Source organism: Longimycelium tulufanense, assembly GCF_014645795.1.
GTDB lineage: Bacteria > Actinomycetota > Actinomycetes > Mycobacteriales > Pseudonocardiaceae > Longimycelium > Longimycelium tulufanense.
Genome location: NZ_BMMK01000002.1, coordinates 30,982 through 88,652, shown reverse-complemented (window position 1 = coordinate 88,652; position 57,671 = coordinate 30,982). Strand labels below are relative to the sequence as shown.

49 protein-coding genes (1 of these 49 running past the window's edge) are annotated in these 57,671 nt (G+C 69.9%); 34 read left to right on the top strand and 15 right to left on the bottom strand.

The window, feature by feature from the left end; genetic code table 11:
- The 5 genes from IEY55_RS02660 to trpA form a co-directional block, all read left to right on the top strand.
- A protein-coding gene (locus IEY55_RS02660; protein WP_189053527.1) for an anthranilate synthase component I crosses the window boundary here: on the top strand, positions 1-265 show its final stretch. Its footprint begins 1,304 nt before the window's first position; 265 of the gene's 1,569 nt are visible here — the last part of the coding sequence; the start codon falls outside the window, past its left edge; its stop codon occupies positions 263-265.
- Positions 258-854, top strand: coding sequence for a Trp biosynthesis-associated membrane protein (locus IEY55_RS02655; protein ID WP_189053525.1), 597 nt, complete (start codon positions 258-260; stop codon positions 852-854). The genes IEY55_RS02660 and IEY55_RS02655 overlap by 8 nt, the downstream gene beginning before the upstream one ends.
- Positions 855-1,064: 210 nt before the next feature.
- Complete coding sequence (gene trpC / locus IEY55_RS02650; RefSeq protein WP_189053523.1) at positions 1,065-1,874, top strand: indole-3-glycerol phosphate synthase TrpC; 810 nt, start codon at positions 1,065-1,067, stop codon at positions 1,872-1,874.
- A 17-nt stretch (positions 1,875-1,891) separates the two neighbouring features.
- The gene (gene trpB, locus IEY55_RS02645) at positions 1,892-3,169 is read left to right on the top strand and encodes a tryptophan synthase subunit beta (RefSeq protein WP_189053521.1); all 1,278 of its coding nucleotides are present in this window, start codon (positions 1,892-1,894) and stop codon (positions 3,167-3,169) included.
- Positions 3,166-3,975 carry a tryptophan synthase subunit alpha gene (gene trpA, locus IEY55_RS02640; protein ID WP_189053519.1) on the top strand — a complete coding sequence of 270 codons (810 nt, stop codon included), beginning with the start codon at positions 3,166-3,168 and terminating at the stop codon, positions 3,973-3,975. The genes trpB and trpA overlap by 4 nt, the downstream gene beginning before the upstream one ends.
- 49 nt (positions 3,976-4,024) lie before the next feature.
- Here trpA and thrC read toward each other — a convergent pair whose 3' ends face one another.
- Both thrC and IEY55_RS02630 read right to left on the bottom strand, forming a co-directional pair.
- Complete coding sequence (gene thrC, locus IEY55_RS02635; RefSeq protein WP_229685910.1) at positions 4,025-5,374, bottom strand: threonine synthase; 1,350 nt, start codon at positions 5,372-5,374, stop codon at positions 4,025-4,027.
- Positions 5,323-6,045, bottom strand: a complete 723-nt coding sequence (locus IEY55_RS02630) for a GntR family transcriptional regulator (RefSeq protein ID WP_189053515.1) — start codon at positions 6,043-6,045, stop codon at positions 5,323-5,325. Before IEY55_RS02630 ends, thrC begins: the two co-directional genes overlap by 52 nt.
- Positions 6,046-6,293: 248 nt before the next feature.
- Between IEY55_RS02630 and IEY55_RS02625 the strand changes: the two genes are divergently transcribed.
- The 9 genes from IEY55_RS02625 to IEY55_RS02585 all read left to right on the top strand — a co-directional run bounded on the left by IEY55_RS02625 (position 6,294) and on the right by IEY55_RS02585 (position 15,688).
- Positions 6,294-7,463, top strand: a complete 1,170-nt coding sequence (locus IEY55_RS02625) for a YgeY family selenium metabolism-linked hydrolase (RefSeq protein ID WP_189053513.1) — start codon at positions 6,294-6,296, stop codon at positions 7,461-7,463.
- A gap of 70 nt (positions 7,464-7,533) precedes the next feature.
- Positions 7,534-8,544 carry a 2,3-diaminopropionate biosynthesis protein SbnA gene (gene sbnA, locus IEY55_RS02620; RefSeq protein ID WP_268239270.1) on the top strand — a complete coding sequence of 337 codons (1,011 nt, stop codon included), beginning with the start codon at positions 7,534-7,536 and terminating at the stop codon, positions 8,542-8,544.
- Positions 8,545-8,644: 100 nt separating this feature from the next.
- Positions 8,645-9,643 carry a 2,3-diaminopropionate biosynthesis protein SbnB gene (gene sbnB / locus IEY55_RS02615; RefSeq protein ID WP_308424705.1) on the top strand — a complete coding sequence of 333 codons (999 nt, stop codon included), beginning with the start codon at positions 8,645-8,647 and terminating at the stop codon, positions 9,641-9,643.
- 40 nt (positions 9,644-9,683) lie between these two features.
- The gene (locus IEY55_RS02610) at positions 9,684-10,646 is read left to right on the top strand and encodes an EamA family transporter (RefSeq protein ID WP_189053511.1); all 963 of its coding nucleotides are present in this window, start codon (positions 9,684-9,686) and stop codon (positions 10,644-10,646) included.
- 285 nt (positions 10,647-10,931) lie between these two features.
- Positions 10,932-11,936: a prolipoprotein diacylglyceryl transferase gene (gene lgt / locus IEY55_RS02605; RefSeq protein WP_189054199.1), complete on the top strand. Its 1,005-nt coding sequence runs from the start codon at positions 10,932-10,934 to the stop codon at positions 11,934-11,936.
- A 296-nt stretch (positions 11,937-12,232) separates the two neighbouring features.
- Positions 12,233-12,520 (top strand): hypothetical protein, encoded by a 288-nt coding sequence (locus IEY55_RS02600; RefSeq protein ID WP_189053509.1) that lies wholly within the window; start codon positions 12,233-12,235, stop codon positions 12,518-12,520.
- Positions 12,521-12,679: 159 nt separating this feature from the next.
- Positions 12,680-13,144 (top strand): hypothetical protein, encoded by a 465-nt coding sequence (locus tag IEY55_RS02595; RefSeq protein ID WP_189053507.1) that lies wholly within the window; start codon positions 12,680-12,682, stop codon positions 13,142-13,144.
- Positions 13,145-13,325: 181 nt separating this feature from the next.
- Positions 13,326-14,681 (top strand): C4-dicarboxylate transporter DctA, encoded by a 1,356-nt coding sequence (gene dctA, locus IEY55_RS02590; RefSeq protein WP_189053505.1) that lies wholly within the window; start codon positions 13,326-13,328, stop codon positions 14,679-14,681.
- 182 nt (positions 14,682-14,863) lie between these two features.
- Positions 14,864-15,688, top strand: a complete 825-nt coding sequence (locus tag IEY55_RS02585) for a DUF4190 domain-containing protein (protein WP_189053503.1) — start codon at positions 14,864-14,866, stop codon at positions 15,686-15,688.
- Between the two features lie 224 nt (positions 15,689-15,912).
- On the opposite strand, the gene IEY55_RS02580 is transcribed toward IEY55_RS02585, so the two are convergent.
- The 3 genes from IEY55_RS02580 to IEY55_RS02570 are packed head-to-tail and all read right to left on the bottom strand — an operon-like array spanning position 15,913 to position 18,998.
- Positions 15,913-16,758, bottom strand: a complete 846-nt coding sequence (locus IEY55_RS02580) for an ABC transporter ATP-binding protein (protein WP_189053501.1) — start codon at positions 16,756-16,758, stop codon at positions 15,913-15,915.
- Positions 16,755-17,885 (bottom strand): FecCD family ABC transporter permease, encoded by a 1,131-nt coding sequence (locus tag IEY55_RS02575; RefSeq protein ID WP_189053499.1) that lies wholly within the window; start codon positions 17,883-17,885, stop codon positions 16,755-16,757. Before IEY55_RS02575 ends, IEY55_RS02580 begins: the two co-directional genes overlap by 4 nt.
- 51 nt (positions 17,886-17,936) lie before the next feature.
- The gene (locus IEY55_RS02570; RefSeq protein WP_229685908.1) at positions 17,937-18,998 is read right to left on the bottom strand and encodes an ABC transporter substrate-binding protein; all 1,062 of its coding nucleotides are present in this window, start codon (positions 18,996-18,998) and stop codon (positions 17,937-17,939) included.
- A 435-nt stretch (positions 18,999-19,433) separates the two neighbouring features.
- Between IEY55_RS02570 and gltB the strand changes: the two genes are divergently transcribed.
- The 7 genes from gltB to IEY55_RS02535 all read left to right on the top strand — a co-directional run bounded on the left by gltB (position 19,434) and on the right by IEY55_RS02535 (position 29,273).
- Positions 19,434-24,011 (top strand): glutamate synthase large subunit, encoded by a 4,578-nt coding sequence (gene gltB / locus IEY55_RS02565; RefSeq protein ID WP_189053497.1) that lies wholly within the window; start codon positions 19,434-19,436, stop codon positions 24,009-24,011.
- Positions 24,004-25,509, top strand: a complete 1,506-nt coding sequence (locus IEY55_RS02560) for a glutamate synthase subunit beta (RefSeq protein WP_189053495.1) — start codon at positions 24,004-24,006, stop codon at positions 25,507-25,509. The genes gltB and IEY55_RS02560 overlap by 8 nt, the downstream gene beginning before the upstream one ends.
- A 375-nt stretch (positions 25,510-25,884) precedes the next feature.
- The gene (locus IEY55_RS02555) at positions 25,885-26,898 is read left to right on the top strand and encodes an iron-containing redox enzyme family protein (RefSeq protein ID WP_189053493.1); all 1,014 of its coding nucleotides are present in this window, start codon (positions 25,885-25,887) and stop codon (positions 26,896-26,898) included.
- 10 nt (positions 26,899-26,908) lie between these two features.
- Positions 26,909-27,199: a CDGSH iron-sulfur domain-containing protein gene (locus IEY55_RS02550; RefSeq protein WP_189053491.1), complete on the top strand. Its 291-nt coding sequence runs from the start codon at positions 26,909-26,911 to the stop codon at positions 27,197-27,199.
- The gene (locus IEY55_RS02545) at positions 27,196-27,492 is read left to right on the top strand and encodes a hypothetical protein (protein ID WP_189053489.1); all 297 of its coding nucleotides are present in this window, start codon (positions 27,196-27,198) and stop codon (positions 27,490-27,492) included. Before IEY55_RS02550 ends, IEY55_RS02545 begins: the two co-directional genes overlap by 4 nt.
- 140 nt (positions 27,493-27,632) lie before the next feature.
- Positions 27,633-28,580, top strand: a complete 948-nt coding sequence (locus IEY55_RS02540) for a DUF3048 domain-containing protein (protein WP_189053487.1) — start codon at positions 27,633-27,635, stop codon at positions 28,578-28,580.
- Between the two features lie 54 nt (positions 28,581-28,634).
- On the top strand, positions 28,635-29,273 hold the full coding sequence (locus IEY55_RS02535) for a protein-L-isoaspartate(D-aspartate) O-methyltransferase (protein ID WP_189053485.1): 639 nt from the start codon (positions 28,635-28,637) through the stop codon (positions 29,271-29,273).
- An 85-nt stretch (positions 29,274-29,358) separates the two neighbouring features.
- Here the strand turns inward: IEY55_RS02535 and IEY55_RS02530 are convergent, their stop codons facing one another.
- A complete protein-coding gene (locus IEY55_RS02530) occupies positions 29,359-30,033 on the bottom strand; it encodes a winged helix-turn-helix domain-containing protein (protein WP_189053483.1) in 675 nt (224 codons plus the stop codon).
- A gap of 317 nt (positions 30,034-30,350) precedes the next feature.
- On the opposite strand from IEY55_RS02530, the gene IEY55_RS02525 reads away from it, so the two are divergent.
- A complete protein-coding gene (locus IEY55_RS02525) occupies positions 30,351-30,707 on the top strand; it encodes a PLDc N-terminal domain-containing protein (protein WP_189053481.1) in 357 nt (118 codons plus the stop codon).
- 366 nt (positions 30,708-31,073) lie between these two features.
- Here IEY55_RS02525 and IEY55_RS02520 read toward each other — a convergent pair whose 3' ends face one another.
- Positions 31,074-31,415 carry a VanZ family protein gene (locus IEY55_RS02520; RefSeq protein WP_189053479.1) on the bottom strand — a complete coding sequence of 114 codons (342 nt, stop codon included), beginning with the start codon at positions 31,413-31,415 and terminating at the stop codon, positions 31,074-31,076.
- A gap of 72 nt (positions 31,416-31,487) precedes the next feature.
- Here IEY55_RS02520 and pyk point away from each other — a divergent pair, with 72 nt between their 5' ends.
- Complete coding sequence (gene pyk / locus IEY55_RS02515) at positions 31,488-32,912, top strand: pyruvate kinase (protein ID WP_189053477.1); 1,425 nt, start codon at positions 31,488-31,490, stop codon at positions 32,910-32,912.
- 66 nt (positions 32,913-32,978) lie between these two features.
- Positions 32,979-33,923 carry an acyl-CoA thioesterase II gene (gene tesB, locus IEY55_RS02510; protein ID WP_189053475.1) on the top strand — a complete coding sequence of 315 codons (945 nt, stop codon included), beginning with the start codon at positions 32,979-32,981 and terminating at the stop codon, positions 33,921-33,923.
- A 144-nt stretch (positions 33,924-34,067) separates the two neighbouring features.
- On the opposite strand, the gene IEY55_RS02505 is transcribed toward tesB, so the two are convergent.
- Entirely contained in the window at positions 34,068-34,751 is a 684-nt protein-coding gene (locus IEY55_RS02505) for a class I SAM-dependent methyltransferase (protein WP_189053473.1), read from the bottom strand.
- Positions 34,752-34,857: 106 nt separating this feature from the next.
- Between IEY55_RS02505 and dacB the strand changes: the two genes are divergently transcribed.
- Positions 34,858-36,780: a D-alanyl-D-alanine carboxypeptidase/D-alanyl-D-alanine endopeptidase gene (gene dacB, locus IEY55_RS02500; protein WP_229685906.1), complete on the top strand. Its 1,923-nt coding sequence runs from the start codon at positions 34,858-34,860 to the stop codon at positions 36,778-36,780.
- Positions 36,781-36,845: 65 nt separating this feature from the next.
- Complete coding sequence (locus IEY55_RS02495; RefSeq protein WP_189053471.1) at positions 36,846-37,259, top strand: hypothetical protein; 414 nt, start codon at positions 36,846-36,848, stop codon at positions 37,257-37,259.
- A gap of 208 nt (positions 37,260-37,467) precedes the next feature.
- Here the strand turns inward: IEY55_RS02495 and IEY55_RS02490 are convergent, their stop codons facing one another.
- The gene (locus IEY55_RS02490) at positions 37,468-39,786 is read right to left on the bottom strand and encodes a SulP family inorganic anion transporter (RefSeq protein ID WP_189053469.1); all 2,319 of its coding nucleotides are present in this window, start codon (positions 39,784-39,786) and stop codon (positions 37,468-37,470) included.
- A 105-nt stretch (positions 39,787-39,891) separates the two neighbouring features.
- Entirely contained in the window at positions 39,892-40,026 is a 135-nt protein-coding gene (locus tag IEY55_RS32475; protein ID WP_268239269.1) for a hypothetical protein, read from the bottom strand.
- Positions 40,027-40,905: 879 nt separating this feature from the next.
- Here IEY55_RS32475 and IEY55_RS02485 point away from each other — a divergent pair.
- The 3 genes from IEY55_RS02485 (at position 40,906) to IEY55_RS02475 (ending at position 43,423) form a co-directional block, all read left to right on the top strand.
- A complete protein-coding gene (locus IEY55_RS02485; protein WP_229685904.1) occupies positions 40,906-41,571 on the top strand; it encodes a DedA family protein in 666 nt (221 codons plus the stop codon).
- A gap of 165 nt (positions 41,572-41,736) precedes the next feature.
- Positions 41,737-42,627, top strand: coding sequence for a sigma-70 family RNA polymerase sigma factor (locus IEY55_RS02480; RefSeq protein WP_189053467.1), 891 nt, complete (start codon positions 41,737-41,739; stop codon positions 42,625-42,627).
- A 43-nt stretch (positions 42,628-42,670) separates the two neighbouring features.
- Positions 42,671-43,423 carry an IclR family transcriptional regulator gene (locus IEY55_RS02475; RefSeq protein WP_189053465.1) on the top strand — a complete coding sequence of 251 codons (753 nt, stop codon included), beginning with the start codon at positions 42,671-42,673 and terminating at the stop codon, positions 43,421-43,423.
- A gap of 123 nt (positions 43,424-43,546) precedes the next feature.
- Here IEY55_RS02475 and IEY55_RS02470 read toward each other — a convergent pair whose 3' ends face one another.
- On the bottom strand, positions 43,547-44,167 hold the full coding sequence (locus IEY55_RS02470; protein WP_189054191.1) for an SACE_7040 family transcriptional regulator: 621 nt from the start codon (positions 44,165-44,167) through the stop codon (positions 43,547-43,549).
- Positions 44,168-44,399: 232 nt separating this feature from the next.
- On the opposite strand from IEY55_RS02470, the gene IEY55_RS02465 reads away from it, so the two are divergent.
- Genes IEY55_RS02465 through IEY55_RS02455 form a run of 3 tightly spaced genes read left to right on the top strand, consistent with a single transcriptional unit; the run spans position 44,400 to position 49,174 of the window.
- Positions 44,400-46,013: a carboxyl transferase domain-containing protein gene (locus IEY55_RS02465; RefSeq protein ID WP_189053463.1), complete on the top strand. Its 1,614-nt coding sequence runs from the start codon at positions 44,400-44,402 to the stop codon at positions 46,011-46,013.
- Positions 46,014-46,018: 5 nt separating this feature from the next.
- Complete coding sequence (locus tag IEY55_RS02460) at positions 46,019-47,998, top strand: acetyl-CoA carboxylase biotin carboxylase subunit (RefSeq protein ID WP_189053461.1); 1,980 nt, start codon at positions 46,019-46,021, stop codon at positions 47,996-47,998.
- Positions 47,999-48,022: 24 nt separating this feature from the next.
- A complete protein-coding gene (locus tag IEY55_RS02455; RefSeq protein WP_189054189.1) occupies positions 48,023-49,174 on the top strand; it encodes an acyl-CoA dehydrogenase family protein in 1,152 nt (383 codons plus the stop codon).
- 329 nt (positions 49,175-49,503) lie between these two features.
- Here IEY55_RS02455 and IEY55_RS02450 read toward each other — a convergent pair whose 3' ends face one another.
- The 3 genes from IEY55_RS02450 to IEY55_RS02440 all read right to left on the bottom strand — a co-directional run bounded on the left by IEY55_RS02450 (position 49,504) and on the right by IEY55_RS02440 (position 51,803).
- Positions 49,504-50,469, bottom strand: coding sequence for a PrsW family intramembrane metalloprotease (locus tag IEY55_RS02450; protein WP_189053459.1), 966 nt, complete (start codon positions 50,467-50,469; stop codon positions 49,504-49,506).
- Positions 50,466-51,005, bottom strand: a complete 540-nt coding sequence (locus tag IEY55_RS02445; RefSeq protein WP_189053457.1) for a hypothetical protein — start codon at positions 51,003-51,005, stop codon at positions 50,466-50,468. Before IEY55_RS02445 ends, IEY55_RS02450 begins: the two co-directional genes overlap by 4 nt.
- A 126-nt stretch (positions 51,006-51,131) precedes the next feature.
- Positions 51,132-51,803: a hypothetical protein gene (locus IEY55_RS02440; protein ID WP_189053455.1), complete on the bottom strand. Its 672-nt coding sequence runs from the start codon at positions 51,801-51,803 to the stop codon at positions 51,132-51,134.
- A 953-nt stretch (positions 51,804-52,756) separates the two neighbouring features.
- On the opposite strand from IEY55_RS02440, the gene IEY55_RS02435 reads away from it, so the two are divergent.
- Positions 52,757-53,974, top strand: coding sequence for a cytochrome P450 (locus tag IEY55_RS02435; RefSeq protein WP_189053453.1), 1,218 nt, complete (start codon positions 52,757-52,759; stop codon positions 53,972-53,974).
- Positions 53,975-53,978: 4 nt separating this feature from the next.
- Here the strand turns inward: IEY55_RS02435 and IEY55_RS02430 are convergent, their stop codons facing one another.
- On the bottom strand, positions 53,979-55,010 hold the full coding sequence (locus tag IEY55_RS02430) for a hypothetical protein (protein ID WP_189053451.1): 1,032 nt from the start codon (positions 55,008-55,010) through the stop codon (positions 53,979-53,981).
- A 316-nt stretch (positions 55,011-55,326) separates the two neighbouring features.
- Between IEY55_RS02430 and IEY55_RS02425 the strand changes: the two genes are divergently transcribed.
- Positions 55,327-57,654 (top strand): chitinase C-terminal domain-containing protein, encoded by a 2,328-nt coding sequence (locus tag IEY55_RS02425; RefSeq protein ID WP_189053449.1) that lies wholly within the window; start codon positions 55,327-55,329, stop codon positions 57,652-57,654.
- The last annotated feature ends 17 nt before the right edge of the window (positions 57,655-57,671 follow it).

The following is a 57,671-nucleotide window of genomic DNA, read 5'->3' as shown; positions in this document are numbered from 1 at the left end:
GACCCGGCGCGGGCTGTACGCCGGGGTCGTCGGGTACCTGGACTTCGCCGGCAACGCCGACACCGCCATCGCCATCCGTACCGCCCTGCTCCGGCAGGGCGTGGCGCACGTGCAGGCGGGCGCGGGGGTGGTGGCCGACTCCGACCCGGTGTCCGAGGACAACGAGTGCATGAACAAGGCGCGTGCCGTGCTCAACGCGGTGGCGACGGCGGAGACCTTCCGGCTGGCCGCCAACGCGCCGCTGGAGGCCGGAACGCGTGGCTGACCGTGCGGGCGGCGGGGCACGACGAGCCCTGTGGTTGGCCGTCGTGCTGTTGCTGGGTGCCGCGGCCGCGCTCTGGGGGTCCTCGCGGCTCACCTGGCTCGCCATGACCGAGGAGCGTCCGGGCGGGGGAGTCGCGACAGTGATCCGCCAGGGTGCCGAGCAAGCCCCTCAGCTCGTGCCCCTGGCCCTGGTCGCGCTGGCCGCGGTAGCCGCCCTGGTGGCCACCGGCGGGTGGCTGCGGCGGGGCATCGGGGTGCTGTTGCTGGTGGTGGGTGCGTGGGCGCTCTGGACCGCGCTGAGTCCCGTCGACAGCGGGTACCCGGGAGATGTCCCGGTGGCACAGCGGGCGGAGCTGGATCGGGCGCGGGTTGAGCGACCGTGGGCCCGGGTGCTGGCCGCCGGGGGCGGGGCGCTGCTCCTCGGGGCCGGAGCCGCCACCCTGTGGTGGGGCCCCCGGATGCCCCGGATGGGTGCCCGCTACCAGGCCCCTTCGGGTGCCCGCCGTCAACGGGACCCGCAGCGGCGGATGTGGGACGCGATCGACGCCGGTGAGGACCCCACCGTGGACCGCCCGGGACGGACCGACTGACCGGTCGGTGCTACCGCCCGGCGGTGGAACAGCCTTGCTACGCAGGGCGGATTCGACGACCCGGTGCCCGGACCGGGGGACGGCCAGGGTTAGCATCCAAGGGCTACCCGGCGGTGGGAAGGGGAGTGTCGTGACCGAGCGTGGCCGGCGAACATCGGTCCGCGGCGAGACCAACGCGAGCGTGCTTGCCGCGCTCAGGGGGGAGGACGCGTGAGCGTCCTGGAGTCCATCATCGAGGGGGTGCGGGCCGACCTTGCCGAGCGCGAGGCCGACGTCCCGTTCGAGCTGATCAAGGAGCGGGCCGCGCTCGCCGTGCCGGCCCGGGACGCGATCGCGGCGCTGCGCGCCCCCGGCGTCGGGGTGATCGCCGAGGTCAAGCGGTCCAGCCCGTCCAAGGGGCAGCTGGCGGAGATCGCCGACCCGGCCGAGCTGGCCAAGGACTACGCCGAGGCGGGCGCGCGCATGATCAGCGTGCTCACCGAGCGGCGCCGGTTCGGTGGCTCGTTGGCCGACCTGGACGCGGTGCGGGCCGTCGTGGACGTGCCGGTGCTGCGCAAGGACTTCGTCGTCACGCCGTACCAGGTGCACGAGGCCCGGGCGCACGGTGCCGACGTGGTGTTGCTGATCGTCGCGGCGCTGGAACAGAACGCCCTGGTCTCCCTGCTCGACCGGGTCGAGTCGCTGGGCATGACCGCGCTGGTCGAGGTGCACAACGAGGAGGAGGCCGACCGGGCGTTGCAGGCCGGCGCCCGGGTGATCGGCATCAACGCCCGGAACCTGCATACGCTGGAGGTCGATCGGGAGGTCTTCGGCCGGATCGCGCCCGGGCTGCCCAACGCGGTGCTCAAGATCGCCGAGTCCGGGGTGCGGGGACCGAGCGACCTGATGACCTACGCCGGGGCCGGCGCGGACGCGGTGCTGGTCGGGGAGGGGCTGGTCACCAGCGGCGACCCGCGCACCGCCGTCACCCAGCTCGTCACCGCCGGATCGCACCCCGCCTGCCCACGGCCCAGCCGCTGACCACGCAGGAGGATCGGATGAAGCCCGAGATCGCCCCCACCGCCCACGACCCGGACGAGGGGGGCCACTTCGGGCCCTACGGCGGCCGGTTCGTGCCGGAGGCGTTGGTCGCCGCGCTGGACGAGCTGGCCGCCGAGTACGACAAGGCCCGCAACGACCCGGACTTCCTCGCCGAGCTCGCCCGCCTGCAGCGGGACTACACCGGGCGGCCCTCGCCGCTGACCGAGGCGCCGCGGTTCGGCGAGCACGCCGGCGGCGCCCGGATCCTGCTCAAGCGCGAGGACCTCAACCACACCGGCTCGCACAAGATCAACAATGTGCTGGGACAGGCACTGCTGACCAAGCGGATGGGCAAGCGGCGGGTCATCGCCGAGACGGGCGCCGGCCAGCACGGGGTCGCCACGGCGACCGCATGTGCGTTGATGGGCCTGGAATGCGTCGTCTACATGGGCGAGGTGGACACCCAGCGGCAGGCGTTGAACGTCGCCCGGATGCGCCTGCTCGGCGCCGAGGTCGTCCCGGTCCGCGCGGGCTCGCGCACCCTCAAGGACGCCATCAACGAGGCGTTGCGGGACTGGGTCACCAACGTCGACCACACGCACTACCTGCTCGGCACGGTTGCCGGCCCGCACCCGTTCCCGGTGATGGTGCGCGACTTCCACCGCGTGATCGGGGACGAGGCGCGGGCACAGGTGCTCGAGCGCGTGGGCCGGCTGCCGGACGCGGTGGCCGCCTGCGTCGGCGGCGGCTCGAACGCGATCGGGATCTTCCACGCCTTCCTCGATGACACCGACGTGCGGCTGTACGGGTTCGAGGCGGGCGGCGAGGGCCTGGACTCCGGGCGGCACGGCGCGACGTTGACCACCGGCGTGCCCGGGATGCTGCACGGCGCCCGCTCGTACCTGATGCAGGACGAGGACGGGCAGACCATCGAGACGCACTCCATCTCCGCCGGGCTGGACTACCCGGGCGTGGGGCCGGAACACTCGTGGCTGAAGGACACCGGCCGGGCCGGGTACCGGCCGGTGGCCGACGCCGAGGCGATGGACGCGCTGCGGTTGCTCACCCGTACCGAGGGGATCATCCCGGCCATCGAGTCGGCGCACGCCCTGGCGGGTGCGCTGCAGCTCGGCCGGGAACTGGGACCGGACGGGATTGTGCTGGTCAACGTCTCCGGCCGCGGCGACAAGGACATGGAGACGGCGGCGACGTGGTTCGGGCTGGTGGACGACGGTGCCAGCGGCACCGGTGACGGCCCGGCGAACGGCCCGAGGAACGCGGAGGACGCGCGATGACGCCGACGACGGCCCGACCCGAGGGACAGGTCTTTTCGCTGGACGCGTTGTTCCGCACGTGCCGGGACGAGGGGCGCGCCGCACTCGTCGGGTACCTGCCGGCCGGGTTCCCCACGGTCGGGGACTCGAAGCGGATGCTGTCGGCGATGCTCGACGGCGGCTGCGACCTCGTCGAGGTGGGCGTGCCGTACTCCGACCCGGTCATGGACGGGCCGACCATCCAGGCGGCCGCGGACGAGGCGTTGCACGCGGGTTTCCGGCTGCGTGACGTGTTCTCGGTCGTGGAGTCGGTGGCCTCGGCCGGTGGGCGGGCGGTCGTGATGACCTACTGGAACCCCGTGCACCGGTACGGTGTGGACGCCTTCGCGCGGGACCTGGCGTCCGCGGGCGGGCTCGGCCTGATCACGCCGGACCTTATCCCGGACGAGGCCGACGACTGGATGGCCGCCAGCGCCGAGCACGTGCTGGACCGGATCTTCCTGATCGCGCCGTCGTCGACCGAGGAGCGCATCGCCTGCACCGTGGCGGCCAGCAGTGGGTTCGTCTACGCGACGTCGGTCATGGGTGTCACCGGCGCCCGGGACAGCGTTGGCGCTGCTGCCGCTGACCTGGTGCGGCGGGCCCGCGCGCACACCGAACTGCCGATCGGTGTTGGGCTGGGCGTCCGCTCCGCCGGCCAGGCGGCCGAGATCGCGGCCTTCGCGGACGCGGTGATCGTCGGCTCAGCTTTCGTTTCCCGGGTCCGGGACAGCGAACAAGCCGTCCACACCCTCGCCACCGAACTCGCCGAAGGCGTTCGCCGTTGAATGTCGCTCACTAACCCATCACGTGGAGCCGGCCAGGCTGGTTCGGGCGCTATCCGTTAGCGGGCACGAAAGCCGGTTCTCCTCCGTGGTGGTCGGTGATGAACGACCGGAGGGCGTCCAAGGTGGGTTCAACGACGCGCGCCCGTGGAGAGCCAGCCATCACAACGTCGAGGGTCTTCAATCCGTGTCCGGTGTGGACGATCACCATCCGCTCGTCCCGGCGAATGTGGCGTTCGCGAAGGAGACGGGGCAGCGCCGCGACCGTAACAGCGCTAGCCGGTTCCGCGAGCACACCGGTCTGCTGGGTGAACCAGCGGGCTGTCGGGACGATCTCGCTCTCAGGAACCGTGGTGAGCACTCCGTTGGTGTCCCGGACAGCCTGGAGTGCACGGTACCCGTCCTGCGGATTCCCCACACTGATGCTGTCGGCGACCGTCGCGGCTCGGGTGGGAACGACCTCCGTCCCACCGCGGTGCCATGCCTCATACAGGGCAGCTGCGGCGTCCGACTGGACTCCGATGAGCCGGGGAAGCTGGTTGATCCATCCCATGGCAAGTGCGTCAACGAAACCACGATACAGCCCGACGAGGATGTTCCCGTCCCCCACCGGGACAAGCACGGCGTCTGGCGACTTCCACCCGAGCTGTTCGAGAATCTCCAACGCCGCCGTCTTCTTGCCTTCCGCCGTGTAAGGATTGACCGCCGTGTTTCGGCAGTACCATCCCCATTCGGCGGAGGCGGCAAGACTCAGCTCTACGGCGGTATCGTAATCGCCGCGTACCCGAACGACCGTTGCTCCGTATGCCGCGAGTTGTGCCAGCTTGCTGGCCGGGGTTCGTTCGGGAACGAACACCAGACACCGAAGACCGGTGGCCGCGCACAGACCCGCGAGGGCCGCAGCGGCGTTACCCGAGGATGCGGTTGCCACTGTCCGTTCCCCGAGTTCCATTGCCTTGGCGACGACAAGTGCACTGGCCCGATCCTTCAACGAGCCGGTCGGGTTCAACGCCTCGTTCTTGATGAAGAGCTCGGCGAGGCCGAGTTGTTTGCCCAGCTTGTCAGCCCGATACAACGGGGTCCAGCCGACCGGAAGCGCAACCCACGAGGTGGACAAGCTCTCCGTGACGGGAAGGAGCCGCCTGTACCGCCACATCGATGGTTCATCGAGGAGGACGGTGTCCCCCGGTGCGTGGCCTGCTCCGAGCCGCTGGTAGTCCAAGGCGAGTGTCAGGCGTCCGCCGTGCGGGCAGCAGCCACACGTGTAGCGGATGTCCGCCAGCCCGAATGTTGCCGAGCAGCGCGAACATACCCAGCCGAAGTGTTCCATCTCATCCCCAGTACAAGGTTTCAGAGTCGCCGTCGGCGGATGTAGAAGCGGAAATGTCCGGAAAGCAGCCACGCGTGGCTGACGTTCACGATGTTTCCCTCATTGTCACAGGTGAGTTCGTCGACGAAGAGCGACGGTGAGCTCGGTGGGACACCGAGCCGACCGGCGATGTCCCCGGGCAACGACACCGGCTCCAGCTCACAGTCGGCGTAGGTGACCCGGAGTTCCTTGTGCCGAAGCAGGACATCCAACACCGATCCTCGGAACTCGGTGCGGATCGTGTGGAAGGGCAGAACCTCCGCGGGCACGTAGTCGACGATCCACCCCACCGGTTCACCCTCGAAGAGCTTGCCGCGTCGCACCACAGTGGCGGAGGTCCCTGCTGGCATCTTGAACTGTGCCGCGACCTCCTCGTCGAGTTCGATGGGTTCGACCTGCTCGTGAACATTGACCACCTGCTGGCCCTTGACAGCGGCGAAGGTGTCCAGCGAGACCAAATGATCGAGGCTCGATGGGATCGACCTGGAGTATGGCAGGAGCCGCGCGGCCTGTCCCTGCCGCACACTGATGAACCCTTTCTCCCGCAGGCTACGGAGGGCGGCGCGCACAGTGACCCGGGAGACCTCGTAACGGCTGCAGAGCTCCGCCTCGGCGGGAAGCTGCTCGCCTGGCTTCACCGTCCCGGACAGGATCAGATCCTGCAGGATTCTGTCTCGGACCTCGTCACTCAGTTGGCGCCGCACAAGACCCCTCTCTGTTGGCAGAAGCCCCCGCAACTGCACGTCAACGACGTACCACCGCGATTGCTGACCGCCCATGGTCTACCGGGCCGAGGATCCAGCGCAAGCTGCTGTCACTTGGTAGTTGACATACAAGTTCCTTCCTGCCACGTTGGGTGCCGTGGCGGCGGCGGTTGGTGACCGCGCTGTGAAGGTCCCTACCTCGGCCCGCCAAATGTTCCGGTTTTCGTCTGCTGGGGGAGTGGATGCCGGTGCGAGACGGGTCCGAGTGCCATGACGTGGAACGGTTTCTTCTCCGCCTGCTCGCGGCGCCGAGCCTGTCGACGCAGGAAGCCGCGGCCGCCGAGGTGCTGAGAGCGGAACTCGTCACGCTGGGCTTCGAGGTCGAGACCGACGAGCTCGGCAACGTGATCGGCGTTCTCGACCTCGGGCCCGGACCGACGATCCTGCTCGACTCACACCTGGACACGGTGGGTGTGGAGCGACCCGAGGCATGGTCGGCCGCACCGAGTGGTGAGCGGCGTGGAGACCTGATCTACGGTCGCGGTGCGGTGGACATGAAAGGCCCGCTGGCCGCGTGCGTCCATGGGGTTGCCTCCCTAGGAACGACTCATGACGCCGGCCGGATAGTTGTTTCCGGAAGCGTCGCCGAGGAACTGGTGGAGGGCGCGGCGCTTGTTCCGATCGTGCAGCGCGTGGCACCCGACTATGTGGTGATCTGTGAGCCCACTGCGGGTGCACTGGCCCTCGGTCAGCGTGGTCGTGCGGAGGTCGTCGTCGAGGTCACGGGGAAGCCGTGCCACTCGGCCTACCCGGCTGAGGGAGTGAATGCGGCCGAGGTGATGGCGGAGATCATCTGCGAGGTGCGTTGCCTTCCCGCGACCCAACATCCTGTGCTGGGTGACGGAATCCTGGTCCTGACCGATCTCGCGTCGTCGCCACTGCCCAGCCTGTCGGTGGTGCCCGCGAGGTGTACGGCGAGGTTCGACCGCCGCACCCTCCCGGGTGAGCTGCTGTCCGATGTTCTCGAACCGATACGAAGCGTTGCGGAAAGAGTGGCAGCACAGTTTGACGCATCCACTGAGGTCAGCCTGGGAGAAGCAACCTACACGACCTATACCGGGTGTGCGGTCCGTGCTGCCTGCTTTGCCCCGGCATGGGTAACCGAACCTGGTTCCACCGTTGCCGAGTCGGCGTTACAGGGATTCGCGTCCGTCGGAATGACCTTGCCGGTGAGTCATTATTCATTCTGTACCAACGGTTCGGCGACCGCTGGGGCGCTTGGTGTTCCTACGATCGGCTACGGGCCGGGAGCGCCGAACCTCGCGCACCAGGTCGATGAGGCCATCGCTCTTTCTGAGCTTCGTGAGGGTGTGCGTGGATATGCAGCCCTGGTACGCGGGCTGACCAGTAGGGCATGAAACTACCGCGCCATCCTGGATGGGGGTCCAGATGGCGGTCATGTGTTGCGGAGAGAGGGAGTGGACCGTAGTGGCCGTTTCGCCGCAGATTGAAGACCTGATCAACGACGATATGTTCCTTGACCTCAGCAGAATCCTCGACCGTCGGGTCCTGCTGAAATGTGAGGGCCTCAACCTGGCCGGCTCGGTGAAGATGAAGGCGGCGGCCAGTATGGTGGTCGCCGCTGAGGAGGAGGGGAGGCTCCGTCCGGGTTCGGTGCTCGTGGAGTCGTCCTCGGGAAACCTCGGTGTTGCCCTGAGTATGATCGCCGCCAACCGCGGCTATCGGTTCGTGTGCGTCACTGATCCGAGGTCCAACCTCAGCAATCGAAAGTTGATGACAGCCGCCGGTGCGGAGGTCGTGGTCATCGAGCAGCGCGACGGCAACGGTGGGTTTCTCGGTTCGCGCATTCGCTACGTCCAGGAGCTGTGCGCATCCGACTCGCGTTACGTATGGCTCAACCAGTACGAGAACCGCTTCAACTGGATCGCGCACTATCGAACCACCGCGCAGGCGATCTTACGAAACGTTCCCGACCTGGACTTTCTGTTCGTGGGGGCTGGTACGACCGGCACCCTCATGGGCTGCGCACGCTACTTCAAGGAAGTGGCCCACCCAGCGAAGATCATCGCGGTTGACACCGTCGGCTCGGTGACCTTCGGTGGACCGAGCATGCCGCGGTACATCCCCGGCCTCGGCACCAGCCGGCGGCCCGAGCTGCTCGACGAGAGTTACGTCGACGAGGTCGTTCTGGTCGAGGAGGGAGAGGCCGTGCGGACCTGCCGGAGCCTTGCCCGCCACGGCTTCCTGCTCGGCGGCTCAACCGGAACCGTGCTCGCGGCGGTGAACCGGCGAATGCGGCACGAAGCGGGCAACCCGACATGCGTGGCGATCTCCCCCGACCTTGGCGAACGCTATCTGGACAGCATCTACGACGACGCCTGGGTGACCGAGCATTTCGGCCTCGACGTGGTGGCCGGGGTGAACACCCATCGTCAACCCGCTTCGTGGTCCGTGGCCGTTGCGGCCAGCGGGACATAGGGCGCCACATCTGATCCTCCGGACGAACGAACCACCCGCTCCATCCGCCAGTAGAATCCCGATCACAGAGGTAACGGTGTTCACTCCTTCTTTCTCCGTCGTGACCGGTGCCACCGTCCGTTCCGTGCTCGCCGGACAGCACAAGCGAATCGTGCAGATCATCGAGGAGGCTTACCTGACGCACGGCGCCGGTAGGAGCGTCAACCCGCCGAGCTACTTCCTTCGGTTCCCCGAGCGGCCGGACGACCGCATCATCGCGTTACCCGCTTCCCTGGGCGGGGACGTGTCTGTTGACGGGATCAAGTGGATCTCCAGCTTCCCCGGCAACATCCGCGAGAACCTACCGAGGGCATCTGCCGTGCTGGTGCTCAACGATCCGGCAACCGGCTACCCGTTCGCTTGTATGGAAGCCTCGGTAATCAGCGCGACCCGGACCGCGGCCTCTGCCGCACTGGCCGCCGACCGGCTTCATCGTGACCGACCCCGGGCGCGTCGGGTGACCTTCTTCGGTACTGGACTCATCGCCCGCTACATCCACGACTTCCTGGTGGGAACCGGCTGGACGTTCGACACGATCGGCGTGTATGACCAGTCCCCCGAGTATGCTACGGCGTTCCGGGACCACCTGACCCGCGACGGTGACGCCAGGCATGTCAAGATCCACCACAGCGCCGAGTCCGCGATTCGGGATTCGGAGCTCGTAGTGTTTGCGACCACGGCTGTCGCCCCACATGTCCGTGAGGCTTCGTGGTTCTCGCACAACCCAACGGTGCTGCACGTCTCGTTGCGGGACCTGTCGACGGACATCGTGCTGGCGTCCTCAAACGTGGTGGACGACGTGGAGCACTGCCTGAAGGCAAACACCTCGCCGCACTTGGCGGAGCAGGAGACCGGATCACGGTCGTTCGTCGCCGGCACGCTCTACGACATCCTGGTCGGCAGGCTGGCGTTGCCATCGGACAGGCCGATCGTCTTCTCGCCATTCGGCTTGGGTGTGCTCGACCTGGCGGTGGGTAAGTTCGTCTACGACGAGGCGCAACAAAGTGGCCAGGCGCACGTTGTAAGCGATTTCTTCGCCGAACTCAGCCGCTACGCGTGAACGTTCTTACTGTCGTCCTAACCTGAGTTCGGGGCAGTTGATGAGTCAATTGGAAGACAGGGCTGGACTCGCGCGGTCCGGTCTGGTGCTGGCGTTGCTGTCAGCGGGGTTCCTCGGAGCCAGCGGCCCTTTCGGAAAGGCGCTGATTACCGCGGGCATGAGCCCGGTCCAGGCCGTGTGGGTACGGATCGCGGGCTCGGCACTGGTCTTGGTGCCCGTGGTCGTCCTGCTCGGAAGGGCATCGTGGGACGTGGTACGCCGGAACCTGCCGGCGCTGGTGTTGTACGGGTTGCTGGCCGTGGCCGGTGTCCAGGGCTTCTACTTCCTCGCCGTCTCGCGGATCCCGGTGGGCGTCGCTCTGCTGCTGGAGTACCTCGCCCCGGTGCTGATCGTGCTCTGGGTTCGGTTCGTCCGGCGCTCCCCGGTGCCCCGATCCGCGGCATGGGGCGCCGCGGCCGTCGTCATCGGCCTCGCCTGCGTCGTGCAGATCTGGGCGGGGCTGCGACTCGACGTGGTCGGGCTGTCCGCCGGCCTGGCCGCCGCGGTCTGCCAGGCGTCCTTCTTCCTGCTGTCCGACCGGCTCTCGGCCGCCGTGGACCCGCTGACCATGTTCGCCTGCGGCACCACGGTGGCCGCGGTGGCCCTGGCACCCTTCGCCCGCCCGTGGTCCGCGGACTGGTCGATCCTCTGGGGCAGCACGATGGTGGCCGGCCACGGCGTCTGGACCCCCCTGGTGGTGTTGTGGGTCGTGGTCGTCAGTACCGTGCTGGCCTACACGATCGGAATCCTGGCCATCCGCCGGTTGTCCGCACCGGTGGCGGGTGTGATCGCCAGTACCGAGGTGTTGTTCGCCGTGCTGATCGCCTGGATCGCCCTGGGGGAGACGCTGACCCTGATCCAGGTCGTCGGGGGAGCCGTGTTGCTCGCGGGCGCGTTCGTCGCGCAGCGGTCGGTGCCCTCCACCCAACCGGAGGTGAAACGGCCTGCCGCCACCGTTGGGTAATTGATGAGGGCTGGGGCGCCGGGTAGCCCCCGGCCCGGCTGCCCGTCCCCTGTCCATCGGGCGAGACTGGGCGGCTGGGAGGTAGCGCGTTCTGGTCACCTCGGAGGTCGGCGGGAAGATCGGCCTTCGAGGGTGACGGGGAGGAGACAGACGCGCTGCGACCCCGGTCGGGGCGGTGGGGGTGCTGTCGCACGGTGGTGTGATCACCGGACATGGGCACGCGGTAACGGCGGCCATGCCGAAGGTTGTGGAACTCGGCCCGCTACCGTGGGCGACGTGAGCGCGATGCTGCCCTTCCTGGCCACGATCCCGAGCCCGGATCGTGGCGTGTGGTACCTCGGGCCGATCCCGATCCGGGCTTACGCGTTGTTCATCATCACCGGCATCGTCATCGCGATCTGGTGGGGCGAGCGGCGGTTCGTCGCCCGCGGCGGCCAACCGGGCACGGTGACCGACGTCGCCGTGTTCGCGGTGCCGTTCGGCCTGGTCGGCGGCCGGCTGTACCACGTCGCCACGGACTGGTACAAGTACTTCGGCGAGGGTCGCAACCCGCTCGACGCGCTGAAGATCTGGCAGGGCGGCCTGGGTATCTGGGGCGCGGTGGCGCTGGGCGCGGTGGGCGCCTGGATCGCCTGTCGCCGCCGCGGCGTCCCGCTCACGGCGCTGGCCGACGCGGTCGCCCCCGGCATCGTCACCGCCCAGGCCATCGGCCGGCTGGGCAACTACTTCAACCAGGAGCTGTACGGCGCCCCCACCACCCTGCCCTGGGGCCTGGAGATCTACCAGCGAGTCGATCCGACCACCGGCCTCAGCGACCCGCTCAACGGCGTGGCGGTCAGCCAGACCCCGGAATTCGTGGTGCACCCGACGTTCCTCTACGAGCTGCTGTGGAACCTGGGCGTCGCACTCCTCGTGGTATGGGCGGACCGCCGGTTCCGGCTCGGTCGCGGCCGTGCCTTCGCGCTCTACGTCGCCGGCTACACCGCCGGCCGGTTCTGGATCGAGATGATGCGCTCTGACGAGGCCACCCACGTCTTCGGCGTTCGCATCAACGTCTGGGTCTCCGCGTTGGTGTTCCTCGGCGCGGTCGCCTATCTGTTGCTGGTGCGGGGCCCGCGCGAGGACCTTGCCGCATTGCGCGCCGGCAGCGGGGAGAACGGCGACGGCACGTCCACGACGCCAGCGGGATCCGGTGGCGCGCAAGCCACACCGGACGAGCAACGCAACGAGGGAAACAAGGTCGAGGGGACGGACGACCCGACACGGTCGACCTCTCGCGGTGCACCCTGACCGCCCCCACCGAGCGAACCCATTGGCCGCCGTCCTCGCGGACGGCGGCCAATGGGTCTTCACGACCGGATGACCACTGTGGACTTTGGCTGCACGGACAGGAAACGGTGCGACACTCCCACCTTCCGGCCAGGCAGGTGACATCGGTCACCCTGCTGGCGGTGCCGGAGTGCCGCTGTTCGGGTGGCAACGCTCAAGGTCGGGCAACGAGCCGCCGATCCAAGCGTCCGCAATGGTGAATCTGGTCGTCGGGTCGGCGGGACCGTCGGCCCCGTGGGGAAAGGGAAACCCGGGCCGTGTTGACCGAGGGAGATCGGTGCCGTCTCGCCAAGGACCTGCCGCTGACCGAGGACTGCTGGCTGCCGGCGGGCCTGGAGGGCACCGTGCAGGCCGCGGAGCGGGTGGTGGTCTTCGGGATCCCGCCCCTCGGTGAGGAGGCACCGGTCCGGGTCGGCTCCGCGGACGAGTGGACGTTGCGCCGCGCCGAGTACCCCGAGCTGCGTGCCGATGTCCAGTGCCGGGTGCGCCTGGACACCGGTGGCGTCGTCACGGTGTGGGCCCAGGACCACCTGCAGCGACTGTGAGCCGCCCCGTGACGGACCGCGACCGGCGGCAGGAGGCGTTGCGCCGCACCGGGCCGATGCATCCGGCATTCGGGTGAGGTTGGCAGGGGCATGCGCAACGGGTACCCCATGGGACCGATGGAACGGGCAAGAACGGTTGCCGCCCGAACGGAGGAGCCCATGAGCGAGACCCAGGAAATCGGCCCTCCGGTGTCCGACCCGCCGCGGTGGGTGCTCCCGGCCAAGGCCGCCGGCCTCGTCGCCGCCCTGTTCGTCGGGATGGGGGTGGGCGTGGTGTGGTTCACCGAGCCCGGTGACCAGCCGGTACCGGCCGGTGACAACCTTCCGCCGGCCGCGGAGAGCACCACCACCGAGCCCGTCGCTCCGGCCGGAAAGAACCACTACGACCAGCCCGCACCGGCGGACACCAGCGACGACAGGGCACCGGGGGAGCCCGACGCCGGTTCCGGCGATGACGAGGCGACCACCCGGCACCCGGAACCGACGACCTCCGGCGTCTCCGACTCGCCGAGCCCCTCCGCGTGGCCGACGAAGTCCACGCCGCAGCCCACCAAGGAGCCCAAGCCGAAACCGCCCCTGTGCGACCCGGGTGCGCCGACGTGCGACGTCTCGTCCAGCCACTGAACGTGCCCCGCAATTCGAGAAAAGAGCCCGGGTGATACCGGACAACGCACCGCTGGCAGGTGTTCCGGTGTCCCGAATGTGGCCCGATGTCCTGTTTTCTCTTGCCTAGCTTGCTCTGCGAGGGCCCGATAACGAAGATCACCGCGCAGTAACTCTGGTTCGGACGACTGGGGGAGTGGCGGTGACCAGCACGACCGGCAACGGCACCGGAAGCAGCGGGCAGCGGAAACGGTTCTTCCAGCATCTGTACTTCTGGGTGCTGGTGTCGATCGTGCTGGGCGTGCTGGTGGGGATCGTGTTCCCCGAACAGGCGGCCGAGATGAAGTGGTTGGCCGACCTGTTCGTCAAACTGGTCAAAATGGTCATCGCGCCCACCATCTTCTGCACGGTAGTGGTGGGCATCGCGGGGTTGGGCAACCTTGCCAAGGCGGGCGGGCTCGCCCTGCGCACCATTGGCTACTTCACCCTCACGACCCTCACGGCGTTGGCGATCGGCCTCGTCGTGGTGAACGTGCTCCGGCCCGGCGAGGGTCTGGGCATCACGCCGGACGCGAAGGTCGCTGCCGGCGCGATCGAGAAGGCGCACGAGAGCGAGGGCGTCACCGGCTTCCTCCTCGGCCTGGTACCGAAGTCGTTCGTCGGGGCCTTCACCGATGGCCAGCTGATCCAGGTACTGGTGGTGGCGATCCTCGTTGCGATCGCGGTGTCCGGGCTCGGGGAACGGGGCCGTCGAGTGGTCGGCGCGTTGGACACCGTGGCCGGGGTGATGTTCGGCGTCATCAAGGTCGTGATGTACGCGGCGCCGATCGGTGCGTTCGGCGGCATGGCCTTCACTATCGGCAAGTACGGCGGCGAGGTGCTGGGCTCGCTGGCGTACCTGATGGGTGCCTTCTACCTGACGTGCGTGGTGTTCGTCGTCGTGGTGCTGGGCGTGGTGAGCCGCCTGGCGGGGTTCAGCGTGCTCAGGTTCGTCCGCTTCATCAGGGATGAGCTGCTGATCGTGCTCGGTACCTCCTCCAGTGAGTCCGTGCTGCCCAGGATGTTGGTGAAGCTGGAGGCGGCGGGTGCGCGGAAATCAGTCGTGGGACTGACGATTCCCACCGGGTACTCGTTCAATCTCGACGGCACCTGCATTTATCTCACCATGGGCGCGATCTTCATCGCGCAGGCAACCGGAACGCACCTGAGCATCTGGACGCAGCTCGGGTTGCTGCTGGTAATGTTGTTGTCCAGCAAGGGGGCCGCCGGTGTTACCGGCGCGGGCCTGGTGACCCTCGCCGCGTCGTTGCAGGCGTTCGGCGACACCATCCCGGCGGTGGGTATCGCCCTGATCGTGGGCATCGACCGGTTCATGTCCGAGGCGCGTGCGTTGACGAACCTGGTGGGCAACGGGATCGCCACCCTGGTGGTCGCACGCTGGCAAGGCGAACTGGACACCACACGGCTACGCGCTGTTCTCGACAACCCCGCACTGGTGGACGTCGATGCACTGATGAGGGCAGAGCGGGAGAAGCGGCCGGAAACGGTGCCCGCCTAGCAGCGTGCGTCGCGCCGGCGACACGGTGATGCGATTTCGTGACCTCGCGCACGCATCTTCCCAGGTGAGGCAGGTTTATCTGGTTTGACACGAAACACTTTGCATTCATAGCCTCGTGTTCCGTTCCCCCCGCTCGTGTCGTGGGGTGAAAGCTGACCTTCGTGTTCTGCGGGGAGGAACCCATGACCACGCCTGCGCCGCCGGCTCCGATGGTGGAGGAGGAGCCCGCACCGAGACCCGGGCCCTGGCGGAACGGGCTGGGCACCGCATCCCTGGTGCTCGGTCTGGTCGGTATCGCCTGCGGACTGACCCTGCTCCTCGGTGCGCTCGGTGCCGTGTGCGGCGTTGTCGGCCTCGTGCTCGGAATCCTTGCCCGCAAACGGGTTTCCCGGCGCAGGGCGACCAACGGCGGAACGGCCGCCGCCGGCATCGCCACCTCGGCACTGGCCGTCGTCGCGGGCAGCCTGGCCGTGGTGCTCCTGGTGAAGACGGGCGACCACCTCGCCGCGCGTCCGGACCGGTTCGAGCGAGCACCGGACAGTGACCCACTGCCCAGCGTCACGCTGGATCTGGAGGAGTTGGACAGGAAGCGCGAACCGGCGACGGCCCCGGTGGGAACTCCGCTCGAGCCCGTGGGTTTCGGCACCGACGAGATCACCGTGACGGTGACCGGGGTACGCCGGGACGTCCCGGCCGAGAACGGATACGTCCAGCCGAAGCGGGGCGAGTTCCTGGCCGCTGATGTCGAGGTCAAGGCGATCCGGGTGGCCGAGACCGTCGACGTGCACCCGCTGAAGTTCAAGGTCGTCTATGCGGACGGGGAAGTCGCCCAGGCCACGTTCTACTCGGGCCAGGCGGGCAAGCGGCTGACGGTCACCCGGCTCAACACGGGCCAGCACGTGTCCGGCACGCTCGTCTTCGACGTCGATCCCGCGCGGGTGGCCGGGGCCAAGATCCAGTTCGCCGACCCGACGGGCCAGCCCGCGGCCTATTGGACCATCGGATGAAGAAAGTCGCTCGCACCCACTCCGGACTTCCTTGACGACGGCACTCCTTGTGCCACGGGGAAATGCTCGGACGTCCGGTCGAAGCCGGACTTCTCCCGGACAGAGCTTGCGGATCCTCCGCCCCAGTGGACCGCCGAACCGGAATCAGTAAGTAGATCGCCCGGGTGATTGGCCGGCCACGCCCATGGGGCAGGGAGCCGCGCCCGCAACGGCGGGGGACCGTCTCACTGATCGACCGTGCTGTCCGGACGCAAGGCCGCGGTCGCCTCCGAGACCGGGTCGGCTTCCGCGACGACTTCGCGACGGACCGGGGCGACGACGGGGCTACCGTCGGGCGCGGTCAACACGCTCACCCGGGCGTCGTAGTGGGTGGCCAACAACTCCGGGGTGAGCACCCGGCCGGGCACTCCGGCGGCCACAACCCGGCCCTGGTCGACCAGCACTACCTGGTCGGCGTACTGGGCGGCCAGCGTCAGGTCGTGCAGCGTGCTGACCACCGTGACGCCCTCGTCCCGCCGCAACCGGTCCACCAGGTCCAGCAGGGCCTGCGCATGCCCGATGTCCAGCCCGGTCGTCGGCTCGTCCAGCAGCAGCAGGCCCGCCTGCTGGGCCAGCACCCGCGCCAGCACGGCGCGCTGCCGCTCACCACCGGACAGGGTGCGCAGGGAGCGGCCCGCCAGACCGTCCAGGTCCAGCCGAGCCAACGCGTCCCGGACAATCCGCAGGTCCCGCCCGCTCTCCCTGGCCAGCGGGCCCAGATGTGGCGTACGGCCGAGCAGGACGTAGTCGGTCACGGTGAGCCCCTCGGGCAGTTCCGGGCTCTGCGGGGCGTAGCCGACCGCCCTGGCCCGTTCCCGGTGCCCGAGGCCGGCGGCCGGCCTGCCGTCCAGCACCACCTCGCCGGTGCACTGGACCAGCCCGGCCACCGCCTTGAGCAGGGTGGACTTGCCCGCCCCGTTCGGGCCGATGATCGCCAGCCACGAGCCCCGCCCGGCAGTGACGGTCACCCCCGACACCACCGTCCGATCCCGGTAGCCGGCGCTGACCTCGCGCAACTCCAGGGTGCTCACCGTTGCCGCCCCTTCGAGCCGCGCAACACCAGCGCGAAGAACGGGGCACCGGTGAACGCCGTCACCACGCCGACCGGCAGCTCACCCGGTGCCAGCACCGTGCGCGCCACGATGTCGGCCAGCACGAGGAACACCGCCCCCACGAACAACGACAGCGGCAGCACGACCCGGTAGCTCCCCGCGACGGTCCGCCGCACGATGTGCGGCACGACGAAGCCGACGAAGCCGATGAGCCCGGTCATGGCGACCGCCGCGGCGGTCGCCAACGAGGCCGCCAGCAGCACCGCGGCGCGCACCCGGCCGGGCCGCAGACCCAACGCCCGCGCCTCCTCGTCACCGAGCCCCAACACGTCCAGCAGCCGCCCGCAGCCCCACAGCACCGCCGAAGCCAGCACGACGTAGGGCAGCACCACCAGCACCTCGCGCCAGCCCGAGGTGGCGACCCCGCCGAACAGCCACGCGTACACCTCGCGCAGCGAGTCGACGTGGGTCTGCTGCACGAACATGGACACCGCGGTGAGGAACGAGGTGACCGCCACGCCGGCCAGCACGAGGGTGACCGTCCCGTTGCCGGCCGACCGGCCGATCAGCCAGCTCAGTGCCACGCCACCGAGCGCCCCGACGAACGCGGCCACCGGCAGCGGCCCGATCAGCCAGTCCCTGGTCTGCGGCGCGATCACCATGACCAGGGTGGCGCCCAGGCCGGCCCCGGACGCCGCCCCGAGCAAGTAGGGATCGGCCATGGGGTTGCGGAAGACGCCCTGGAAGGCCGCGCCGGAGCCGGCCAGTGCCGCCCCGACCAGGCAGGCGAGCACCACCCGGGGTACCCGCAGCTGCCACAGGATCGCCGCCTCCCGCTCGGACAGCGGCGAGGTGCCCCCGGTGAGCTGCGCGAAGACCTCGGCCAGCACCCGGAACGCGCCCAGGTCGATCGCACCGAACAACACCGCACCGGTCACCACGCCGGTCAGCAGGGCGATCGCCACCAGCAGGTGCACCGCGGTGAGCCGGGTCGCGGCGGGGAGCGGCGCCGCAGGGTCGGCATCCGGACCCGGTACGGAGGCCGGAGCCGGGTCTGGGTGCGAGTGCGTCCGCAGGTTCGACTGCGGCTCGGGATGTGCTGTCATCGCCATGCACAGTGCCGGACGGCTCGGCCCCGCGCGGACCGGGTCGTCCGTTTACCCGGCGGCCTTGGAGACCGCGTCGGAGACCTGCCGGACCAGGTCGATGATGCGCGGCCCCCACCGGGAGGAGGTGTCGGCCTCCAGTGTCACCACGGCGTTCTGCTTGACCGCGTTGATCGACTGCCACCCCGGCCGGCTCGCCAGCGTCTCCCGGCTCTCGTCGTCGGCCAGGAAGATGAGGTCCGGGTTGGCGTTGACCACGTGCTCGGCCGACAGCTTGGGATAGCCGCTGCCGGTCGGGTCGGCCGAGTCGGCGATGTTGCGCAGCCCGAACAGCCCGTAGACCTGCCCGATGAACGTCTTGGAGGTCGCCGAGTACAGCTGCGGGTCCAGCTCGTGGTAGTAGCTGAGCTCCCGGCCGGGCCTGGGGGTGTCGCGGACGATCTTGTCGATGTCGGAGCGCATCCGCCGGGTGAGGTCGGTGGCCTCGGTACGGTGCCCGGTGGCCTTGCCCAGCGCCTCAATCTGCTCGTAGGTGCCCTCCAGCGCCGTGGCCGCCGGCAGCAGCAACACCGGCACCTCGACCCGGGTCAGGCCGGCCACCAGGTCGTTGCGATCCTCGGCGGCGACCACGAGGTCCGGCCGGTGCCCGACGACGGCCTCCACGTTGGGCGTGTAGGCCGACAGGTCGGTCCGCGGCGCCTCGGCCGGGTGGTTGGAGAGGCTGTCGACGGCCACCACCTGCTTGCCCGCCCCGACCGCGAACAACATCTCGGTGGCGGTGGGGCTGAGCGAGACGACGCGCTCCGGGCGCCGCTCCAGCGTGACCGGCTTCCCACCGGCCACGGCCACCTCGACCGGGAACCGGTCGGCACCGATCGGAGTGGGGGTGGTGGCGGTCTGGCCGGCGGGCTGCTCCCGGTTGGCGCAGGCGGTCAGCCCGACCAGGGTGAGCAGGGTGACCAGGGCGGCCAGGAGCCGCCCGCGGGTGGTGTGCCCGGACATCGGTGCCTCGAATGTGGGTCGGCCGGCGCCGGGCGCGGGGCCCGGCTCGGCGCGCTCGGCGGCCTCCTCGAGACACCACACCCCTGCGTCGGGAGCGGTCGGCGTCGGCACCCGCGCAGGCGACCTGGCTCGGGCCCCGGAGCGGGCCACCACAGTTGCGGCACAGCGCCGGAATCGCACCGGACTTCGCTGCACGGAGGCCTGTGGGTCACGGCCGGTTCGGTCCCCCGGCCGCTCACCAGGACGGGAACGTTACCAGCACGTAGGATGCGTCAGTACGGCGTCAACGTGGCCGGCCCGCGGCACGGTCGCCGCTCGCCGGGTGCTATGTCGCCCAGATCACTCAAATCGTTACCTTCCGATGGCGAGGATCACTCGCCAGGGGGTGATTTGAGGTTTCGCGGCTGTTAAAGTCGCCGCAACGACGCCCGCGATGACCTCGCGGGCCTTTCTCTACGGGCCACCGTCGTCCCGTCCCTCAACCCCCGAATGCTCCACCGCCTTTTCCGGTAGGTGGAGCCCGAGGACGACGAAGGAGGTCTGCCCGTGATCTTCTCCGCCCTCCCCGGACCGACCGGCCTGTACGACCCGCGTGACGAGCGGGACGCGTGTGGGGTCGCAATGGTCGCGGACATCCGCGGCCGCCGGTCGCACGGGATCGTGGTGGACGCCCTCACCGCCCTGGCCAACCTCGAGCACCGCGGCGCTGCGGGAGCCGAGCCGACCAGCGGTGACGGCGCGGGCATCCTGCTGCAGCTGCCGGACGAGCTGCTGCGGGCCGAGGCCGCGCGCCTGGGCATCCAGCTGCCTACTCCGGACGCGCAGGGGCAGCACCGTTACGCGGCCGGCATCGCCTTCCTGCCGGCCGACCCCGACCAGCGCGCGGCCGCGACGAAGCTGGTGGAGAAGATCGCCGCGCAGGAGTCGCTGCGGGTGCTCGGCTGGCGGGACGTGCCGGTCCGGCCGGACGAGGCCGCGGTCGGCCCCGCCGCCCGGCACTGTATGCCGCACTTCGCCATGGTGTTCGTGGCCGGGCAGGCCGACGAGCCCGCGGAGCTCCCCGTCGGCCTGGCGCTGGAGCGGCTCGCCTTCTGCCTGCGCAAGCGTGCCGAGCACGAGAGCCGTACCGCGGGCTGTGGCGTCTACTTCCCGTCGCTGTCCGCACGGACCCTGGTCTACAAGGGAATGCTGACCACCGGGCAGCTCCCGGAGTTCTTCCCCGACCTCACCGACGACCGGCTGGCCAGCGCGATCGCGTTGGTGCACAGCCGGTTCTCCACCAACACCTTCCCCTCCTGGCCGCTGGCGCACCCGTTCCGCTACGTGGCACACAACGGCGAGATCAACACGATCCGCGGCAACCGGAACCGGATGCGCGCCCGGGAGGCGTTGCTGGCCAGCGACCTCATCCCCGGCGAGTTGTCCCGGCTGTTCCCGGTCTGCCACCCCGAGGGCTCGGACTCGGCGTCCTTCGACGAGGTCCTGGAGCTGCTGCACCTGGGCGGCCGCAGCCTGCCGCACGCCGTGCTGATGATGATTCCCGAGGCGTGGGAGAACCACGCCGAGATGGACCCGGCGCAGCGCGCGTTCTACCGGTTCCACGCCAGCCTGATGGAGCCGTGGGACGGCCCGGCCTGCGTCACCTTCACCGACGGTGCGGTGGTCGGCGCCGTGCTGGACCGCAACGGCCTGCGCCCGGCGCGCTGGTGGCGCACCGACGACGACCGCGTGGTGCTGGCCAGCGAGACCGGCGTGCTCGACGTGCCGCCGGAGCGCGTGGTGGCCAAGGGGCGGCTGCAGCCGGGCCGCATGTTCCTGGTGGACACCGCCGCCGGTCGCCTGGTCGACGACGGCGAGATCAAGTCCGAGCTGGCCGCCCAGCTGCCCTACGACGAGTGGCTGCACGCCGGCCTGCTGCACCTGAGCGACCTGCCCAACCGCGAGCACGTGGTGCAGAGCCACGACTCGGTGGTGCGCCGGCAGCTCACCTTCGGTTACACCGAGGAGGAGCTGCGCGTGCTGCTGACCCCGATGGCCACCACGGGCGCGGAACCGTTGGGCTCCATGGGTACCGACACCCCCGTCGCCGCGTTGTCGCAGCGGCCGCGGTTGCTCTACGACTACTTCGCCCAGCACTTCGCGCAGGTCACCAACCCGCCGCTGGACGCGATCCGCGAGGAGATCGTGACCTCGGTGACCCGGGTGATGGGGCCCGAGCAGAACCTGCTCGACCCGGGCCCGGCCTCCTGCCGGCACATCGAGCTGCCCTACCCGGTCATCGACAACGACGAGCTGGCCAAGCTCATCCACATCAACGACGACGGCGACCTGCCCGGCTTCGCCTGCACCGTCCTGAGTGGACTGTATGATGTGGACGGTGGCGGGCTGGCGCTGGCCAACGCCATCCAGCGGGTCCGGCGGGAGGCATCCGAGGCGATCGCGGCCGGTGCGCGGATCCTGGTGCTGTCGGACCGGGACTCCGACCACACCCGGGCGCCGATCCCGTCGTTGCTGCTCGTCTCCGCGGTGCACCACCACCTGGTGCGCACCAAGGACCGGCTGAAGGCCGCGCTCGTGGTGGAGAGCGGCGACGCCCGCGAGGTGCACCACATCGCGCTGTTGCTGGGATACGGCGCCGCGGCCGTCAACCCCTACCTGGCGTTCGAGAGCATCGAGGACCTCGTCGGCCAGGGGCTGGTCACCGGGGTCGAGGCGCGGCAGGCGACCCGCAACTACGTCCACGCCCTGGTGAAGGGCGTGCTCAAGGTGATGTCCAAGATGGGCATCTCCACCGTCGGCGCGTACACCGCCGCCCAGGTCTTCGAGGCCGTCGGCCTGTCCCAGGACCTGGTCGACGAGTACTTCAGCGGTACCTCCTCCAAGCTCGGCGGGGTCGGCCTGGACGTCCTCGCGGCCGAGGCCGCGGCCCGGCACCGCAAGGCCTACCCGGACAACCCGACCGACCGTGTGCACCGGCGGTTGGAGGTCGGTGGTGAGTACGCCTACCGCCGCGAGGGCGAGCTGCACCTGTTCAACCCGGAGACGGTGTTCCTGCTGCAGCACGCCACCAAGACCCGGCAGAGCGAGGTCTACCGCCGCTACACCGAGGAGTGCGACAAGCTCAACCGGCAGGGCGGCACGCTGCGCGGCCTGTTCCGCCTCCGGGACGGCCACCGCCCGCCCGTGCCGATCGAGGAGGTCGAGCCGGCCAGCGCGATCGTCAAGCGTTTCAACACTGGCGCGATGTCCTACGGCGCCATCTCCCAGGAGGCCCACGAAACCCTGGCCATCGCGATGAACCGCCTCGGCGGCCTGTCCAACAGCGGCGAGGGCGGTGAGGACCCGGAGCGGTTGTACGACCCGGAGCGGCGCAGCGCCGTCAAGCAGGTCGCCAGCGGCCGGTTCGGGGTGACCAGCGAGTACCTGGTCAACGCCAGCGACATCCAGATCAAGATGGCCCAGGGCGCCAAGCCCGGCGAGGGCGGCCAGCTGCCGGGGTACAAGGTGTACCCGTGGATCGCGCGCACCCGCCACTCCACGCCCGGGGTCACGCTGATCTCCCCGCCGCCGCACCACGACATCTACTCCATCGAGGATCTGGCCCAGCTCATCCACGACCTGAAGAACGCCAACGACCAGGCGCGCGTGCACGTGAAGCTGGTCAGCGAGGTGGGTGTGGGCACGGTGGCGGCCGGCGTCGCCAAGGCGCACGCGGACGTCGTGCTGATCTCCGGGCACGACGGCGGCACCGGTGCCTCCCCGTTGACCTCGCTCAAGCATGCGGGCACGCCATGGGAGATCGGGCTCGCCGAGACGCAACAGACGTTGCTGCTCAACGGGTTGCGGGACCGCATCACCGTGCAGGTCGACGGTGCGCTGAAGACCGGCCGTGACGTGGTGATCGCCGCGCTGCTCGGTGCCGAGGAGTACGGCTTCGCCACGGCGCCGCTGATCGTCGCGGGCTGCGTCATGATGCGGGTGTGCCACCTGGACACCTGTCCGGTCGGTGTCGCCACCCAGAACCCCGAGCTGCGCAAGCGGTACACCGGTAAGCCGGAGTTCGTGGAGAACTTCTTCTACTTCGTCGCCGAGGAGGTGCGCGAGCACCTGGCGGCGCTGGGCTTCCGCTCGCTGGACGAGGCGATCGGTCACGCCGAGGCGCTCGACGTCGACGAGGCGATCGAGCACTGGAAGACCCGGGGCCTGGACCTCCGGCCGGTGTTCGAGGTGCCCCAGACGCCGTACCGGACCGCGCCGCGCAGGGTGCGCGAGCAGGACCACGGCCTGGAGCGGGCACTGGACCGCACCCTCATCCAGCTCGCCGAGGCGGCGCTGGAAGACGCCCACCCGGTGCGGCTGGAACTGCCGGTACGCAACGTCAACCGCACCGTCGGCACGCTGCTCGGTGCCGAGGTGACCCGCCGCTTCGGCGGCGCCGGGCTGCCCGACGACACGATCCACGTGACGTTAACCGGGTCGGCCGGGCAGTCGCTGGGTGCGTTCCTGCCGCACGGCATCACGCTGGACCTCATCGGCGACGCCAATGACTACGTTGCCAAGGGACTGTCCGGTGGCCGCGTCATCGTGCGTCCCCACCAGGACGCGCCGTTCGCCGCCGAGCAGCAGGTCATTGCGGGCAACGTGATCGGCTACGGGGCCACCGGCGGCGAGATCTTCCTGCGCGGCAAGGTGGGCGAGCGGTTCTGCGTTCGTAACTCCGGTGCGGTGGCGGTGGCCGAGGGCGCCGGGGACCACGCGTTCGAGTACATGACCGGTGGCCGGGCCGTGGTGCTTGGCTCCACCGGCCGCAACGTCGCCGCGGGCATGTCGGGCGGCATCGCCTACGTGCTCGACCTGGATCCGGTGCGGGTCAACGGCGAGATGGTGGACCTGCAGCGGCCCGACGTCGAGGACCTGCGGTGGCTGCGCGAGATCGTCGAACGGCACCACCGGTTCACCGGATCGGCGGTGGCCGCCTCGCTGCTGGGTGACTGGAACCGGCGGTCGGCCTCGTTCGCCAAGGTCATGCCCCGCGACTACCAGCGGGTCCTGGAGGCGGTGCGGATCGCCCGCGCCGAGGGCCGCGACGAGGACGAGGCGATCATGGAGGCGTCCCGTGGCTGACCCGTACGGTTTCCTCAAGCACGCCCGGGCCGAGGCCGGCAAGCGGCCGGTCGGCGAGCGGGTCGGTGACTGGCACGAGGTCTACGCCGAGCAGCCCCGGGCCGAGCGGGAGCGGGAGGTCCGCACCCAGGCCACCCGGTGCATGGACTGCGGCATCCCGTTCTGCCACTCCGGCAGCGCCGGCTGCCCGCTGGGCAACCTGATCCCGGAGTGGAACGACCTGGTTCGCCGTGGCCTGTGGGACCAGGCGAGCGAACGGCTGCACGCCACCAACAACTTCCCGGAGTTCACCGGCCGGCTCTGCCCGGCACCGTGCGAGTCGGCCTGCGTGCTGGCCATCTCGCCGCTGTCCGGCGGTGCGGTGGCGATCAAGCGGGTCGAGCAGACCATCGCCGACGTGGCGTGGGAGGACGGCACGGTGGCGCCGCAGCCGGCCGCGGTGGCCTCCGGCAAGCGGGTCGCCGTGGTGGGTTCCGGGCCGGCCGGGCTCGCCGCCGCCCAGCAGCTCACCCGGGCCGGCCACGAGGTCACCGTGTTCGAGCGGGACGACCGGCTCGGCGGGCTGCTGCGGTACGGCATCCCCGAGTTCAAGATGGAGAAGTCGGTGCTGGACCGGCGGCTCGCCCAGATGCGAGCCGAGGGCACGCGGTTCATCGCCAACTGCGAGGTGGGCGTCGACCTCGCCGCCGAGGAACTGCGGGCCGGCTTCGACGCGGTGGTGCTCGCGGTGGGCGCGCTGCGCGGTCGGGACGACCGCGGCATCCCGGGGCGCGAGCTGACCGGCGTGCACCTGGCGATGGAGCACCTGGTGCCGGCCAACCGGGCCTGCGAGGGTGACGGGCCGAGCCCGATCGACGCGGCCGGCAGGCACGTGGTGATCATCGGCGGCGGCGACACCGGCGCGGACTGCCTGGGCACCGCGCACCGGCAGGGCGCGGCCAGCGTGCTCCAGCTCGACCAGTACCCGCGGCCGCCGGAGGACCGGGACGACGAGCGGTCGCCCTGGCCGACGTGGCCGTGGATCCTGCGCAGCTACCCGGCGCATGACGAGGGTGGCGAACGGCGGTTCGCGGTCGCGGTGGAGCGGTTCGTCGGCGACTCCTCCGGCCACGTGCGCGCCATGCACCTGCGCAAGGTGCGGGTGGAGAAGGACGCCGTCGGCCGGCGGCAGGTGATCCCGATCTCCGACGAGGTCGACGAGCTGCCGTGCGACCTGGCGTTGCTGGCCATCGGTTTCGAGGGCGTGGAGCACATGCCGCTGCTGGACGGGTTGGGCGTCGAGCTGACCCGGCGCGGCACGATCGGGTGCGGGTCCCACTGGGAGACCACCGCACCGGGCGTGTTCGTGTGCGGGGACGCCCACCGCGGTGCCTCGCTCGTGGTGTGGGCGATCGCGGAGGGCCGCTCGGTCGCCAACGCGGTCGACGCCTTCCTCACCGGCGAGTCGGACCTGCCCGCTCCGGTGCACCCGACCGCGCTACCACTGGCCGTTCGCTGATCCGACCTCCCTGGCTCGCCGTCGCCCCCGACGACGGCGAGCCGGGGGCACAGCGATCGCGACGAATTCCCCGGTTTCCGGCGTGGACACACAAGTTTTCCTTGCGGGCACCCGATTTCCGCCGTTCCCACTCATGGCCCGACCACCGATACGAACCGGGTCGTGCCAAGACTTTCTGACACCGCAAGGAAACAGGTTTCCTCCGGCCCGACGCCGGAACGGACCCGCAACACTGATCCTCGCTCGATTCGCGAGAAGGATCTGTGCCCTTTCTCACCTTTTCGTGAGTTGCGGCGCATACCGGGCCTCCCTTCGACAGCCACTCCCTGCCGCGCGGCATGGAGCACGGTGGCGACAACGTGTCGGAGGTGGTGCATGCGGCTCCCGGAACCCCGTGGCCCGGTCAGCGAACACTTGGTGGAGGTCCTGCGGCGGGAGCCGGGGACAGTGCCGATCCCGGGAACGACGCGACAACCGGCGCCGTCCGCCGTCCACGACGAAGACCTCCAGCTCTCGCTGTTCCTCTGCTACGAACTCCACTACCGCGGGTTCGACGAGGTCGACGACGCCTGGGAATGGCAACCGGAGCTGCTCGGGCTGCGGGCCGGCCTGGAACGTGCGTTCGAGGTCGATCTTCGCGACCGCGTCCGCGTGCGCCCGGTGGCCCCGGACGACGTCCCCACCGCGCTGGGCGACCTGACCAGCACCGACCACGGGCCTTCGCTCCCGCGCCACCTGCAGCGGAAGGGCACCCTCGGGCAGTTCCGGGAGTTCGTGCTGCACCGGTCGATCTACCACCGCAAGGAGGCCGACCCGCACACCTGGGGCATTCCCCGGCTGGCCGGGCGGCCGAAGGCGGCGCTGGTGGAGATCCAGGCCGACGAGTACGGCGGTGGACAGCCGGAACGGATGCACGCCGAGATCTTCCGGCACACCATGCAGGCCCTGGGGCTCGACGACGGATACGGCCGCTACGTCGACGCCGTCCCCGCCGTCACCCTCGCCACCTCGAACGTGATCTCGCTGTTCGGCCTGCGCCGGCGTTGGCGGGGCGCGCTGGCCGGACATCTCGCCGCGATCGAGATGACCTCATCGCAGCCCAACCGCCGGTACGGCGCCGGGCTGCGCCGGCTCGGCGGGGACGAACTGGCCACCTGGTTCTTCGACGAGCACGTGGTGGCCGACGCGGTCCACGAGCAGATCGCCGCGCACGACCTGTGCGGCACGCTCGCCCGCGCGGAGCCGGACCTGGCGGCGGACATCGTCTTCGGCGCGGCCTGTGCGCTCGACCTGGACGCCGAGTTGGCCACGCACCTGCTGGCCGCGTGGGACCGCGGCGAGAGCTCGCTGCGTCGCCCGTTCGGATGGTCCTCGGGCCAGGCGAGCTGAGGAGGTGGGCATGACGGCGCGGCATCGCGGCCGGGGCGGGAACCCGATCACCGTGACCCTCTGCGAAAACGGCCCGCTGCTCCTGCGGGGCGACTTCGTCATCCAGACCCAGGACGGCCGGCAGATCGCCGTCCGTCGTCGTACCGTCGCCCTGTGTCGATGCGGCCACTCGACCGTCGGCCCCTTCTGCGACGGCACGCACAAGCTGGTCCGCCGGCGCGACCGACCCTCCACCGCAGCGGGGAGCGGCACTGGCACCGATCCGGCCGGCACGTCAGTCGACACCGAGGAGGAAAGATGATCGTCAAGAAACTGCACGACGTCGGAGTCCGGAGTGAGCACGCCTACATGGCCGCCTTCGGTTCGATCGCGTTCTCGTTCCTGACCTGGCTGACGTCCAAGAAGATGGAGAACGCCCCGCTGTCCCGGGCCGACCGCTGGGGCATCTTCGTCGGCGAGTGGGCCCCCACGTTCTTCGGGCTGGGCCTGGCGCTCGCCCGGTACGAGGACGACCCGTCCCGGGCGCAGCGGGCCGGTGGGTTCGGCGGCCTGCGGGAGACCATGGACGAGACGGCGGAGAAGGTCCGGAGCTGACTGGCGACCGGGCGCGCCGCCGGGTGGGATCTCGCCCATGCCGGTGTACACCGATGCCGACGCAGGACCGGCACCCCGTTGATCGTGCACCGTGGACGGGGAGGGGCGGGGAGCTCGGGGCCGGAGGGGGCACGGTGACCATGGCTGCATCGGGCTTGGGGCGGACCGTGACGGGGCTGGCCGCCGCCGTCGGACTCGTCGCGGCCCTCCTCGGCTGCAGCCGGGACGGGGAGCCCCAGGTGTCGCCGTTCACCGGCCGCACCGTCACCGACCCGTCACCGGTGCTCGCCGTGAAGGTGGACAACGTTCCGGTGGCGCGCCCGCCCACCGGCCTGAGCGTGGCCGACCTGGTCTACGTGGAGCCCGTCGAGGGCGGCGCGAGCCGGCTGCTCGCGGTGTTCTCCGCACAGCGGCCGCAGGTGGTCGGGCCGGTACGCAGCGCCCGTGAGTCCGACATCGAGCTGCTGGCCAGCTTCGGCCGCCCCGCACTCGGCTACTCCGGTTCCGCACCGGAACTGGCCGACCGCCTCCGGGACTCGTCGCTCGTCCTGCTCACGCCCGAACGGACCGACGATGCCTTCTTCCGCAGTGACGACCGGGCAGCCCCACACAACCTCTACGGCCGACCGGAACGACTGCTCGCCGCGGCACGGGACGCCAGCAAGCCCAGGGACATCGGTCTCCGCTTCGGCCCGGCTCCCGCCGGCGGGCAACCGACCACCAGCCACGACGTGGCGTACTCCGCCACCCGGATGAGCTTCGACTGGCAGTCCGGGTCGGGCCGGTGGCTGGTGTCCTTCGACGGCCAGCCGCTCACCCTCGCCGAGGGCGGCCAAGCGGTCGCCACCACCGTTGTCGTGCAACGGGTCGCCGTGCGACAGTCCGCCATCTCCGACGTACTCGGGCTTCCTTCACCGGTTGCCCAGACCATCGGCAGTGGGGACGCCGTGGTGTTGCGGGACGGCATGTCGTACCAGGCGCGGTGGTCGAGAAACGCCGCCGATGCGGGAACTTCCTTCACGTTGCCTTCCGGAGACCCGGCGCTCCTGGCAACCGGTCCGGTGTGGATCGTTCTCGCCCCGGCCTAGCGCCGGCGCGGGTTGATCATCGCCTCCCTTGGGAGGCAACGGAAGAGGACCGCGATGAGCCGAACGCCCGAATCCCTCCTCGAAGCTGTGCGTCACGCCGGCGTCACGGACAAGCGGGTACTTGCGGCCATCCGCGCGACGCCCCGTGCCGCTTTCGTGCCCTCCGAGCATATCGAGTTCGCCTACTACGACGAGCCCGTGCCGATTCCGCACGGCCAGGTCACCACGCAGCCATCCCTCGTGGCCGCCATGGTCGAGGCGCTTTCCCTGACCGGCAGGGAGAACGTGCTGGAGGTCGGCACCGGCCACGGCTTCCAGACGGCCCTGCTGGCCTGCCTCGCCGCGGACGTGGTCAGCATCGAGCGGTGGCCGGACCTGGCGGAGACCGCCCGTGGGAACCTGGCCCGACACGGGGTCCGGAACGTGCGCGTCCTGGTCGGTGACGGCACCCTGGGCGCCCCGCGTTGGAGCCCTTATGACGCCATCATCGTCTCGGCGGCTTTCCCGGAGGTTCCGGCCCCCCTCACCGACCAGCTCCGGACCGGTGGCCGCCTGGTACAACCGATCGGCCCGGGTGGTGCGGAGGAGGTCACCCTGTTCGCCCGAACCGAGAGGAGCCTGCGACGGCAAGGGATCCTCACCGGTGCCTACTTCGTGCCGCTGTATGGCAAGCACGGTTTTCCCGCCAGCTGAAGCACGAAGCGGTTCGTCCGGCCTTCGGGCGGGGGAGGGAAGCGGCCCGGCGGATCCGGAACGCTCCGTCACGGTGCGGACGAGGTCACAGCGGACCGAAGCGGTAGCCGAAGCCGCGCACGGTCTGCACGTACCGGGGCGAGCGCGGATCGTCCTCGATCTTGGCGCGCAGGCGCTGCACACAGGTGTCGATCATCCGGGAATCGCCGAGAAAATGGTGTTCCCACACCATTTCCAGCAACTGCTGGCGGCTGAACACCTGGCCGGGAGAAGCGGACAACTCCAGCAGCAACCGCAGCTCCGAGGGGGCCAGCCGGACCGGCTCCCCGCACTTGCTGACCGTCAACGCCGTGCGGTCGATCACCAGATCGCCGAACTGCACCTCGTCGGCGAGCGGGGTCTGGGCCCGGCGCAGGACCGCGTGCACCCGGGCATCGAGCACCTCGGGGCTCACCGGCCGCACGACGTAGTCGTCCGCGCCCGCGCGCAGGCCGGCGACCACGTCGGCGTCCCCGGCGCGGTCGGTGAGAATGATGACCGGCGTGTGGCTGGACGCACGAACCCGGCGGCAGACGTCCAGCCCGCCCATGTCCGGGAGCACGAGGTCGAGCACGACGATGTCGATGTTGTTCCGGCCCATGCAGGCCAAGCCCTCGCCGGCGGTCGCGACCGCGTGGACGTGGTGACCGAGCTGGCCGAGCGCGGATCCCACCGCGTCCCGCGTGGCCCCGTCGCCATCGATCAACAAAACGCGCCGCATGTATCCAGTATGGGCGTGCCGGAGGGCGAGTCGGTCGGCCCCGTGGATCCTTTCGTAACGGCCGCCGTCGAGGTTGGATCAATTGTACGGCTCGAACCATTCGATGCGGTCGAATGGGCGGTGCGGCGGCACCGGGAAGCGTCATTGTTCGCCATTGCCGCCCTGGCGTCGCAGCGCCGCCCTATCGGCACCGGCTGGACCGTACGGAGGTGCCGGATCCGCCATCGGCCGTGCGCCGGCCGGGCGCACGGCCGACGACCAACCGGAAACCGGCTACGATTCCAGGGTTTTTCTGGGTGCATTCGGGGGAGTCGTCCATGCCCATCCTCGGGATCGTCGGTGTCGCGCTGCTGGTGTTATGGGTTTTCTGCCTGGTCGACGTCATCACCACCAGCGAGTGGGAATGTCGGAACCTGCCGAAGTCGGCCTGGCTACTGATCGTGCTGCTGGTGCCGTCGGCCGGCTCGGTCATCTGGCTCATCGCCGGCCGGCCCCGGCCGGCCCCGGCCGGCACGACCGTATCCGGTGCCACCAGCGGCTACCCCGAGTACGACCGGCCCGGCCGGCACGTGGCGACCGACCCCGAAGACGACGAGGAGTTTCTCCGCCGGTGTCGTGAGCGTGCCGAGGCGCAACGGCGCGAGGCCGCGCGTCGGCGGCCCGAGCGGGAGTAGGACCAGCCCTGTCCCCGCGATTCCGATCCGGGCCTGTGCCGGACGCAGCCGCCCCATTCGGTACTCGAACGGTGTGCCGGCGACCCGGGGACCAACCGGAGTGGTTCGACTGCCCGCCTCCGCGACGGGCGACCGGCGGGGGGCGTTCCGTGTGCCAATACAGCGGTCCAGTATGCAGCCGTCGGTGCCGAGATTTATCACCAGGACGATTAGCAATCGCGCGCTCGAGCCCCACCGTGATGAATCGACCGGCGCGATGTTCAACAGCACCGATTCCTCGGGCCCAGTTGTGGCCACGTCGGGCTCGACATCGTCCCACCTGCCGGGCGCGACGAGACGACAGCCGAGACCGGTCGCCGGACGCCGTCACCGTTGCGGCGACGACCGTCGAAAGAGGACCCGGGAGCCGACGAACACCACGGCGGCGCCGAACAGGTCGGCGGCGATATCGGCGAGGCTGAAGGAGCGCCGCAGCGGCAACGTGACCTGGAGGATCTCCGAACCGACCGCATAGGCCGCGAGACCGATCGCCAGGGGGAGCCGGGGTGAACGTGCCCACAGCCCGCTCACGGCCAGCGCGGCGAACAGGCCGAAGTGGACGATCTTGTCGGTACCCGGTGGGGCCGTGGGTACGGCGGATGCGGGCGAGAACAAGATCGGTACGCTGAGCAACATAACGACTGCGAACGGCAGCGAACGTGCACCCATAATGTGAGATCCTCGCAGTACCTGGCCCGGCTGGCGGGATCGGTCCAGCATCCGGCGCTAGGCTGCGTACACGTGACGCGCCGTGCCAAGATCGTTTGTACTCTCGGGCCCGCGACCGCCTCTCCGGAGAAGGTCCGCGAGCTCGTCCGCGCCGGGATGGATGTGGCGCGGCTGAATTTCAGCCATGGTAGCCACGAGGACCACAAGCGGGTCTACGAGATGGTCCGGGAGGCCGCGGCCGAGTCCGGCCGGGCCGTGGCCATCCTCGGTGACCTGCAGGGTCCCAAGATCCGACTGGGCCGGTTCGCCGCCGGCCCGGTGGAGTGGCGCACCGGTGACGTGGTCCGCATCACCGTGGACGACGTCGCGGGCACCCACGACCGGGTGTCCACCACCTACAAGGGCCTGGCCGCCGACGCCCGCCCCGGCGACCGGATGCTGGTCGACGACGGCAAGGTCGGCCTGGTCGTCAAGGCCGTCGAGGGCAACGACGTGGTTGCCGAGGTCGTCGAGGGCGGTCCGGTCAGCGACAACAAGGGCATCTCGCTGCCCGGCATGGACGTGTCCGTGCCGGCGCTGAGCGAGAAGGACGTGGCGGACCTGGAGTTCGCCCTGGGCCTGCGGGTGGACTTCATCGCGTTGTCCTTCGTCCGTTCCCCGGCCGACATCGACGTCGTACACCAGGTCATGGACCGGGTGGGCGTCGGGCGGCTGCCGGTGGTCGCCAAGCTGGAGAAGCCGGAGGCGATGGCCAACCTGGAAGCCATCGTGCTGGCCTTCGACGGGATCATGGTGGCCCGCGGTGACCTCGGCGTCGAGCTGCCGCTGGAGGCGGTGCCGCTGGCGCAGAAGCGGGCGATCCAGATCGCCCGGGAGAACGCCAAGCCGGTCATCGTGGCCACCCAGATGCTCGACTCCATGATCGGTAACTCCCGGCCGACCCGGGCCGAGGCGTCCGACGTGGCCAACGCCGTGCTGGACGGCACCGACGCGGTGATGCTGTCCGGCGAGACCAGTGTCGGCCGTTACCCGATCGAGTCCGTGCAGACCATGGCCCGGATCGTGGAGGCGGTCGAGTCGGAGTCCACCGACGTCCCCGCGCTCAGCCACGTGCCACGCACCAAGCGGGGGGTGATCTCCTACGCGGCCCGCGACATCGGGGAGCGGCTGAATGCCAAGGCACTGGTCGCTTTCACCCAATCTGGTGATACTGTGCGCCGGCTGGCCCGGCTGCACACCCCGCTGCCGTTGCTCGCCTTCACCCCGGTGGAGGAGGTGCGCAGCCAGCTCGCCCTGACCTGGGGCACCGAGACGTTCCTGGTGCCCAGGGTCGACTCGACGGACCAGATGATCCGCCAGGTCGACCAGGCGATGCTGTCCATCGGGCGGTACCAGCCGGGCGACCTGGTGGTGATCGTGGCCGGTTCCCCACCGGGGACGATCGGCTCCACCAACCTCATCCGGGTCCACCGCCTGGGAGAGGAGGACCACGTCTGAGAAGCGTGGTCCCGGCCGGGTGCCCCATGCGGGCTCCCGGCCGCAGAGCGTGAGCGAGGAGTGCGCGTGACCGAAGCAGCGCGGGCGGCCGCCGCCGATCCGGCCGGCCAGCACTCGGACGAGCCGGTGCCGACCACGCCCGACGGGGCGGCCTGCGGCCAGCCGGTGCTGGACCGGCTGGTGGCCCTGCTCGACCTGGAGCGCATCGAGGAGAACATCTTCCGGGGCGTGAGCCCCGCGGAGTCCCCGACCCGGGTGTTTGGTGGCCAGGTGGCCGGTCAGGCCCTGGTGGCGGCCGGCCGCACCGTGCCGGCCGAGCGGAAGGTGCACTCGCTGCACGCCTACTTCATCCGCGGCGGCGACCCGAGCATCCCGATCGTCTACGAGGTCGACCGGATCCGGGACGGCCGGTCCTTCACCACCCGCCGTGTGGTGGCCGTGCAGCGAGGTAAGGCGATCTTCTCGCTGTCCGCGTCGTTCCAGCTCCCGGAGCAGGGCTTGGACCACGCGGTGACGATGCCCGAGGTACCCGACCCGCTGACGCTCCCGCCGTTCCACGAGCTGGTCGCCAAATACCAGGACCGGCTCAACGTGTTCGCCCGGCTGCCGCGCCCGATCGACGTGCGGTACGTCACCGAGCCGGCATGGGTCTCGCGGGAAACCGGTCCCCGCGCGGCCCACAACCAGGTATGGATGAAGGCCGATGGCCGGTTGCCCGACGACGAACTGCTGCACGTGTGCCTGCTGGCCTACGCCTCGGACATGACGTTGCTGGACTCGGTGCTGGCCCGGCACGGGGTGTACTGGGGCACCGACAAGGTGATCGGGGCCAGCCTGGACCACGCGATGTGGTTCCACCGCCCGTTCCGGGCCGACGACTGGTTCCTCTACGACTGCGAGTCGCCCAACGCCTCGGGCGCCCGTGGCCTGGCCACCGGCCGGTTCTTCAGCCGGGACGGCCGACTGGTCGCCACGGTCGTACAGGAGGGCCTGCTGCGGGTCATCCCGTAGTCGCGCGATGACAACCCTCCCCGCACCCGCAGCTCTGGGTGCGGGGGCCTGAGTTCCAGCGGAAGAAGGCCGAACTGCTCTCCGGGCTCCGACGCTCGGCGGCCGGCTTTCCCCGAGCCCGACCGGTACGGAGGTCGGTGCCGGTCAGCCCACGGTGCCGGCGAAGATCGCAACGCAACCCCGCACGGTGAGCTCGTACTCGACGAAGTAGGTGTCGAGCTGAGCGCGCAGGTCCTCGAGGCTGTCGTCGGCGTTGTGGAAAATTCCACGAGCGTTGTACAGCCGCACCAACCGTCTCGCGCGCATGCTCACCGGCACGCCCTTGGCGAGCACGGTGCTGCCGAACACGCGGCCGCCTGGCCTGCTCGCCGCGGCGGCGTGCCCGAACACCACGCCCTTGGTCGTGAGGTTCCCGGGCACGCAGTGCAGCAGAAAGTTCAACGCCACCGAGTCGTGCTCGCGTCGCGGCACCGGAAGCGGCTCCAACACGTTGGCGCGCACCGGCGTCGGGTGCAGGTGCCGTAGCCGTTGGCTGGCGTGCCGCAGCATCTCGGGGTTGAGATCGACCAGGGTGACGCGGGGCAAGATCGGAAGCTCGCAGTGCGCGAGGAAGTATCCGGTTCCCGGACCCAGCTCGACATGCCGACGACCGAGGTTCCGCTGGTAGTTGCGCAGCACCTCGCGGCGGGGGCAGCGCCAGACGAGCGGGGCGATCAGTCCCCAGACGGCGACGTCGTAGCCGGCCAGGGTCCACCGGCCGTAGACCGCCTGTTGCCCCTCCACCGCCTCCGGGTCGAGGGGACGCTCCTCGGCGGTTCCAGCGGCCATGCAGGGCAGCTTAAGTCAACCAACGGGTGGTGCAAACCCATTCGGTGGTCACCTGGAGTAAGCGGCGCTGCCAGGATGTTTCGGACGATTCGTGGCTGGAGGCACCATGTCCCCTCGCCCGGCGGCCCGGTCAACGCTCGCCACCATCCTGGCCGGCATCCTGTGGCTCGGTGGTACCCAGGCGGGCACACCGCCGCCCGATCGCGCGAGCCTGTCCGACACGCCTCATGGAGCCCAACCGGCGGCAGCAATACTCAACCCTGCAGCCGGGTCCTCGGCTGGTGGCGACGCGCGGACCGGGTCGAGCGACCATGCCGCGCTCGCGGTCGATCTCGACCGCATCCTGGCCGATTCCCGGTTACGCGGCGCCCAGGTCGGAGTGGTGGTGCGGGAGACCGCCACCGGGAAGACGCTGTACGACCGAGGTGGCGATGACCGGTTGTTGCCCGCCTCCAACGCAAAGCTCCTCACCGCGATGGCGGCCTTGCGAGTTCTTGGCCCCGATTACCGGTTCGTCACCGATGTGTCGATGACGGGGAGGCGGCACGGCCCGGTGCTGTACGGTGACCTCTACCTTCGGGGAACGGGCGATCCGACCGTACGGGCGGTCGACTACGAGCGGCTGGCGGCCGAGGTTGCCGCGACCGGAATCCGTGTCGTCCACGGCCGGTTGCGGACCGACGACAGCTGGTTCGACCGGGTTCGGCTCGGCGCGATCTGGGCGTGGGACGACGAGCCGTACTACTACCAGCCGCAGATCTCTGCGCTCACTCTCTCACCGAACACGGATTTCGACTCGGGCACGGTCGAGGTGCGGGTGCAACCGTCGGTGCCCGGCCGCCCGCCCGTCGTGGAGCTGATGCCGGAGACCGGGTACGTCCACGTGGAGAACCGCGCGATGACCGGTCGCCCGGGTACACCGACCACGATCACCGTCGAGCGGCGGCACGGGAGCAACGTGGTTGACGTCACCGGCTCGATCCCGGCTGGTACCGAGGACCCCCGTGCCGGGCCGGGCATGGGTACCGCAGACCCGCTTGCGGGGTCGAGCACCGGAACTACGGACCCGCCCTCGGGAGGCGACGTCACCGCCGACAGCCCGCGCGCCGGGACGGACGTCGATGCGGCATCGGTCACGGAGCTGGCCACGGTCTCCGAGCCGACTGGCCTCGCCGCCGACGTGTTCCGCCGGGCCCTTTCCCGGCACGGTGTGCACGTTCTGCACGCAACCACCGACGAGGGGGTCGTACCACCGGGCACCACCGTGCTGGCCCGCCGGTACTCGATCCCGCTCGCCGAGCTGCTCGTCCCCTTCATGAAGCTCAGCAACAACGGGATTGCCGAAATCCTGGTGAAGGCCATGGGCCGCGAGCGGCACGGTGAGGGCAGCTGGCCCGCGGGACTCCGCGTGCTCACCACCGAGATGGCCGAACTCGGCCTCGATCCGGCCGGCTACCGCATGGCGGATGGCTCCGGACTGTCCAGAATGGACATGGTCACCGCCGGACAGGTCAGCCAACTCCTGCTCGCCGCCCGAACCGCGGGCTGGTTCGACACGTTCCGCGCCTCGCTCCCGGTCGCCGGCCAGCCGGACCGCATGGTGGGCGGAACCTTGCGGAACCGGATGCGGGGAACACCGGCAGCGGGCAACGTGCGCGCCAAGACCGGCTCACTCACCGGGGTCAGTGCGCTGTCCGGGTACGTCACCGCCGCCGACGGTCGGCTACTGGTGTTCTCGATCCTGTTGAACAACCACCTGGAAGCTGTCCGCGACATCGAGGACAGCATCGCGATCCGGCTCGCAACCCACCACGCCGACCGGAATCACACGGCAGCCCCGCACCCGGTGGCATCACCGAAGGTTCCCGACGATCCGCGAACGAGGACCGAAGACCTGCTTGCAGGGTCGAGCATCGGTACTGCAGACCTGCTTGCAGGGTCGAGCATCGGTACTGCAGACCTGCTTGCAGGGTCGAGCATCAGTGCGGACGAGTCGATGCTGGAGTGCAGCTGGACGGGTGCCTGCTGAGTTCTCTCGGAGGAACTTGCCGGCCGGCACTCCACGCCTGCTGACTTCTCCGGGACCGTGGAGCCGTGGCCAGCGGGGAGCGACGGCACGGTCCCGGTGGTTTGCCGGGAGTTCTGGGAAACGCGTTCGGGTTCGCCTACCTGGTGCTCGGGTTGAACGGGCTGGCGGCGGCCGCGGGCTGGGGGGCGGTCGTGACCGGACCCCATCTGGGCACCGGCTTCCACCTGTTCCAGGTTGCGGTGGGATTGCTGCGGATCGTGTTGTTCAGAGTCCGCGACGGACTCCGTGCCTTCGGCGGCACCGTGCTCGTGACCCACCTCGCGCTCCTCGCCGCCGCGACCGGAATCCTCGGTTCCCCACTCGACGGGCGGATTGACCTCGGCTGGCCGGCCAATGCCGCCTACCTGGTCGGCGCGATGGTCGGCATCGTGCTCGTCACCAGCCGCGGCTCCCGTCCCGACGACTCCGCCGGCCGCTGAGCCTGCTTCCCCTGCCGCCGCGAGTCAGGATCTCGTCCGCCCCGAGGCAGGCAGGTTCCGTTGCCAGCACCGGCATCCGTGGTTGCGGAACTGTTTCCCGCGCATGGTGTTCCGCACGCGGGCAGCTCGGCACCGGGTCTACGACCGGTGTCGGCGAGCCGGGACGCCGGTGGGCCGCCGGACCTCGGCGGCCCACCGGCGGCGTCGACTACGGCAGCGCCACGTCCTGGATCGGCGACAGCCGAGCGGTGTCGGCGTCGACGAGGTAGATGCGGGCGGCCGAGATGTCGAAGTACATGCCCACCAACCGGAGCCGGCCCTGGTCGATCGCCATCCGTACGCCGGGGTAGGTACGCAGGTTGTCCAGCTGCTGCACCACGTTGGCCAAACACAGTCGTTCCAACACCGGAAGGTCGTGCGGCGCGACCTTCGCCAGCGGCCGCAACGCGTCGTCGTGGAAGCGGATCAGGCTCGCCTCGGCGTGCCGCAACCAACCGGCCAGGTGGGAGTTCGCGTTGGCGCCACCCCCGAGCAGCGCCTTCATCGCGCCGCAGTCGGAGTGCCCGCACACGACCACCGTGCGCACTTCCAGCACGCCGACCGCGTACTCCACGGCCGCCCCCACCGAGTCGTCGGTCGCGTCATCGGCCCGCGGAACGAGGTTGCCGACGTTGCGGACGCAGAACAGGTCCCCGGGACCGCTGGTGGTGATGAGATTGGGCACCACGCGGGAGTCGGCGCAGGTGATGAACAGCTGCGCCGGCTGCTGCCCCTTTGCCGCCAGCTCCGCCAGGAACGGCCGCACCAGCGGTGCGCTGCGCCGCTCGAACTCGTGGATGCCCCGCCACATCGGGTTGTCGTCGGCCGACGGGAGGGGAATGTGGTCGTCCGCCGGAACTTCCTCGACCTGCCGCTGCTGCCAGTGCGACCACGGCGCGAACCACCTCGGCAGCGGGTTGGGCAGCGAGCGCCGGTTTCCCGGATTGCCTCGGGTAGCCCGGTGGTACCAGGTGTCGTGTACCTCCTCGACGTCCACCCGGCCGCCGCGCCGCTCGTAACCCATCCGCCAGTCGTGCAGGGCGTCGAAGGCCGCGTGGTCCATGAAGTCGACGTGCAGCTCGAGCAACACCCGCCGGCACTCAGGGATCCGGCGCAGCTCCCGCACCAGCCGGCCCACCGACAGGAACACCAGCGAGCCACGCACCACCAGCACCCAGCCGTCCGCGCCGCGGTCCTCGGCGTGGAACGTGGCGTGCGTGAGCCGGTACAACGCGAGGAGCACGGCGACCACGACGCCGAGCAGCACGCCCGTCAACAGGTCGATGAACACGACGCCGAGCAGGGTCGTGGCGTAGACCGGCAGCTCCCGGTGCCGCCACAGCAACCGCATGTGGGCCAGGCTGACCAGCCGGACACCGATCACGACCAGCACGCCGGCCAGCGCGCTCAGCGGGATGAGCCGCACCACGCCAGCCAGGAAGAGCACGAAGAGCGCGACCCAGACACCGTGCATGACGGTCGAGGCACGGGTGCGTGCGCCCGCGGCCACGTTGGTCGAGCTGCGCACGATCACCCCGGTCACCGGGAGACCGCCGAGCGCACCCGCGGTCATGTTCGCCACACCCTGCGCGGTCAGCTCGCGGTCCAGGTCCGCGCGCGGCCCGTTGTGCTTCTTGTCCACCGCGACCGCCGACAGCAGCGACTCCACGCTCGCCACCACCGCGACCGTGAACACCGCGACCATCACACCGAGCACCGGACCGCTCGGCAGCTCCGGGAAGACCAGCCCGGACAGCGGGTCGTCCGGCAGGAACACCCGCGGCACGTCCAGGGAGAGCACGACGGACATCGCCGTCGCGGCGCTCACCGCGACCAGCGGGGCCGGCACGGCCGAGACACGGGGCAGCCGGGGCCACACCACGAGCAGCCCGATCGTGACCGCACCGACCAGCACCGCGGCGTCGTGGTGCCCGACCAGCTGTGCCGGGAGGTCGCGCAGGTTGGCCAGCACCGAGTCCTGCGGTTCGCCGCCGAGCACCACGTGCAGCTGGCTCATGGCGATGACGACGCCGATACCGGCCAGCATGCCGTGCACCACGGCGGGGGAGAGGGAGAGCGCGGCCCGGCCGACCCGGGTCAGCCCGAGTACCAGCTGCACGGCACCCGCCGCCAGCGTGATGGCCGCGGTGGCGGGCCAGCCGTACTGCGCCACCAGACCGGCCACGATCACGGTGAGGCCGGCGGCGGGGCCGGTCACCTGCAGCGGCGCTCCGCCCAGCAGGCCGGCGACGATGCCGCCGACCACGGCCGAGACCAGACCGGCCAGCAGCGGTGCGCCGGAGGCGGCGGCGATGCCCAGCGACAGCGGCACCGCGACCAGGAAGACCACCAGCGAGGCAGGAAGGTCGTAGCGCAGCACCGTGCGCAACCTGGCGAGGCCGGCGCCGTTGCCCGCCGACCCGGCTCGGGGAGGATCCGCGGTGGTGTGGCGCTGTTCGCGCGGTCGGGGGATGTTTCGCGTCGACATGCGTCCTCCTGGGAACGAGAGGCGAGCGGGACCACCCGGGCCTGGGCCGGGTAGGGAAGAGCCGGCCGGTGCTGCCGGCCGGGAGATCTGCTGCCGCGCTGGCCGCTAGGCGGTGCGCGTCACTGTGCTGGGCGCGATGCGGCTCGCCCGCAACCGTTCGGGGGGACGCCACCGTGGGTCCCGCACTCCGGCGCTGAAGGCGTCGAGCTCCTGCTCGGCCTCGGCGCGGTCCCTGGCCATCCGGCACCTCCGTGTCGTTGGTCGGCCTGTCCGCGTCGGGGATCCGTGGGGGAAATGCCCGTCTTGCCCCAATCTTTGCGGAGCACCGGTGGTCTGGCCGGGGTGATCATCCTGTCGTGTAAGAGATTTCACCCGCTGCAGGTGTTAACCCGTGGGCTTGTCACATTCGGTAGTCGTCGGTGGGGGGTGCGGATCAATGGTGCGCGACCGTTGATCAATTGGCCCGCCCCTTCCGGCGCGCTCTCTCGACCGTTCTGGTCGTGGCGGCCGGGTTGTCGCGCTCCGCCGGCCTGCTCTTTCGTGGCCACTGTTGACTTGCGTGGTCAAGCGTCGTGGCTGGCGGCCGAGCTGCAGTTGGGTTCGGTCCCGTCACCTGCCGTTCGCTTTTCCTTTACCTGACGGCAATTTCGCATGACAACTCAAAGTCGTCCAACAGGCGGTCCACAGTGGAATTGGGTCGCACGTGATCCGGTCCGGCAGTCCTGGCCGGTGTCCCGCGTGACTGCCGCGCGCACACCGCGGCGCACTGTCCGATCTCCCCGGAGCCAGAAGGCACGTGGTGGACCACGGAACGACGTTGCTGGTGCTCGCGGTGAGGACGAGGCGCAGACGAACGCACCGGCGAACCAAGAGCCGACTCGTGTCGGGCCCATCAGCTCGCCGCTATTTCGCGAACAGGAGCCAGAAGGAACCACCCCTGTGCGCCACGCCACTCCGTCACGATCTGGGTCGGTGACGCCACGGATGCGCATCAGACCGTGGGTTGACGGGCAACCGTCCCGGGAGCCGATCCGGGCGCACGCCGCAGCCCGCTACGGTGACACGGCTTCGAGTGATCGCCGAGGGCGCGTGGAAGGGCCGCGCGGAGGGGGAGAACACGTGGAACTGGTGACCAGCGCCCTCGAGCACCTCCAGAGCCTGCCCAAACCAGCGGTGGTCGCGGCGGCCGGCGCGCTGGCATTCGGCGAGTGCACCCTCGGCCTCGGCTTCCTGGTGCCGGGTGAGGTGGGCCTGCTCATCGCGGCCGCGGCCGTCACCGACCGGCCGACCTTCGCGATCATGGTCCTGGTGGTGGCGGTGTGCGCGGCCGCCGGTGACTCCGTCGGCTACCTCCTCGGCCGCCGGCTCGGCCCGCGGATGCGGGACAGCAAGCCGGTCCGCAAGCTCGGCCAGGAGCACTGGGACCGGGCCGGGGATCTGCTGCGACGACACGGCGGCCGGGCCGTGTTCTTCGCCCGCTTCCTGCCCGTCGTCCGCACCCTGACCCCCGCCGCGGCCGGGGTCTCCGGCCTGCCCTACCGCCGGTTCCTGCCCGCCTCGCTGCTGGGGGCGCTCGGGTGGGCGGCGCTGCACATCGGGATCGGTGCCGCCGCCGGTGCCTCGGCGAAGTACATCGAAAAGGCGCTCAACCGCGCGAGCTGGGCCGCGGTCGTGCTGCTCGCACTCGTCGCCGTGGTGGTTTTCCTGGTCAGGCGGCGGCGGACGGCCCGAGCCGACCGCGCCGAGCAGGGGGCCGACCGGGAGCTGGAACGCACCGGACGCTGAAGCGCTTCAGCCCGGCCACACGGAGTAGCCGAAAAAATTTCCATTACTCGGAAAAGTACCAGGTCACACCATTGCCCTAGGCCGTTTGGAGTGTTAGCAAGGAACCCTACTGCCGGGTAGGAAGCCGCCGTACCGGCGAACGTGATCCCAACACCGGGAGGCCGGGTGGACCACGAGCTGTCGACCGAACGAGTCGATCACGACGCGGTGGGCGACGGCGACCTGCTCGATCGGGTGCGTCGCGGTGACGGCGACGCCTATGCCGAGCTGTACCGCAGACACGTCGCGGCGGTGCGGCAACGTGCCCGATGGGTCGCCGCGGACGACACCGAGACCGACGACCTGACCAGCGAGACCTTCGCCCGGACGCTGCGCGCCCTGGCCGGCGGTCTAGGGCCGCGCACCGGCACCCGCTCCTACCTGATGACGGTGCTGCGCCGGGTCGCCGCCGAATGGCGGGAGCGGCGCCGCGACGTCCCCGTGCCCGACCACGCGCTGGTGCACGCCGGCGGGACCCCGGAGGGCCCCGACACCCGGCGCGCGGATCGGGAGCTGGTCGCCGAGGCGTTCACCACGCTGCCCCGGCGCTGGCAGGAGGTGTTGTGGCAGCTGGAGGTCGAGGGCAGGCCGGTGTCGGAGGTGGCCACCCGGCTCGGGCTGTCCGCCACCGCGCTGTCCACCCTCGCCTGGCGAGCGCGCGGCCGGCTGCGGGAGAACTACCTGCGGGCACACCTACCCGCGACGAGCGGCGGCTGCGTGCCCGTCGTCGACCGGCTCGGTGCGTACCTGCTGGGAAGGTTGGGGGAGCGGCATCGTGACGCCGTGGACGAGCACCTTCTCCGCTGCGTGCGTTGCCGGGACTTGCTGGGCGAGCTGCGCAAGGACAGCGCGCCCGTGCAAGGGCTGCGCGGTTCGGCCACCCCGGCCGGCGCGTCCGGCGTGCCCGCCCCACGGCGCGGCACCGCCCGGCCGCCGGCGGCCCGAACCGCGGTAGCCGACCCCCTGACCGCCCACCCCGGGCCGGCCCTGGCGGCCGCGGCCGGGCCGAGACCGTGACCGCGCGACGGGTTCCCCGTCGGGCGAGCACATAGGTATCACTGTGTCCGGGTCCTCTGCCCCCATTGAGTCAGCCAGCCGGGCGCTCCGGCTGCTGCGCCTGTTCACGACCTGGCGGCCGGTACGGCTGTCCGAGGTCAGCGTCGCGTTGAACCTGCCCGCATCGACCACCCACCGCCTGCTCGTCACGCTGCAGGCCGAGGGCTACGTGCTCCGCTCCAGCGGCACCCGGCGGTACTTCGCCGGCCCCGCGCTGCTCGAGCTGGGGTGGTTGCTCGACGACGGCCCGCTGCGCGTGGCCGCCACCCCCCACCTGCGCCGGCTGGTCGAGGAGTACGGCGAGTGCGCGCAGCTCGTGGCGTTGCGCGGCACCTCCATCGAGGTGCTGGAAGCCGTCGACTCCCCGCGCCAGGTGCGGGTGGGACGGCCCGCCGGACGCCGGCTGCCCGCGCACGCCGTCTCCGGCGGCAAGGCGATGCTCGCCCTGTTGCCCGAAGAGGTGTTGTTGCGGCTCTACCCCGAAGAGCGGCTCTCCCCCGGCCGCACCCGCACGGACCTGCGCGCCGAGCTGTCCGAGGTGCGGGTGCGCGGATACGGAGCCAACCGCTCGGAGGCCGAGCCGGGCATCCACGGGGTGGGCGTCGCCATCGTCGACCACCACGGGCGCAGCCGCGGCGCCCTGGTGATGTCGGCCCCGGCGGCGCGCCTCCCGACCGGCGACTTCCCCGTGGTCGCCCAAGCCCTCACCAAGGCGGCGCAGGAGATCACCGCCGAGCTCGCCGCCCGGGAGACCTAGCCGCTGCCGCGGAGCGCCGAGAAAGGCTTCGCGGGGCGACCTCGCTCCGAGGCGTGATCATGTCGTCCGTCCCCGGGACGGACCGGCCGGGATGTCTCGGAGGGTGTCGCGTGCGCTACGAGGTCAGCGCCGCTGGGCCTCGCTCGCCGTCGGGGAGAGGCCGGTGAGGGATCCGGGGGTGGTCAGCGCCGCCATCGCCATGCGTTGCAGCAGGACCGCCATCGCGTCCCGGTCCAGGTGCTTGCTGTGCGGGGTGGAGTTGAGCAGGCCGAAGACGCCGTGCGCGGCCGCCCGCGCGGTCGGTTCGTCGGTGCTCGGTACCGCCTTGCGGATGACCTCGACCCAGACCTCGACGTACTGGCGCTGCAGGGTTCGTACCCGGCGCTGGTCGGCCTCGGTCAGGTTGGCCAGGTTCCGCTCGTGGACGGTGATCAGCGCCCGGTTGTCCAGCGCGAAGTCGACGTGCCAGCGGACCAGCTCGGCCAGCGCGCTGGCCGCGTCGGCGGCGTCGTCCACCCGCTGCTGGCCGCCGGCGAGGAGCTTCTCGCTGATGTCGGTCAGCATCTCCCCGAGCATGGCGTCCTTGCTGCGGAAGTGCCGGTAGAGACCGGGGCCGGAGATGCCGACCGCGGAGCCGATGTCGTCGATGCCGACGCCGTGGAAGCCGCGCTGCGCGAACAGCTCGGCCGCCGCGGCCAGGATCTGCTCGCGGCGCGTGGACCGGCGCGGGGCCGGGCTGGGCATCGACTCGCTGGTCACCCCGCCATGCTAGCCCGTAGTTAGCCGCCGTTAACCCCGCTCCCACCCCTCGGAACCGGTCAACCTCCCGGCCGGGGTTTGCCGGCAGCACCCTCCCCCGGCACCGTCGGGTTACCGGTGAGTTGGGGTGGACGACCGGGTTAGCCGGCGTTAACATCGGGCGTGGAGTTAACGACCGCTAACACGCCTGTGTGAACCCGGGAGCCGCGACCCCGTGATGGATGCGCCAGTCCTGCGCAGCTCGGCCGACCCGCGCGCGGAGAGCTTCCGCCGCTCCACCGCCGAGCACGCCGCACTCGTCGCCGACCTCCGCGACCAGCTCGCCACCGCCCGCCTCGGCGGCCCGGAGCGGGCCCGGCAGCGGCACGTCGGGCGGGGCAAGCTGCTGCCCCGGGACCGGGTCGACGCCCTGGTCGACCCCGGCTCGCCGTTCCTGGAGCTGTCCCCGCTGGCCGCCTACGGCATGTACGACGGGGAAGCACCGGCCGCCGGCATCATCACCGGCGTCGGCCGGGTGTCCGGCCGCCAATGCGTCATCGTCGCCAACGACGCCACCGTCAAGGGCGGCACGTACTACCCGGTCACCGTCAAGAAGCACCTGCGCGCCCAGGAAGTCGCGCTGCACAACAACTTGCCGTGCATCTACCTGGTCGACTCCGGCGGGGCCTTCCTGCCGCGCCAGGACGAGGTCTTCCCGGACCGCGAGCACTTCGGCCGCATCTTCTACAACCAGGCCACCATGTCCGCCCGCGGCGTTCCGCAGATCGCCGCCGTGCTGGGGTCGTGCACCGCGGGCGGCGCCTACGTCCCGGCGATGAGCGACGAAGCGGTGATCGTCCGCAACCAGGGCACCATCTTCCTGGGCGGCCCGCCGTTGGTGAAGGCCGCCACCGGTGAGGTGGTCAGCGCCGAGGAGCTGGGCGGCGGCGAGCTGCACTCCCGCACCTCCGGGGTCACCGACCATCTCGCCGACGACGATGCGCACGCCCTGCAGATCGTCCGCTCAATCGTCGACACCCTCGGCCCACGCCCGTCGAGGCCGTGGCAGGTCGAGCCCACCGAGGAACCGGCGGTGGACCCGGGCGAGCTGTACGGCGTGGTGCCCACCGACTCGCGCACCCCCTACGACGTGCGCGAGGTCATCGCACGCATCGTCGACGGCTCGCGCTTCCACGAGTTCAAGCGGGATTACGGCCCGACGCTGGTGACCGGTTTCGCGCGGATTCACGGCCATCCTGTGGGGATCGTAGCGAACAACGGGATCCTGTTCGGCGAGTCCGCTCTCAAGGGCGCGCACTTCGTCGAGCTGTGCGACCAGCGCTCGGTCCCGTTGGCGTTCCTCCAGAACATCACCGGCTTCATGGTCGGCCGCGAGTATGAAGCCGGTGGAATCGCCAAGCACGGCGCGAAGATGGTCACGGCTGTTGCCTGCGCCCGGGTCCCGAAACTCACGGTCATCATCGGCGGTTCCTTCGGTGCCGGGAACTACTCGATGTGCGGCAGGGCGTACTCCCCGCGGTTCCTCTGGATGTGGCCGAACGCCCGCATCTCGGTGATGGGCGGGGAACAGGCCGCCTCGGTGCTGTCCACCGTACGGCGCGACCAGCTGGAAACCCGCGGCGAGGACTGGCCAGCCGAGGCCGAGGAGGAGTTCAGGCGGCCCATCCGCGAGCAGTACGAGCGTCAGGGCCACCCGTACTACTCGACCGCCAGGCTCTGGGACGACGGGGTGATCGACCCGCTCGACACCCGCACCGTCCTCGGCCTGGCGTTGTCGGCGGCGGCGAACGCGCCCCTGGAACCCGTCCGCTACGGCGTCTTCCGGATGTGAGAGGCATGTTCGACACGGTTCTCGTGGCCAACCGGGGCGAGATCGCCGTCCGGATCGTCACCACCCTGCGACGGATGGGGATTCGCTCCGTCGCCGTCCACAGCGACGCCGACGCCGATGCCCGTCACGTGCGGGAAGCGGATGTCGCGGTCCGGATCGGCCCGGCCGCCGCACGCGAGAGCTACCTGGCCATCGACCGGATCCTCGATGCCGCAACGCTTTCCGGAGCGCAGGCCATCCACCCCGGCTACGGATTCCTGGCCGAGAACGCCGCCTTCGCGCGCGCCTGCGCCGAGGCCGGCCTGGTGTTCATCGGCCCACCGCCCGACGCCATCGAGGCGATGGGCGACAAGATCCGGGCGAAGCAGACGGTGAGCGCGGCCGGTGTGCCGGTCGTGCCGGGACGAAGCGAGCCCGGCCTGACCGACAGCGACCTCGTCGCGGCCGCGAAGGAGATCGGCTTTCCCATTCTGCTCAAGCCTTCCGCGGGTGGCGGCGGCAAGGGCATGCGGCTGGTCACCGAGGCCGGCCAGCTCGCGGACGCCATCTCCGGCGCCCGGCGGGAAGCGGCGTCCGCCTTCGGTGACGACACGTTGCTGGTCGAGCGGTTCGTGCAGCACCCGCGCCACATCGAGGTCCAGGTCATCGCCGACGCGTACGGCAACCTCGTGCACCTCGGTGAACGCGAGTGCAGCCTCCAGCGGCGCCACCAGAAGATCATCGAAGAGGCACCGTCGCCCCTGATCGACGAGGAAACGCGCGAACGCATGGGTGGCGCCGCACTCGACGCGGCACGCTCGGTCGGTTACGTCGGAGCCGGCACGGTCGAGTACATCGTCAGCGCCGACTCTCCGGACGAGTACTTCTTCATGGAGATGAACACTCGTCTCCAGGTCGAACACCCCGTGACCGAACTGGTGACCGGCCTCGACCTGGTCGAGCTCCAGATCCGGGTGGCCGCCGGCGAGCCCCTTCCGCTGGCGCAGCGGGACATTCGGCTCACCGGGCACGCCGTCGAGGCCCGAATCTACGCCGAGGACCCGGCCCGCGGCTTCCTGCCCACGGGCGGCCGCGTCCTCCAGCTCCGCGAGCCCACCGGGGTCCGCGTCGATTCCGGTCTTCGCCAGGGCCAGCGCGTCAGCAGCGACTACGACCCGATGCTGGCCAAGTACATCGCCCACGCGGCCACCCGTGACGACGCGTTGCGCAGGCTCCGGGACGCACTCGGCCGTACCCAGATCCTCGGTGTCACCACGAACATTCCCTTCCTCCGGACACTGCTGGCCGATGCGGACGTGATGACCGGGCGACTCGACACCGGACTGGTCGAACGCAGGCTGGACGCCCTGGTCACGGTGGACGTCCCCGACGAGGTTCTGGCGACGGCCGCGCTCGAACGACTCCTCGCCCTGGAGCCGGCCGGGACCACCGTCGACCCCTGGGACATCCCGGGCGGGTGGCGGGTCGGGGAACCGGCGTGGGCGAGCTGGCGGATCTCCGTGGCCGGGCGCGACCCAGTCGAGGTGCGGGTGCGGGGACGCGCGGCGGACGCCGAGGTCGTCGTCGCCGACGGCGGACCGGAGCAGGCCCGCATCGAGCGCGTGGGCGAGGACCTGGCCGTGACGTACCGGGGCCGCATCCGCCGGTACGCATGCGCCCACGACGGGATCGTCACCTGGCTCGCGGCGGGCGGCCGGGCATGGGCGTTGACCGAGACCGGACGGCTGGCCGCGGCCCGGCACGAGACCACCGCGCAGGGCGGGCCGGTGACCAGCCCGATGCCCGGGACGGTGCTCGTGGTGAAGGCGGCCGAAGGAGAGTCCGTGGTCGCCGGGCAGCCGCTGTTGATCGTGGAGGCGATGAAGATGGAGCACACCCTCACCGCCCCCGTCGACGGTGTCGTCACCGAGCTGCGCGTCCGGGCCGGCCAATCGGTCGGGCTGGACGAACCCCTGGCAGTCATCGTCCCCCACGAGGGGGCGTGAAGACGTGGGAGCGTGGGAGCAACGATGCTGGACCACCGGTTGAGCGAGGAGCACGAGGCACTCCGCAAGACGGTCGAGGAGTTCGCCCGCGAGGAGGTCGCGCCGGTCATCGGCGAGTTCTACGAGCGGAGCGAGTTCCCGTACGAGATCGTGCGGAAGATGGGTCGGATGGGCTTGTTCGGCCTGCCGTTCCCGGAGGAGCACGGCGGCATGGGCGGCGACTACTTCGCGCTCTGTCTCGCACTGGAGGAGCTCGCCAGGGTCGACTCGTCGGTGGCCATCACCCTGGAGGCCGGCGTCTCGCTCGGCGCAATGCCCATCCACCGCTTCGGCACCGGGGAACAGAAGCGGCGGTGGCTGCCCGAGCTGTGCGCGGGGGAACGGCTGGCCGCGTTCGGCCTTACCGAACCCGGCAGCGGCTCGGATGCCAGCGGCATGCGCACGAGCGCCCGGCTCGACGGCGACGAGTGGGTCATCAACGGCACCAAGGCGTTCATCACGAACTCCGGAACCGCCATGACCTCGCTGGTCAACGTGGCGGCGGTGACCGGCCGGACACCCGACGGTCGCAAGGAGATCTCGACCATCATCGTGCCCGCCGGAACACCGGGCTTCACCGTTTCCAAGAAGTACTCGAAGGTTGGGTGGAACGCGTCCGACACCCGGGAACTGTCCTTTGCGGACTGTCGGGTACCGGCGGAAAACCTGCTCGGCGAGCGCGGTCGCGGCTATGCCCAGTTCCTGCAGACCCTCGACGAGGGACGGGTGGCCATCGCGGCGCTGTCGGTCGGCCTGGCCCAGGGTTGCGTGGACGAGTCGGTTCGTTACGCCAGGGAGCGGGAGGCATTCGGCCACAAGATCGGCGAGTTCCAGGCCATCCAGTTCAAGATCTCCGACATGGAGGTGCGGGCACACACCGCGCGACTGGCTTACTACCATGCTGCGGCGAAGATGCTGCGGGGCGAGGTATTCAAGAAGGAGGCTGCCATCGCCAAGCTGGTGTCCTCCAACGCCGCCATGGACAACGCGCGCGAAGCGACCCAGATCTTCGGCGGCTACGGCTTCATGAACGAGTACCCGGTGGGACGGTTCTACCGGGACGCCAAGATTCTGGAGATCGGTGAGGGCACCAGTGAGGTGCAACGCATGCTCATCGCCCGCCAACTTGGCCTGTAGTTGTCGGCGACTCGGGGTGGCATCGGTCTGAGGTGCTCGGCCGATCCCACCCCCGAAGTCCATGCCCTCCCCTGCGTTGAGCAGGTACCGCAGGACGCGGTAGACGCCGCACAAGGTGAATCGCGCGTGACCGACGGCAGGACAGAGCAGGACAGGCTCAGTCGAGGGTCGCAAGCTTCCGCTTCAGAGCCCGTACCTGGTTCCGTACAACCTCGACCTCGGGTGCGTGTGGATCTCCGCTTCGGTCACGAACGATCGCCACCTGAAGCTGCGCCGTGTGCAGTTGCCGGACGAGCTTGCGACGCTGGCGTCCGAACCGCCGAGCCACCTTACGGCGTGACCGCAGCGTGCGGAGTGCGGTGACCTCCGCCTCGGTGATGACGTCCGGCGGCTCGTCCCGGACCGTCGCGGCGAACCACTGGAAGTCCCGGCGGGCGCCGTACCGGTAGGCCAGCACGAAGAACGCGATGACCACGGCGAGCTTGAGGGGGAGCGTCAGCAGCCCGCCAAGCGTGCCCGGCAGGGCGATCTCCCCGGCGTTCCACAGGAAGTGCACACCCCAGCCGGCCAGGTACAGCCCGGCCGCCACCAGGAGGCGGCGGGGGCCAGGACCGGTCGGTCTGGGTGATCGCGTAACCCAGTCCCAAGCCCACGATGCCGCTGTAGAGGGTGTGGCTGCCCACGCCGATCATGAACCGGATCAGGGTGACCCCCAGCGCCCCTTCGACGTCGGAGTTCGGGTTTTCCAGTGCACCGTTGAACGCGTAGGTGAGGTTTTCCACCACCTGGAAGCCCAATCCGCACATCGCCCCGTAGATCAGGCCGTCGAGCGGGCGCTGCACGTGTTTGGCGCTGATGAGCAGGACGGCGATCACGCCGAGGCCCTTGAGCCACTCCTCCGTGGTGGGTCCGACGAGCGCGGGACCCCATGCGGTGACGAACTGCGGTCCGGTGACCTTGCCGATCAGAGTGAGAAGCGCGTCGTTGGCGCTGATGGCGAGCCCGGTCGCGGCAAAGGCGCCCCACACGAAAGCCGCGACCAACAACGCCCCCGGCTCCTTCTCGAAGGCGTCGAGCGCCCGGATGACGAGTACGAACACCACGGCGAGAACGGTGTTGGGCACCAGCCACACCCAGAACGCGCCCGGCGCTATCGCGGTCGGTACGAGCAGCGAGGAAAAACCGAAGGTGAACAGTCCAAGAGCGATGAGGAGCACGTAGGCCCACAACCCCCAGCGGCGCGGGTGCCAGAACGCGTGGGTGGAGGAGGACGGCACGGTGGCGGGTGAGCTCATTGCGTCACCTCCACGGTGTCGACAACCTGCCGCACGTCGTCCCGGGTGTGCTCCCACTGCCCAGGTGGCCCAGAAAGCTGGACGCCGTAAGCGGTGCCACCGGGGCGGCCCACCAGGTAGATCTCGCCGGTGCGGGACCCGCGCAGCTCACCGTGCAGCCCGGGGAGACCGGTGGGGGTGACGTAGTCACCGGTGCGGCACACGTTGACTTCCCGCTCGCTGAGCAGGATCGTGCGCGCCTGTCGGTTGAACCAGCGCTCCAGGTCGGTGACGTTGCTGACGACCTTGATCGTCACCGTGGCCCGGTCCCGGGCGAGGGTGAGGGAACGGGCACCGGAACGCGCCGTGACCTGCCAGCCGGCGAGCGGATCGAGCTCGCCCACGATCTGGCCGCCGTACGGATCGGTCAGCGTCTCACGGTGACCGGGTTCGACCACGGGTGCGGCAACGCTGGCGTTGACCCACACCGGGACGACCAGCATCGCGACGCTGGCGATCACCAGGCCGAGGGCGGGGAGGAAGGTTCCGCGTTCCACGCGGACGATGATCCGCTGCCATTGGATCTCTGCAACTCGGAACGGTCGTGCGCAGGCGTGGCGGCCGGGCTTCGGGTGGCGCTCGGAGCGGTCCGGTCGTCCCGAACGCCACCCTCGCCCGATGGCTCACAGCAGGCTGACGGGAGCCTGCGCCATGACGAGCTCCTCGTTCCTCGTGGAGATCCCACCGTCAACCCTGTCGAAGATGCTCGTCACGGTGCCTTCGGTCACCAGCGAGAGCACTTGCTGGCGGGACGGGAGGTCGGGCTCGACAGCCTTGGGCGTGATCCTCGCCGTGACGGTCACGTTGGCGTTGATCGCCTCTGCCGGCCTGATGCCACTCGTGGCCATGCTCTTGGCGATCTCCTCGACCGGAGCTCGGACGGGCACGGGTACGGGCAGCTCCGGGGGCTCGGGAATCTCGACTCCGCGCACGACGATCTCTTGGTCCACCTGGACGCCGTCGGAACCCTGACAGGTGACCTTCATCTCGCTCTCGACCGCGTTCCCCACCGGCTTGGCCACTGCTCCGTCCAGCTTGCAGGCCCGGCCGGTGACGGTGTTGGTGACCTCGGCTATCGCCACGTCGGTCGGCAAGCCGATGGGCAGGTCGATCGGCGGGTCGATCACGGTGCCGCACCTGACCTCGAGGACCATGGTGATCGGGTCAGCGTCGCTGAGGATCTCCGGGTCCTCCGAGGTACACGTCAGTAGGTCGACAGGCGGCTGCGGTATGGGGGTCGGTACCGGCGCGAGTGGGGGTAGCTGCGTCGACATGGCTGCCGGTGCCGTGCTCACGAGCGCGAGCGGAAGCGCCGCACCGATCGACACAAGTCGTCTCAGTATGGGTTGAACTGTCGACATTCCGCGGTCCTTTCTCCAATGGTGGACACCGCCACGGTTGGGGAACGCGTTCACCGACGGAGGGCCAGCGCCGGCCCACACGTGTCCGTCGGTTGGCTGTTCCGGTGTGCGTCTACAGTGGATGACTCACCACAGCCCGCAACCGGGCGACCGCGAAAAGGTCTTACCCGGCGCCAGAATCTGGCGCACAACGTGGTGATCTCGGCCGGATGTACTCCTCGGTAGCGTGGGTATCACACGGGATGGAGAGGCGTTCTGTGACTGAGTGCGTGCGTGGAGGTTGCTGTCGCGGATACTTGAGGCTTAGTTGCGTACACGTTCGAGTGGATCCCGGCTGTTAGTGCCGGACCGCAATCCGGATTCATCAGGTAATCGCCACGATCACCCGAGAGGTTGACCCGTGGTCCCTGTGGGTTCGCAAGCCCGACGACCTGGGTCGCCAGGCTCGGCCGAGACGCCGTGTTGCTCCACAACGGACTGGCTGGGCACCGTGCGCGTGGTCCGGGCCGGGCAGACAGCGGACGGATGCCTCGCCGGGACACAGGAAGCCCAGCACCGGTCGTTCCGCGTCGCGCACGTCAACACGGTCAACAGCGTGGCAACCTACGCTCGGCGCGGCTGGGAAGCCCATGGGGGAGCCGGGCAGGACATCCGCCGGCATCAGCCCTGTCGGCCACCACACGGCCCCGCTCGTCGACAACAACGACCCGGCTGGCCCCTTGACCGACGAGCGCCGGGTTTCGTACGCACCCTCTCTGGCCCGGGTGGTTCTGTCTCCAGGAGCAGTGCATGCCCGCCAAATGCGTCTACCGGGCCTCATTTTCCGGCGGGAACATGGGTGTTTGCCGCCGTGGCGGGAACCCGCAGCTCCCGCCGGAAGGACGACCATGTCGACAGCAGCGCAGACCTCGTCATCGTCGGGAAACGTTCCCTTCCTCGACGTCACCGCATCCGGGTTCACCTTCGACCGCCCCCAGGTGGCCGTGGCACGGGAGCAGAACTGGTGGGCGGAGACACCCGTCGGGCCCCTCGTGCTCCGGTATGCCGAGGTCCAGGAGCTGCTCCGGGACTCCCGACTGGTCCAGAACGGTCGTGCTTTCCTCGAACGGAACGACGTCACCGGTGGACTCGTCCACGACTGGTTCGTTCAGTTGATCCTGCACCGGCACGGTGTGGACCACGCTCGCCTGCGCCAGCTCGTGAGCAAGTCGTTCACACCGCGCGTGTCCAGGGAACTCCGCCCGTTCATCCGAACCGCGGCCGAGCGGCTGGCGGAGCGCCTGGCAACCACCGACGTCTGCGACTTCGTCGACATGTTCGCCGATCCGTTGCCGGTGACGGTCATGTGTCGTCTACTCGGCGTACCTGCCGAGGACTACGACACCTTCCGGCGCTGGAGCAGCAACATCGGCCTGGTGTTCGGGCTCGACCACGACCGTGGGCTTCTTCCCCGCGTCGAGGAGTCGGTGACGGGTCTCTACGGCTACGTTGCGGAGCTGGTCAGGCGACGGGAGGACGAGCCGAAGGACGACCTGATCTCCGATCTCCTTCGGGCGCAACGGGACGAGAACACCATCAGCACTGACGAACTGCTCAACCTCGTCGTCACCCTGATCTTCGCCGCGCACGACACCACGCGACACCAGCTGGCCCACGCCATGGTCGCGTTCAGCAAGTACCCGGAGCAGTGGGCGGTGCTGCGGGAGCGGCCCGAACTGGCGGCACAGACGGTCGAGGAGGTCATGCGTTGGTGCCCGTCGGTGCCGGTGATCTTCCGGGTTGCCGCCCAGGACGTCGACTACCACGGGTTGCACCTTCCGGCCGGGACCTTTCTCATGCTGTGCGTGCAGTCGGCACAGCGTGACCCGCGGGTCTTCGCGGACGGCGACGCATTCGACATCACCGTCACCCGCGAGGCGGCCCACCTCACCTTCGGCGCGGGTCCGCACTTCTGCCTCGGCGCCGCGACGGCACGCACCGAACTCGCCGAAGCGCTGCCGGCCCTCGCCTCCCGCCTCGGCCCACCGACGATCGCCGGCCCGGTGACCTGGCGTCACCCCATCGGGGTCAGCGGCCCGGACGCCCTACCCCTCCGCTTCGGCTGAGTGGCTACGAGCCCGCTGTGGGAGCGGTCAACTGATGGCGTAGCCGGTCGGCCTCGGCGGTGAGCAGCCCGAGGAGGATCAGGTCGACCAGCACGCCACCCACCGCGGCGAACTGCGCCTCGGCGAACTGGAAGACCTGGGTGACGAGGAGGGACACCAGCACGGCCAGCTGGAACGTCTGCATGGCGCCCAGCGGGTCGCGGCGCAGCCGCAACAACCCCTGCACGATGAACACCGCCGACACCACGCTGCCCCCGAGCACCCCGTGGAAGCTCAGGGTTGTGCCTCCCTCGGTCCCTCGGGCCTCGTCCACCGCGATCGCGAGCGCGGCCACAACCTGTAGAACCAGCAACACCAACACCCCGAGCCGCACGGTGCGGCGACGGGCAAGCCTGCGGAACGTGCGTCGTAGCCATGCCTTGGCCGTCAGCACCGGTGCGGGAAGCTCCAGGTCATTGGCGGGGCATATGGTCAACAGGGCGGCCACCTGCTCTCGGCACGGATCCGCGCCAGCGGCCCGGAGCTGGGCATCGGCCTCGCCCCGGCGGCGCGGCGACAACCCGCCGGCCACGCCCTCGACCGCGTGGTCGACGGCATTCGCCAGGTGCTCCCGGGGATCCAGCGGCCGGCGGTTGTGCAGCATGTGCACCGTCAGCACCACCGCGGCGAACACCACGTACATGATCGCGGCGGAGGGCCGGTAGAAGTAGTTGTTGTCCCGGGTGACGAACTTGCCCACCTCGTCGATGAACAGCCCGAAACCGATGCCGCCCAGCACCGCCGCGGCGGGCCGCACGACCGGGCCGACGTAGGACAGCAACAACACCAGCGCCACCAGCATGAGGAGCCCGCCCGGCAGGACGTGCGCGATGTGCAACGTGCGGCCCCCGACCTGCGGGTAGCCGGCGAGGTGCAGGTAGCCGCGGGTGATGAGCACCGTGCTGACCCCGGAAACCACGAATGCGTCGAGGTGGGTGTTGGCGTGGGCGTTGCGGACCAGACCGAGTCGCAACAGTCGGGGGGAGCGGCGGCGCATGCCACAAAGGTAGCCGGGAGCCGGACCCGGCGTACGCCTTCTGGTCTAGACCTATTGACGTGAAGGTCTAGACCTCTTACGGTCGCCGCACCACGGCGTCGTGGCACGGGTCACGCGCGACGCCGTGCCCCTGCAGGATCTCCCCGGTCGACAGGCGGTCGCGCGGCCCGCTCAATCCCTGCTTCGCGCCTGCCCGGCGGCCGGGCGCGGGCCACCCGTGGCAACGCGGGGCGGGCGTGGGCGAGGGCCATCGGGCCGGTGGCCGCCCGCGACCGCCGGTGGGGTGCGGGCCCCGCAGGACACCGGAGGTCGACCAGTGACCAGACGCGTTATTCCCCTGCTATCCCTGCTCGGCCTGTTAGCCGGGCTGCTCGTGGTCGGCGCGACCGGCCGCTCCCAGGCGGCCCACCACGAGCAGTGCCGGCCGGACGGGTTGTACCGCACGCCCGGCGTCGCGGTGCCCTACTGCGACATCTACGACACCGAGGGCCGGGAGCGGATGAGCTCCGCGCGCCGCGTGATCGGTTACTTCACCGGGTGGCGGCACGGCAAGAACGGGCAGCCGGCCTACCTGGTCAACAACGTCCCGTGGAACAAGCTCACCCACATCAACTACGCCTTCGCCCATGTCGGCCCGGACAACGAGGTTTCCGTCGGCACCACCAACCCGAACAACCCCGCGACCGGGATGGAGTGGCCCACCGTTCCGGGGGCCGAGATGGACCCGAGCCTGCCCTTCAAGGGGCATTTCAACCTGCTGAACAAGTTCAAGAAGCAGCACCCCGACGTCAAGACGCTCATCTCGGTCGGTGGCTGGGCCGAGACCGGGGGCTACCTGGACGACAACGGCGACCGGGTTGCCAGCGGCGGCTTCTACAGCATGACCACGAACGCCAACAACAGCGTCAACACCGCGGGCATCAACACCTTCGCCGACTCCGTCGTCTCCTTCCTGCGCACCTACGGCTTCGACGGCGTCGACATCGACTACGAATACCCGACGTCGATGAAGGATGCGGGCAACCCCCTCGACTGGAACATCGCGAACCCCCGACGCGCGGGGCTCATGCGGAGCTACGTCGAGCTGATGAAGACGTTGCGGGAGAAGCTGGACGCCGCCAGCGCGACCGACGGCAGGTACTACATGCTCACTGTTGCAGCTCCGTCCTCCGGCTACCTGCTGCGCGGCATGGAGCACTTCCAGGTATTCCAGTACCTGGACTACATCAACATCATGTCGTATGACCTGCACGGTGCCTGGAACGAGTTCGTGGGCCCGAACGCGGCGCTCTACGACGACGGCAACGACGCCGAGCTGAAGCACTGGAACGTCTACGACACCCCGCAGTACGGCGGGATCGGATACTTGAACACCGACTGGGCCGCGCACTACTTCCGTGGCGGCGTCCAGGCGGGCCGCATCAACATCGGCCTGCCCTACTACACCCGCGGCTGGCGCAACGTCACCGGTGGCACCAACGGACTGTGGGGCGAGGCGGTCGGCAGTGAATGCCCGAACGGCCTGGCCACGTGCGGTGACGGTGCACGCGGCATCGACAACATCTGGCACGACATCGAGGACGGCACGGAGGTCGGCGCCGGCTCCAACCCGATGTGGCACGCCAAGAACCTGGAGAGGGGGATCGCCGGAAGTTACCTGAGGTCCTACGGGCTCGACCCGGACAACGACCCCGAGGACCGGCTGACCGGAACCTACGCCCGGCACTACGACACCACCCTCGTCGCGCCCTGGCTCTGGAACAACGACAAGAAGGTGTTCCTGTCCACCGAGGATGAGCAGTCCCTGGCGACGAAGGTCGAGTACGTGGTGGACACCGGGCTCGGCGGCGTCATGTTCTGGGAGCTCGCCGGCGACTTCGCCTGGGACGACGGCAGGGGTGAGTACTTCATGGGCTCCACCCTGACCACGAGGCTCTACGACTCCTTTCGCACCGCCACGCCGTACAACACCAGGCGCGCCAACCGAACGATGCCGTACGACACCCTCGACGTCCGATTCGAACTCACCGGATTCGCCCTGGGTGACAACAACTATCCGATCAGTCCGAAACTGCGGATCACCAACAACTCCCAGCAGACACTGCCGGGCGGAACCGAGATCCAGTTCGACTATCCGACGGCCGCACCGGCCAACATGGCGCAGCAGTCCGGATGGAGCCTCTCGGTGATCAGCAGCGACCACACCGGGCCGAACCGGGGCGGCCTGAAGGGAGACTTTCACCGGGTCGCGTTGCGCCTGCCCAACTGGCAGACCCTCGCACCCGGGCAGTCCACCGAGGTCCAGCTCACCTACTACCTGCCGATCTCCGGGCCGGCGAACTACACCGTGTCCTCCGGGGGAAGGACCTATGCGGTGCAGCAGGATCTGGGCCGACAAACGGCTGGTGGCACGCCGACCAACACCACGACCCCGACCAGCACGACGGCGACGACGACCGCCACGACGACCACGACCCCACCGCCGGTTTGCCATGCGCCGGCGTGGGACCGCACCGAGGTGTACACCGCCGGTGACACCGTCTCGCACAAGAGCCACGCGTGGCGTGCGAAGTGGTGGACCCAGGGCGAGGAGCCCGGCACCACAGATGAGTGGGGCGTCTGGGAGGACCTCGGCCCCTGCTGAGCACGACCGGGCGCGGG

Coding starts and splice junctions, on each gene's coding strand:
- lgt (WP_189054199.1), top strand. CDS start 10,932: ATGCTGCCCTTCCTGGCCACGATCCCGAGCCCGGATCGTGGCGTGTGG.
- IEY55_RS02435 (WP_189053453.1), top strand. CDS start 52,757: ATGTCGACAGCAGCGCAGACCTCGTCATCGTCGGGAAACGTTCCCTTC.
- IEY55_RS02535 (WP_189053485.1), top strand. CDS start 28,635: ATGAGCCGAACGCCCGAATCCCTCCTCGAAGCTGTGCGTCACGCCGGC.
- IEY55_RS02525 (WP_189053481.1), top strand. CDS start 30,351: ATGCCCATCCTCGGGATCGTCGGTGTCGCGCTGCTGGTGTTATGGGTT.
- IEY55_RS02470 (WP_189054191.1), bottom strand. CDS start 44,167: ATGCCCAGCCCGGCCCCGCGCCGGTCCACGCGCCGCGAGCAGATCCTG.
- IEY55_RS02505 (WP_189053473.1), bottom strand. CDS start 34,751: ATGGCCGCTGGAACCGCCGAGGAGCGTCCCCTCGACCCGGAGGCGGTG.
- trpA (WP_189053519.1), top strand. CDS start 3,166: ATGACGCCGACGACGGCCCGACCCGAGGGACAGGTCTTTTCGCTGGAC.
- IEY55_RS02555 (WP_189053493.1), top strand. CDS start 25,885: ATGCGGCTCCCGGAACCCCGTGGCCCGGTCAGCGAACACTTGGTGGAG.
- IEY55_RS02460 (WP_189053461.1), top strand. CDS start 46,019: ATGTTCGACACGGTTCTCGTGGCCAACCGGGGCGAGATCGCCGTCCGG.
- IEY55_RS02575 (WP_189053499.1), bottom strand. CDS start 17,885: ATGACAGCACATCCCGAGCCGCAGTCGAACCTGCGGACGCACTCGCAC.
- IEY55_RS02455 (WP_189054189.1), top strand. CDS start 48,023: ATGCTGGACCACCGGTTGAGCGAGGAGCACGAGGCACTCCGCAAGACG.
- IEY55_RS02545 (WP_189053489.1), top strand. CDS start 27,196: ATGATCGTCAAGAAACTGCACGACGTCGGAGTCCGGAGTGAGCACGCC.
- IEY55_RS02540 (WP_189053487.1), top strand. CDS start 27,633: ATGGCTGCATCGGGCTTGGGGCGGACCGTGACGGGGCTGGCCGCCGCC.
- IEY55_RS02550 (WP_189053491.1), top strand. CDS start 26,909: ATGACGGCGCGGCATCGCGGCCGGGGCGGGAACCCGATCACCGTGACC.
- IEY55_RS02465 (WP_189053463.1), top strand. CDS start 44,400: ATGGATGCGCCAGTCCTGCGCAGCTCGGCCGACCCGCGCGCGGAGAGC.
- IEY55_RS02595 (WP_189053507.1), top strand. CDS start 12,680: ATGAGCGAGACCCAGGAAATCGGCCCTCCGGTGTCCGACCCGCCGCGG.
- IEY55_RS02520 (WP_189053479.1), bottom strand. CDS start 31,415: ATGGGTGCACGTTCGCTGCCGTTCGCAGTCGTTATGTTGCTCAGCGTA.
- IEY55_RS02610 (WP_189053511.1), top strand. CDS start 9,684: ATGAGTCAATTGGAAGACAGGGCTGGACTCGCGCGGTCCGGTCTGGTG.
- IEY55_RS02430 (WP_189053451.1), bottom strand. CDS start 55,010: ATGCGCCGCCGCTCCCCCCGACTGTTGCGACTCGGTCTGGTCCGCAAC.
- IEY55_RS02490 (WP_189053469.1), bottom strand. CDS start 39,786: ATGTCGACGCGAAACATCCCCCGACCGCGCGAACAGCGCCACACCACC.
- trpB (WP_189053521.1), top strand. CDS start 1,892: ATGAAGCCCGAGATCGCCCCCACCGCCCACGACCCGGACGAGGGGGGC.
- IEY55_RS02530 (WP_189053483.1), bottom strand. CDS start 30,033: ATGCGGCGCGTTTTGTTGATCGATGGCGACGGGGCCACGCGGGACGCG.
- IEY55_RS02450 (WP_189053459.1), bottom strand. CDS start 50,469: ATGAGCTCACCCGCCACCGTGCCGTCCTCCTCCACCCACGCGTTCTGG.
- IEY55_RS32475 (WP_268239269.1), bottom strand. CDS start 40,026: ATGGCCAGGGACCGCGCCGAGGCCGAGCAGGAGCTCGACGCCTTCAGC.
- dacB (WP_229685906.1), top strand. CDS start 34,858: ATGTCCCCTCGCCCGGCGGCCCGGTCAACGCTCGCCACCATCCTGGCC.
- IEY55_RS02585 (WP_189053503.1), top strand. CDS start 14,864: ATGACCACGCCTGCGCCGCCGGCTCCGATGGTGGAGGAGGAGCCCGCA.